A 57,671-nucleotide genomic window follows, 5' to 3' on the forward strand; every position below is an offset into this window, starting at 1 on the left:
CCTCGACAGGGAAGTTAAAACAAAGCAAATTGATGCTGGTGTAGTCATTCTCCATCAAAACAATTTGCACAGTTACCTCTTTCCTGACGAGCTCCCTGAGGGCCAGCTTAAAAGGTTTATATGCTACGTTGCTCAATTTAACAAGGGAATAACCATTCCCTGCATTAAGTGCCTTGCCTCTAAGCCTTTTAATTCTCGCTGAATGACCAAATATTTAATGTAATTGGTATTAAAGGTTTTTTATAGCATTTAAATTTAATAATTAATACATTACAGCCAACTAAACTAAAGGACCTTTTCTTAAGATGAGTAAAACTATGCTGGGTGTGATTTCCGGGATCAATGTATTTGTTAAAAATTATGATGAGGCAATCACATTTTATTGTGATGTGCTTGGCTTTACGTTGGTTGAAAACACTGAAATAACGCCTGATTTTCGTTGGATAACAGTTAAACCAAGCGAAGAGAGTCAAACCCAGATTATTCTTGCTAAAGCTCAATCAGAAAGCCAGCTAGCCCTGGTAGGGAAGCAAGCGGGTAATGGGGTTTTGATGATTATCACCACTCAGGATTTTGATGCTAGTTATCAAAAGATGAAACAGCTAGGTGTGCGTTTTATTGAAGAGCCACGTGATGAGCCATATGGTAAAGTGGTAATATTTGAAGATTTATATGGCAATAAATTTGATTTGATTGAGCCTCTCTAAAGGTTTTTAATCCGTTCTACTGCGTTAATCGCTTCTCATGTAGCGATTGCCTTGTCTAACGAACCAAAAATTCATTTAGAATCTGTTACTTGAGATACAACAATAAAAACAAAAAACGGAGCACTAGGCTCCGTTTTTATTAAGTTATGTCTACGATTAGTCTTCGAACATCGCAGAGATTGACTCTTCGTTGCTTACACGACGAATCGCTTCAGATAACATGCCACTTAACGTTAATTGACGTAAGTTAGGTAATGCTTTCAACTCTTTCGATAAAGGAATTGAGTCAGTTACGATAACTTCGTCTATAACAGAGTCTTTTAAGTTTTGCACAGCATTGCCAGAAAGTACTGGGTGAGTTGCGTATGCATATACATTTTTCGCCCCGTGATCTTTTAATGCTGCAGCTGCTTTCGCAAGCGTGCCACCGGTATCAATCATGTCATCAACGATGATACAGTCACGGCCTTCAACGTCACCAATGATGTGCATTACTTGCGCAACGTTTGCTTTAGGGCGACGCTTATCGATGATTGCTAAGTCTGCATCATCTAATAACTTGGCAACAGCACGTGCACGAACAACACCGCCAATGTCCGGAGAAACAACAACTGGGTTGTCTAACTCTTTCTCAACCATGTCTTCAAGAAGGATTGGTGTACCAAAAACGTTGTCTACTGGTACATCGAAGAAGCCTTGAATTTGTTCAGCGTGAAGATCAACCGTTAAAACACGGTCAACACCAACGCTAGATAAGAAGTCAGCAACTACTTTAGCAGTAATTGGTACACGAGCACTGCGTACACGACGATCTTGACGAGCATAACCAAAGTAAGGCATTACCGCTGTAATACGGCCAGCAGATGCACGACGAAGTGCGTCTACCATCACGATTAATTCCATTAAGTTGTTGTTAGTTGGTGCACAAGTTGATTGGATGATGAATACATCGGCACCGCGGACGTTTTCAGTGATTTCAACACTGATTTCACCGTCGCTGAAACTACCTACTTTTGCTTCACCTAAACCCATGTATAAGCGGTCAGCAATTTTCTTAGCCAGTTCAGGGGTGGCGTTACCCGCAAAGATCTTCATGTCAGGCACTGTCAGTTCCTCAGAAACTTTTTGACATTAAAATTAACGCTAATAGTCAAAAACTAATAGTCAGTAACTATGAGCAATGAATTTACTTTTCGCCAATTTTACATTGGCATTTTCAATGCTATTTAGAATGACAACTTCTCAATAGCATGTTGTAAAGGAGAAATATTAGCTCCTTTAGCTACAAACGATTCAATTCCAGACGGCAATTTACTTTGAATGTAACGTGCCTCTTGTTCAGTAGCAAAGCTTGAAAAAACACAAGCACCTGTTCCAGTCATTTGAGACGGCGCGTATTCTATCAACCAAGCTATTAGGTTGGCAACCTCAGGATAGTGATTTATTACCCAATCTTGGCAATCATTATGACATTGTTCTAAGTGATAATTTGATTTATCAATTAGCGGCGTGTTGCGCGTTAAATCTTCAGCGCCAAATACTTGGGCTGTTGAGATGCTGACAGCAGGTTTAGTGACTAAATACCAGTGCTCAACGGGCGATTGTGGTGTGATAATTTCGCCAACTCCTTCAGCAAAAGAGGCATAACCGTGTACAAAAATCGGTACATCAGCGCCAAGTTCAAGGCCAATATCAGCAAGCGTTTGTTTATCTAAATCGAGCTTCCATAATGTATTAAGAGCAATCAAAACGGTGGCTGCGTTAGAAGAGCCACCTCCAAGTCCGCCGCCCATTGGAAGGATCTTATCAATTGATATTTTAACGCCTTGTGATACTCCACTGTAGGTTTGAAGTTTTTTTGCAGCGCGATAAATAAGGTTATCTTCAATAGCTACACCATCAAATTCGGTAAGTAGCTCGACTGTTTGACCATTAGTAACCTCAAAATGCAAGGTATCGCCGTAGTCTAAGAACTGGAATAAGGTTTGGAGGTTGTGATAGCCATTGCTACGTTGACCGGTAATATGAAGAAATAAGTTAAGCTTGGCTGGCGCTGGAAAGCTAAAAATACGGCTCACAGTCTAAGTTTCCCATCGGTTTATTTGCAGTTTAATTGTTAACTCACCCTGTGTGATGTCAACTTTATGAGGCAACATAACATTGTTAACACTCTTAAATTGACGGTATTTTACCTGCCATTGTCGTTGATTAAAATCGCTGGTTAACATATTGGGGAAATTAGCCGGTGTTTGATAGGTTAATTTGTCACCGGGTAGGTAAGGACTTCCTTTTACCCAATGACTTAACGCTTCAACGGGTAATGTTATACCAGTTAACTGCCAAATGAGGACAGCGAGGTTTTTGCCTTGATGCTCTTCACCATCGGCTTGAATCACATACGTGTTGTTGCTTTGTTCGATCTCTAGAATATTAATACCAAGAAAAGTTGAAAGGCTAAGCTTTTCTACTTCATGATCTTTGACTTGCCATAAAACATTAGCACTTTGCCTTTCTTTTGGGCTAATAAAGGCTAATTTCCCTTTAAATTGCCAGTTTGATAACTGATTGAGTACGGCTTGATGCTCTGTTGATGAGGTCTGACTGGAAACGGGCGTTTGCTTAGTCGTACTACAGCCAGAGAGCAGAAGAATAATGGTGAAAAGTAAATAATTTATTGTCTTGTACGATGATTTCATTATTTTAATCGTTTTAGTGCGAAACAACTTATTTGAACACAGCTTGTAAGGTGCTTTCAATCATAAGCGTTTTTTCGTAAAATACCCCGAATATTTGTATTGGCTTTAAAATTTTGATTATTTGATGGAATTATCATCAGTGTAAGCCATTATTTGCTTGAATTTCATAACGGGTTTACTTTTTCTTCTATGTCAATTGTCGCTGTTGGTATCAACCATAAAACTGCACCCGTGTCGGTGAGGGAGAAAATAGCCTTTAGCCCAGACACTTTAACAGTTGCTCTACAAGAAATGTTATCTCAGGTTGAATGCCAAGAGGCAGCTATTCTCTCAACCTGCAATCGTACTGAGCTTTATTTAGTGAAGCCCGGCGAGCATGACTTAACGCAAGAAAAAGTCGTTGCATGGTTGGAAAATCATCATAATATTCCTGCATCTACGCTCGTGCCAAGTTTATATTGGCACCAAGATCAAAAAGCTGTTACACACATGATGCGTGTGGCATGTGGCTTAGATTCGTTAGTGCTAGGTGAACCGCAAATCCTTGGTCAGATGAAACAGGCTTACAGCCAAGCAAAAGCTGCTGGTTCAATGGCCCTTGTCATGGATCGTTTGTTCCAACGAACATTTGGTGTCGCGAAACAAGTTAGAACAGAAACCGAAATAGGTGAAAATGCGGTTTCGGTTGCCTTTGCTGCCGTTAATTTGGCCAAGCATATTTTCGGCAAGTTGAACAAAGCCCGCGTATTGCTTGTTGGTGCAGGCGAAACCATCGAATTAGTAGCTAAGCACCTGTATGATAATCAAGTCGGTCATATTACTGTTGCCAACAGAACGATTTCTCGTGCAGAAGGCATGGCAAAGCAAATTGGCGCTGATGTAATTACACTTGCGCAAATTCCTGATCAAATGGCGAAAGCCGATATTGTGATTAGCTCAACCGGCTCTACGTTACCTATTATTGGTAAAGGTATGGTGGAAACCGCCTTAGCTGAACGTAAGCATAGACCAATGTTTATGGTCGATTTAGCGGTGCCAAGGGATATTGAAGAACAAGTAACAGAGCTAGAAGACGTATTTTTATATACGGTTGATGATTTGCAAACAATTATTGCTCAAAACATTGAAAATCGTAGGAAAGCAGCGGTACAAGCTGAGTCGATTGTTTCCGATCAAGCCGATAACTTTATGTTATGGCTGAGAGGACTAAATACTCAAGATGCCGTTATTAGCTATCGAAACCAATGTATGAGCGAGCGAGATGTCTTATTAGAGCGCGCTCAAAGTCAGTTAGCCAATGGCAAGAGCCCAGAAGCCGTAATAAATGAGCTAGCAACAAAATTAACGAATAAATTAATGCACGCGCCAACTAATGCTTTGCAAAAGGCGGCACAAGGTGGCGAGTTAGACAAACTTATCTATTTGCGTGATGTTTTTAACCTAGATGTTGAAAATATCCGCAACAAAAAATAGACCTCAAAAAGAGAACCTGAATTTCCATGAATAAATCAGTTTATTTAAAACTTGAAGGCTTGGTAGAGCGCTTTGAAGAAGTACAAGCGTTGTTATCTGATCCCGAAACAATTTCGAATCAAGATAAGTTTATGGCGTTGTCTAAAGAGTTTAAGCAACTAGAAGTTGTGGTTAAAGCTTTTAATGACTTTCGTGGCGCCGAAGATGACCTAACAACGGCTGAAGAAATGCTTAAAGAAGATGATCCTGATATGCGAGAAATGGCGCAGGAAGAATTCAAAGCAGCTAAAAAGGCTATCGAAGAACTTGAGCATGAGTTACAGATTCTTCTTTTACCGCGTGACCCTAATGATGACAATAACTGTTTTGTCGAGATTCGTGCCGGTGCTGGTGGTGACGAAGCCGCTATTTTTGCTGGCGACTTATTCCGCATGTACTCGTGTTATGCGGAGAAGAAGGGCTGGAAAGTTGAAGTCATGAACATGAACGAGTCAGAGCAGGGCGGTTACAAAGAGATTATCGCAAAAGTGAATGGCGAAGGCGTTTATGGTGAAATGAAGTTTGAATCAGGTGGGCACCGTGTTCAACGTGTACCTGAAACAGAATCTCAGGGCCGTGTTCATACGTCAGCGTGTACCGTTGTGGTTATGCCTGAAATACCGGAATCTGAAGCAATTGAAATTAACAAAGCTGACTTAAAAGTTGATACGTTCCGTGCCTCGGGTGCGGGTGGTCAGCACGTTAACAAAACTGACTCTGCTATTCGTATTACCCATATTCCTACGGGGATTGTGGTTGAGTGTCAGGACCAACGTTCGCAACACAAAAACCGTGCTCAAGCAATGTCTGTACTTGCAGCTCGTTTGCAACAAGCTGAAGATGATAAGCGTCGTGCAGAAGAGGAATCGTCGCGTCGTAGCCTAGTGGCAAGTGGTGATCGAAGTGAACGTATTAGAACATACAACTTCCCGCAGGGTCGTATGTCTGATCATCGCATCAACTTAACCTTATATCGTCTAAACGAGGTGATGGAAGGTAACTTACAGTTGGTCATGGACCCAATCTTACAAGAAAACCAAGCTGATTTATTAGCTGCACTTTCTGAACAAAACCAATAATAGGTTATATGTTTAGCGTACCAATTACGGTTAAACAATTAATTGGCCAAGCGAGCCAATTGCTCAACGGAAAATCTGACAGTCAACAACTTGATTGTCAGATTTTGCTTTGTAACACCCTAAAAAAACCACAAAGCTACGTATTTACTTGGCCTGATGTTCAGCTAACAGAGCAGCAGGTTACTGAGTTTACGGAACTCTTTAAACGTCGCTTAGCGGGTGAACCTATTGCTTATATCGTTGGTGAAAAAGAGTTTTGGTCATTAAGTTTGAAGGTATCACCAGCAACACTGATACCAAGACCTGATACAGAAACTTTAGTTGACCTTGTCTTAGCGAATCATCAACAAGCAACATTGGATTTATTGGATCTGGGGACAGGAACTGGTGCGATTGCATTAGCGTTAGCCAGTGAACAGCCAGATTGGCATGTTGAAGCGATAGACTTTAATCATGATGCCGTTGCTTTAGCTAATGAAAACAAACAGCGAAATAATCTAGATAGGGTGTCAATTTATCAAAGTGATTGGTTTGGTAACATTGATAACAAATTTGATGTGATTGTTTCAAACCCTCCGTATATTGATGAGCAAGATCCGCACTTAGATGAAGGTGACGTAAGGTTTGAACCAAATTCAGCATTAGTTGCCAAAGAGCAAGGTTTAGAAGACTTAAAGCACATTATCGCAACCGCTAGAGGATATTTTAAATCGACAGGCGGCTGTTTGTACTTGGAGCATGGTTATGATCAAGCTCAGCAGGTACAAGCCCTATTTGTAGAATATGGCTATCAAAATCCAAGAACACAAAAAGATTTAGGTGATAACCCGCGTATCACGTATGCTAGCTTTTCGAGTTAACATTTCTTTATTTCAACAATAATAATCAACAAGGATAAATAATGAAGCATTTACACATGACATTGGCCGCATTGAGCATTGGCTTGTTCTTTTTACGTTTTGTTTGGCTCATGATGGGATCAGCACAACTTGACAAGAAATGGGTAAAAATAACACCACACGTTATCGATACTTTATTATTAACGGTTGGTATCGTTATGGCAGTAAAACTTGCGTTAAGCCCTTTTGAATACATGTGGTTTGGTGAAAAGCTATTAGCTGTTGTCGCTTATATTTTCACGGGGTTTTATACCTTGAAATTAGCGCGAAATAAACCAATGCAAATCGTGGGTTTTCTTGGCGCGATGGGGTGGGTGATGCTCATTTTCCGATTAGCGATGTCAAAACAACCGCTTTTCTTTGTATAAGTATTGAATTGCCACGATATACCCTTATATAGCATCTAATTAAGAAGTTTTTGAAGTAGTAGATGAACGAATTATTATTAGCCGAAATTAAGTCAGATAACATTAAATTATTGGATACTCTTGTATTAATTGAAGAGTTTATTTTCGGTCCAGGCATTAAACCTATTCCACAAGTTCAGGCGCTTGCAGATCATTGTTTGACAGAGATAGAGGAAATAGAAGGCGAGTTATCGCAAGCAGAAAGCTTAATAAATGAATTGTTTGTCAACCAACTTTTTCTTGATAAGCAGCACGCTTTATGGCCTGTGACTAGTCATCAAATTGTACCTAGTTTGCTATATAGAATAATGTCGCCTTCGTTAAAGTGCATTATTATTTCTCATATTATTCGCCACTGTGGTTTTGAAGCTAACATCGTCTATGTGCCAGATAAGATCATGGTCCAACTGGTTTGTGACGAAGATTACACAATAATCTTTGATCCGGTTGTCGGTGAGTCGTTAACTTGGGAAGACCTAGCTGAACGCATGTCGGATAGCGATCACTTTGTGAACTATCAACAAGTCGAGCCATTATCTGATAAAGAGGTGTTGCTTAAACACCTCTCAAGCTTGAAGTCGGCGTTAATCAGGGAAAATAAATATCGCCAGGCGCTAAAATGTATGGACGTCATATTAGCATTAAAACCAGATGATCCTTATCAACGCAGAGATCGTGGTTTTTTGCTTCATCAACTTGATTGTTTTAAAGTGGCTTACGATGATTATCGATTTTTTGTTGAGCAATGTCCGCAAGATCCGGCCGCTCAACTTTTAAAATTACAATTAGAAAATATTACGATTTCAGATACAATTTTACACTAACTTCGGAGACTTCATGCCTCACACGCCAATGATCACCAATGATGCGACGGTACTCGGATTGCTCGTTATTTTGCTCGGTGGTGTCTTTTATACTGCTCAGCACTCAAGCACTTTTTGGAAAAAGTTTTACTCAGTTGTACCTGCAGTTTTACTTTGCTACTTCCTGCCATCGCTACTAAACACATTTGGCGTAATTAGTGGGAAAGAATCGGATTTATATTACGTAGCGTCTCGCTATTTATTACCAGCCTGTTTGGTACTTCTTACATTAAGTGTTGATTTAAAAGCCATTTCAAGGCTAGGTTCAAAAGCTGTTATTTTATTTTTTACGGGCACGGTGGGTATTATTATTGGTGGACCCATTGCATTGCTCACTGTTGCTCAGTTTGCACCTGAACTTATTGGCGTTGACGGACCAGAAGCTGTTTGGAGAGGTATGACTACGGTGGCGGGTAGTTGGATTGGCGGCAGTGCAAATCAGGCCGCGATGAAAGAAATTTACGGCGCTGGTGACCAAATCTTTTCAGTCATGGTAACGGTTGACGTCATCGTTGCGAACTTATGGATGGCAGTGATACTTGTGATGGCAGGCAATGCGAAAGCTATTGATGCGAAAACGGGTGCAGATACCTCTGCGATTAGCGACTTGAAACAAAAAGTAGAGCAATTTCAAGCGAAGCATGCACGTATTCCAACGTTAGCCGACCTTATGATTATCGTGGCTATTGGTTTAGGTGTTACGGGATTTGCTCATTTGTTTGCCGATAATATTACGCCATTTTTCGTTGAACATTTTCCAAATACAGACCGATTTAGCTTTCACAGTAAGTTTTTTTGGATGATTGTTTTTGCTACGACTGTCGGTATAACACTTTCATTTACCAGAGCACGTGAGCTAGAAGGTGTTGGAGCGTCGCGTGTCGGTTCAGCATTTCTTTATATCCTGATAGCCACTATTGGTATGAAAATGGATGTGACGATGATCTTAGATACGCCAGTTTATTTCGTCATTGGCGTTATTTGGATGGTGATTCATGCCGGCTTGATGTTGCTTGTCGCGAAGTTATTAAAAGCACCGCTGTTTTACATGGCTGTTGGCTCTCAAGCAAATGTTGGTGGTGCAGCCTCCGCGCCAATCGTGGCTAGTGCCTTCCATCCATCGTTGGCACCAGTTGGCGTATTGTTGGCAGTGTTGGGTTACACTGTGGGAACTTACATGGCCTGGTTGTGTGGTCAAATTTTACAAGCTGTCGGTTAATACCAAGTGAAAAAATGATTTGCTCTCTCAGCGAGAATTAACAGGCTTAGAGGCAAGGCGCTGAATGAAAAGAATGGTTATTCCCTTGTTGATTTCAGCAACGCAGCATATAAGCCTTTTAAACTCGCCCTTCGGGAGCTTGTCAGAGGCAAGATAACTGCGGCAGATTTACTCAATGTAGAACAACTATATTGTCACAAATCTTTCTTGTTCACTCACCTCTGACATAGCTCTGAGATGACTAAAGCATTATTTCACTTGGTATAAGCCGTAGCATACAAATATAAATGTAGGAATAATTATGAATAAGCAGCTTATTGAGCTTAATCAAATCGAAATTGCTAATGACAAACCATTTGTTTTATTTGGTGGAATGAATGTGCTTGAGTCGCGTGATTTGGCTATGAAAATTGCTGAAACATATAAGGAAACCACTGAAAAATTGGGTATTCCATATGTATTTAAAGCCTCATTCGATAAAGCCAACCGCTCGTCGGTACATTCATTTCGTGGCCCAGGAATGGAAGAAGGCTTAAAGATATTCGAAGAGATAAAATCTACTTTCGATGTGCCAATTATTACCGATGTTCATGAACCGCATCAAGCACAGCCGGTAGCAGATGTTGTTGATATTATTCAGTTACCTGCATTCTTAGCACGTCAAACAGATTTGGTTGTCGCAATGGCTAAAACAGATGCAATTATTAATGTTAAAAAGCCACAATTCCTTGCTGCTCATGAAATGAAGCATATCATTACTAAATTTGGTGAGGCAGATAACGACAAAGTTATCTTATGCGAACGCGGCAGTTGTTATGGTTACAACAACCTTGTTGTAGATATGTTAGCGATGGATGAAATGAAAACAATGGCACCAGTAATGTTTGATGCAACACATGCCTTACAACGACCTGGTGGCCGCTCAGATTCAGCAGATGGTCGACGTGCGCAAGCTGCCCAATTAGCGCGAAGTGGTATGGCGATAGGTATTGCTGGCTTATTTATTGAATCACACCCTGATCCGGATAATGCAAAGTGTGATGGGCCATGTGCATTACCGCTTGATAAATTAGAGCCGTACCTAGCGCAGATGAAAGCGATTGACGATTTAGTGAAGGGCTTTGAGCCATTGATAACCGAGTAATTTATCGGTTTTTAGATAAGAAAAAAGGTGCTTATAGCACCTTTTTTTATGCTTGAAATGATTATCAAGCAATAAGCGAGCATTGATTGGAGCTATTCTGCTGTTAAGCTACCAATTTGGCTTTGGATATCAGCTATTAACGCCGATTCTTGCGTTAATTTTCCTTCTTGCGACTCAATTTTGAATACTTGTTTAGCAAACAAGTTAATTTGCTCATTAACCAGCGTTAGGTTTGCTTTGATTTCAACGTGAGCTTGGTCTACAAGTTGTGCTTGATTAACAGGTGTTGCCTGTTCTAAAGTGGTTGCTTGTGCCATAGGGATAACAGCTAAGAGCGCGCTAGTTGTGATAAGTTTTTTTAAAAATGTCATGATTGTCATATCCAGAATAAAGTTAATAAATCTAATAGAACTCTAGGGCTTTATTCTTTGAATGAAAAAACGACTACCAACAATTTTTTCTTATTACCTTGCCTATATTCAACTTTATCAAGGTGAAAGAATGTCGCCCTCTATCTATGGTGTAAATTTTAGGCTTCTACTGGCAAAAGATAAAATGACAATTTATAATGCTAATCATTAGAAAAACTAATGAATAACATTTTTCAGTCTGTCTCAAATTAATATTTATTCATTAAAGAAGTTTAGTTATCCATTTGCTGATTTTTGAGGAGCAAAAATGGCAGCAAGATTACCTCCGTTAAATGCACTTAGAGCTTTTGAAGCTTCTGCTCGGCACCTAAGCTTTACAAGAGCTGCAGAGGAGCTGTTTGTTACCCAAGCGGCAATTAGCCATCAAATAAAAAGCTTAGAAGAGCATTTAGGCTTAAAATTATTTATGCGCAAAAATCGTGCATTACTTCTAAGTGAAGAAGGGCAGTCTTACTATCTTGATATAAAAGATATTTTCAATTCGTTACACGAAGCTACAGAAAAGTTACTTGCTCGAGGTGCAAAAGGTGCAATAACCGTAAGTTTGCAGCCGAGTTTTGCAATTCAATGGTTGGTACCTCGCCTCAATGATTTTAATGCGTTGCATCCAGATATTGACGTAAGGATCAAAGCGGTTGATCAACCCGACAATTCACTAACTGAAGACGTTGATATAGCGATTTACTACGGTAGAGGGCGTTGGTCAAACGTGCATGCTCAGCAGCTGCATACGGAATATCTCATTCCCGTATGCTCTCCTATGTTATTAGCAGGCAAAAAACCATTAAATTCAACGGGTGATTTGAGCCAACATATATTGCTCCATGATACTTCTAGGCGCGATTGGAAACGTTGGGTAAAGCAAGTCGGCGTGAAAGGGATCAATGTAAATCATGGACCTATATTTAGTCATTCGTCTATGGTGCTTCAGGCGGCCATTCATGGACAAGGCATTGCGCTTGCCAATAGTTTTCTGGCGAAGCCCGACTTAGATGCAGGTCGCTTGGTATCACCTTTTACCGATGTGCTTGTGAGCAAAGATGCTCATTATCTCGTCTATCGTGAACATCAATCTGAACTTGGTAAAATAGAGGCGTTTAATAATTGGATGCTGGAAACGGTTGAGCGTGAGCAAGAAGTCATTGTAGATGGGCACCTAACTGATGAATAGACTGCTAATTAATGAATCGAGTAAAGCTATTGCCACGTTTGTCTTTGCTCACGGTGCGGGTGCAGGGATGTCACATACTTTTATGGAAAACATGACCTCAAAGTTGAATAGGTTAGGTATTAATACCGTTAGATTTGATTTTCCTTACATGGCTAAACGTGCGGTTGATGGTAAGAAGTACCCACCAAATAAGATGCCGATACTTATAGAAGCTTATAAAGAGGTAGTAGAAAACCTCTCATCGACATTGCCAGTATTTATTGGGGGCAAATCTATGGGATCACGTGTTGCCATGACGCTCTTATCAGAACACAAATCAATGGCAGAGCAGGTGAAAGGAGCGATTTGTTTGGGGTATCCTTTTCACCCTCCTAAAAAGCCTGATAATCTTCGTTTGTCGCCCTTAACAGACAACAAAGTGCCAACACTAATTTGTCAAGGCGAACGTGATACCCTTGGCAATAAACGAGAGGTGTTGTCATATCAGCTTGATACAAATTACTCGGTAAAGTTTTTCCCTGATGGCGATCATGATTTCAAGCCGAGGGTGCGCTCTGGATTTACCCATGAAGAAAACCTGGATGAGGTAGCCATTGCGATTTTGGCCTTTGTTAAAGCCCAACTTGAATCGCACGGATGACAAATATGTATTTGTTAACGAGTTTTATGCGCCTATTGCCGATTATTATTGGCGTTAGCGGCGCTTTTTCTGTACTATTCGGCGCTTGGCTGGCCCATGCAGGAGATCACTTGTCTGCAGCCGAAACTGCGCGTGTTACAAGCGCACATTTATATCAATTTTTACATACTATTGTTCTACTCGTATTGTATTTGGGCTATCAATGCCAACAAAAACTTGTCGTAGCGTTAAGTGCATTGCTTTTAACGATAGGCATCATACTGTTTAGTGGAAGCTTGTATGTAAAAACATTTTCTTCCTATAGTGAGATAAGTGTCTTAGCGCCATGGGGCGGGATTTGCTTAGCGCTAGGTTGGTTTGTTTTATTATTTTTAGGTAAACGTAAATGACGTGTATTGTTTTATATTGTCGCCCGGGCTTTGAAAAAGAATGTGGTGCTGAAATTCAAGAAAAAGCAGCTTGGAATGAGGCTTTTGGCTATATAGAAATTTTAAAGAAGCAAGGGATAGTGCTTTATCATTTATACAATGCTGAAGATGGCGAGAAGTTGATTGAGAAATTACCGCTCAAACGCTTGATATTTGCTCGTCAATGGTTCTTGTCGTTAACAGACCGTATAGAGTTGCCAAGTACAAATCGTGTAGAAGCTATTGTTGAAGCATTAGGAACGGAATGGCAATACGTAGACCTGCGCATGGAAACAGCAGATACGAATGATGGAAAAGCACTTTCAAAGTTCTGTCGCAAGCTTGCTGTGCCATTGAGACAAGCATTAAGAAAAAATAAAATTATGACTGAGCAAGGGGATAATGACGGTGCTAATTTGCATGCATTATTTCTTTCAGGCCAAGAAGTTATCCTTGGGTATTCTTTAGGACATAATAGCTCACCGCACCACATGGGAATCCCTCGATTGAAATTTCCAAACCAAGCTCCAAGCCGTTCTACATTAAAACTTGATGAAGCATTTTTGTATTTTATCCCGAAAAAACAATGGGAAAGCCGTTTATGCTCTGGGCTCAAAGCGGTTGATTTAGGTGCGGCACCAGGCGGCTGGACTTATCAATTAGTACGACGTGGAATGATGGTTTCCGCGGTGGATAATGGTCCAATGGCGGAGTCGTTAATGGATACTGGTCAAGTTAAGCATTATATGGCCGATGGATTTAAATTTGTTCCGAGTAAATTAAATGTATATTGGCTAGTTTGCGACATGATCGAAAGTCCAAAGCGTGTTGCGAAGTTGATGGTTAAGTGGTTACTACACGGCTATTGTAAAGAAGCTATGTTTAACCTTAAATTACCGCCTAAGGGCCGCTATCAGGAAGTTGTTCAAGATATGCAACTAATAAAGGATGCCTTTAGTGACGCGGGTGTGCAGTATGAGCTATATGCAAAGCACTTGTATTATGATCGTGAAGAAGTCACGGTGCACGCAAGGCTATTAAGCCCTGCGCCATTAGCTAAAACTTAGTTTTAATACCCCATAAAAAAAACGGCTTATTGCCGTTTTTTTATTAATAAAATTAACCAATCGATTTACATGTAATTTGATTGCGTCCATTCGTTTTACTTTGATATAGCATTTCATCGGCTATTTTTGTCAGCTCGTTCAATGGTTTGTCAAACTGTTGGTTAACGTGACATAAGCCAATACTTATGGTGATTTGGAATAAATTACCATCATTGTTGAATATATTGCTTTCAATTGATTTTCTAAACGTTTCAAAACGGCGCGAAATCTTATCTTCTTCGCCATTGATAAAGACAATGTACTCTTCACCACCAAAACGCGCGATGATGTCGGTTTCTCTTTTAAAATGTTCGCGTAGCTGCTCGGCAAGAAAAATAATACACTTATCGCCTGTTAAGTGGCCGTGAACATCATTTACTTTCTTGAAGTGATCGATATCAAGCATGGCAACAGTACAAGGCAATTTTTCACGAGCCGACAACTGGTAGCTGTTTTTAGCAAGCTCCTCAAAGCTATTTCGATTGAGTAATCCTGTTAAGCCGTCAGATCGAGCTTTTAACTCTAACTCGAAATTTAAATGCTGTAACTGTTGTGTTTTTTCTTTAACTTCTTCCGCTAAGTGCTCTTGGTAATCTCGCTGAAGCGTATATGCTTGATTGAGCTTAGTAGAAAGAAATTCAAACTCAGCAGGGCTATCGGCAGGCAACTCAACGTTAAGATTAGGCTCTTTTTGGCTAAACTGTTCGATTAACTCCACTAAAGGGTTTGTCAATCGTTTTGAGACTATTCTAGCGAGAAATAGAAACAATAGAATAATGACAAATAGACTTAACAATACAACGTAAAAGTTACTTGTTATCAGGGAGGTTATAACATCGGATGATTGGAAGACATAAACCTTCCATCGACTATCATTGTCATTATGTTTGAAGAGATATTTTTTGCCTTGAATTACTATCTCAAATGGTTTTGCATTAGGCGCGCGCTCTACATTTATTGCTTCATTAAAACTTTCTAACATCCCTTCTTCAGGAAAGGATTGATAAATTGTCTTGCCGCTAGCATCTAAAATAAGAATAAACTCTTGGTTTTGCTCGCCTAAAATATCTTTTTCAAAATCGGCAAATTTTGGCAGATTTAATGAGCCTTCAGCGATCCCGGTAAATTGATTGTTGACAATAATAGGACTGCTAATCGCGATAATCATGTCTGAGCCAAATCCACGACCTTGAAAAACCTCTGATATATAGAGTTTTAATGTGTTTTTTGCTTCATTAAAATATGCTCTGTCAGTGACAAAGCGTTCTGACTCTGGCAACAATACATAGTTTTTATAGAAGCTTTGAGGTGCACCATGAACTACTTTGGCATTGTGATTTGCAATTAACATCGTGATAAAGCCAGGGTAGAGCGATTGGTAGTTTTCCAAAACTGACTGGCGCTCTTCAGTACTCAACGAATGAGCCAAAGTTTTGGCTAATGCGTCGACTGCTACTTGGTGTCGAACGACATACTGATCGATTAGTGTTTCAAGCTCATTTGCATGGTTGGATAACTTGGTCACTGTTGTCCCTTCAAAATGCATAACCGACTTTTGAGTAAGTGACAGGGCAATGATTAAACTGGGTAAGGTAATCGTGACCACAGATAAGCGAAAGACAAACATTGAAAGTGGTGGACGTGCGCGATGCTTACCACTGGATTTTCGCCATTGAGGTACAAAGTAATTTAACGCGACAGCAATGGTTGAGTACATTACACCATTTAATAACTGCTTACTTAATATCATGGCGTTAAATTCAGCTGGCACGTCAGCGAATAACAATATTGTGTAAGTTAACGGTAAGCCAATGACTAACCAATAGAGAATATCGGCATTTAAGAGCCACATGCGCCTTGTTAAAAGAATCGCGACAACAAAAAACTCTAAGTTTAGTGTTAAGAAAAAGAACTTATTACCTGTGAGATACCATAATGTGCCATTTGTAATCGCTGCGGCAATGACGGCGCTAGGAAAACCACGAGCAAGAAGACATAAGAAAACAAATGCTTGCCCTAAATGAAGTGTTAATTGTCCGTAGAGTTCGAATTTTAGATATACGTTAGTGAGGCACCCTAGAATGCCAAATAGGATTCCATAAAAATAAACTTTTGGATCTTTCAACGAGTTGATGGCTTTGTCTACGATTAACATTTACATATCAGTTGGTTACCTTATATATGTATAATATGTTTTTTTGAAAAAGAAAAATAGCTCGAATTTTTTTTATAAAAAAAGCCGGCATAGCCGGCTTTTTGAACAGATAAGACTGAATAATTATAATCGTTCGATTACTGCGTCTGTAAAGTCTGTAGTGCCGTGTTCGCCACCTAAGTCGCGAGTTGTTCGGTCACCTGATTCAATGACATCTTTAACAGCATTGCGAATCGCATCCGCTTTATCTGCCATACCTAAATATTCAAGCATTTGAATCGCAGCTAATATAACTGATGTAGGGTTTGCTAAGTTTTTACCAGCGATATCAGGCGCACTACCGTGAACTGCTTCAAAAATTGCACAGTCTTTACCAATGTTTGCGCCAGGTGCCATACCTAAACCACCAACTAAACCTGCACATAAATCAGATAAAATATCACCGAATAGGTTAGTTGTTACGATAACGTCAAATTGCTCAGGGTTCATTACTAACTGCATACAACAGTTATCAACGATCATCTCGCTAGATTCGATGTCAGGGTAACGCTCACCAACTTCACGCGCTACTTTTAAGAAAAGTCCTGATGTTGACTTTAAGATATTTGCTTTGTGAACAGCCGTAACTTTTTTACGACCTTCTTTGCGTGCTGTTTCGTATGCGAATTCGACAATGCGTTCAGCGCCTTCACGAGTAATTAAGCTCATCGCTTCAGCTTGAGCGCCATCTTCAGTCACTGTCTGGCCTAAACCAGAGTACATTCCTTGCGTGTTCTCACGAATGGTGATGATGTCGATATTTTCGTATCGTGCTTTTGTGCCTTTAAACGAAAGTACCGGTCGAACATTTGCATATAGTTGGAATTGCTTGCGAAGTGTTACGTTAATTGATGTAAAACCTTCTCCAACAGGAGTTGTTAAAGGACCTTTCAAGGTGATTTTGTTCTTTTCAATTAATTTCAGAGTTTCTTCAGGAACAAGTTCACCATGTTTTTCAAGTGCAGTTAAACCTGCATCAGCAAATTCATACTCAAAATCACAACCTGCTTTATCAAGAACTTTTAGAGTTGCATCAATAATACTTGGACCGATGCCGTCACCTGGGATGACTGTGATAGTTTGTTTAGCCATTGTTTTACCTTTATTTGCTGTTACGCAATTATGCTAGAAGAACGTGTAATGGTGTGTTATTTATCAATTGAAACAATGTGTTAGCCATCTTGGTGTTACACTAAAGATGAGCACGTAAAATACTTTTTTACTCGTTTCATTGGTCTAACCACTACATTTGCGGTGCTTTATATCATGCATAAGCACTGTAAGCTAGTGTGAAATTTTTCATGCTAACTTACAGGTGTTTGTTATTTACAGGTAAAGTATAGAGGCTTAAAAGCAATTGACTAATTTTTTCACGTGATGTTGGTGATAGCCAAATGTCAGTCGACTGATGGGTAGGAGTTGTGCGCGTTATAGTTTCTCAAACATTTCATAGGCACTCTTACCTATGCCAGTGAGAACACCGTCTTTAAATAGTAACGCAGTGCATTCTTCAATTGTTGTTATGCCATCTGATTTAACATGATGCGTGCGGTAAAACATGACCTGGTAGTTACCTGAATCTCGCTTTTTAGCTTCAGTAATATCAGGGCTTCCTAAATCTGTTAACGCTTGGTCAAATGAAAATTGTTCAAGTTGCAATTTGCCGATGTACTGACGATTGAATTCTTCTCGGTCTTCCCATTTCATATTGGTTGGGTTGTCATCATAAAATGCAACGACAAGAGCAACAAAGATACCGTATGAAATTAACGCTAAGGCGATTAGTGAGACGACTTTTTTATTCATTATTACAGGAAAATTTAATTAAAACTAAAGTTCTAGGATAGCGGCTGATAATGACAATGAAAAGCTTTTTTAATGGTTATTCGACAGGCTGTTGTGACAAACGGATATCTTTGAGGTTAAAACCTAATGGTATGTCTTGTTTTAAGGTTAGTAGCTGGCGGCTTAGATGCATTTGTGATTGATTTTCATCAAGTTTCTTTCTTACAGCAGGTTTAATATGTTCTGCATTTTTTATCGCTGCGAGCGAACCATGTTCATCTAACAGTTGTGCAGCAGTAACTTGTCCTATGCCTGCTACACCAGGAATTTTATTGGTTGTATCGCCTGTTAGCGTCCATAAATCGAGTAGTTTATCTGGACCAACAGAGAATTTCTGTTTGACATAATCAGCGTCTAAATATCGTCGATTAAAGTAATCGTACACTTGGATATTGTCATTAAGCAAAGTTAAAAACGCTTTATCTGTTGAAACAATAGTGACACGTTGATTACGCAATGCGACCTTTATCGACAGTGTTGCAATGACGTCGTCTGCTTCATCTTCGTCTGGAATCAACGAATCAACTCCAAGGTCAAGAAAGACATCTTGGATGTCATTCATCTTGTTAGCTAAATGCTCGGGCATCTTGGCTCTACCCTTTTTATAGTCAGGGTAGAGTGCATATCGAAAACATGGCGCTTCGCTGTCAAAAACGGCCAATGCATGGGTTGGTTCAAGTTGGGAGATGATATTCTGTAGCGCTTGAGCGCAAGCTTGCACAGTATTGTGCAAAACTTGCTGTTGAGTGTTTTCTGCTAATTCTCCATTAAACAAGAACGGTCGTTCCTGTACTGCATAAATTCTTCGAATTAGGTTTAAAGCATCAATTAAGACAACATGCGCTGACACTCATTATTCTCCTACAATTTTGTAGCACGGTGTATAGACTGTACCCGGTAGCTTCATACGTGATTGTTCTACAAAGGACTGTAACAGCTTGTCGACCCGATGCATAATTTCTTTTTGTCCTGAAATGTTAAAAGGCCCATGTTCTCGGATTGCCTTGATCCCTTCGGCTTTAACATTACCAGCAACAATCCCAGAAAAAACACGGCGTAGGTTCGCTGCTAATGCTTGTGTTGGTAGACTGTGATCAATGACCAAATCAGACATGTTTTTATGCGTTGGTTCGAATGGGTATTGAAATTCATCGTCTATGTGAAGCGACCAATTAAAGTGAAAGCCGTCACCGGTTTTACTTCTATATTGCATGACTTCTTCAAGCCCTTTATTGAGCGATTGGGCTACAGCTTTTGGATCATCAACGATTATTTGATACAAGGATTGGGCTTCTTGTCCTAAAGTTGCACCAATAAATGCATCTATTTCTTCAAAGTAGGCTTTACTTTCTGCCGGACCTGTCAGGATTATTGGCAGTCGTTGAGCAGCATTTTGCGGATGCAGCAAAATACCTAGAATATAAAGTAACTCTTCCGCTGTACCAGCACCTCCAGGAAAGATAATGATGCCATGTGATAGTCGAACAAAGCCTTCTAAGCGTTTTTCAATATCAGGCATGATGACCAACTCATTCACTATAGGGTTAGGTGGTTCAGCCGCGATAATACTCGGTTCTGTTAGACCGATATATCGACCGCTATTTAATCGCTGTTTAGCATGACCAATATTGGCACCCTTCATAGGGCCTTTCATCGCACCGGGTCCACACCCAGTACAAATATTGAATTTTCTCAACCCTAACTCATAGCCTACCATCTTGGTGTATTTGTATTCGTTGAGATTAATAGAATGACCGCCCCAGCAAGTAATCAAATTGGCATCTGTATCTGGTTTGATCGCTTTTGCATTGCGTAGAATGTCAAAAACGATGTGCGTGTTTTTATCGCTTGGTGAAATTTTAGGAAGTGATACATTAACGTAGCGGAAATTTGTGTAGAGAATATCGCGCAACACCGCGCTTAAATGTTCTTTAATACCCTTGATTATTTTACCGTCAACGAATGCGTCCTCTGGTGGATTGTGCAATGCTATTTTGATTCCACGCTCTCTTCTAATTACGTCGATTGCGAAATCTTGGTACTTGTCGAAAATCTCTTCGGCGTTATCGGTATTGCTTCCCGCATTTAAAACGGCCAATGAGCAATTTTTATATAGCTCATATAAACTAGCGTCAGTTTGTTTTTGTAACAACTGAATCTCTAGGTGGGACAGTAGGCGCATACTGCCTACTGGGTTGACTTGAACATGCATAAACTACTCCTTATTCGACAATCTAGACGATGAGAGTTTTACGGTGCTTTACTCGTCGTAGATTACTTTATTTTTTCCTGTTGTTTTGGCTTGGTACATGGCTTTATCTGCTCGTTCAAAGCTGATAAAAACATTGTCTTCCGGTTTGACATGGGTTGCACCAACAGAAACGGTAATACTGACTTTTTTGTTTCTGAATTTGAAAGGTAAACGTGCTATTTTTGTGCGGACAACATCTAGCTCACTCAAGAGTTTATTTTTGTCTACATTTTTGTAAATTAATACAAACTCTTCACCACCATAGCGTGCCGCGAAAACACCTTTGGATATACTTGCTTGTAAAGTTTTTGCAATGACTTGCAGCGTTTTGTCGCCGGCTGTATGACCAAAGGTATCATTAATATTCTTAAAGTTATCAAGATCCATGACGACTATCGCAGTTTGGTCGCCTGTTTTGTTGCTATTGGCAATTGCTTTTGCCATCGCATCATCAAAAGCAGCACGGTTACCTAATTTAGTTAGTGGATCCGTGAAGTTTTTCTGAATTTGTTTCTGCAATTTACGTTCGAATGTTTTACTCTCAGCGTCCAGCTTTTTAACTTTTGCTTCCATCGCTTTGAGCTTTTTTTCTAATCGCTGATGGCTGTCTTGTTCAACATCGACTTTTTTCTCAATAATGTTAGCGATAGATAACAGTTTATTACTTATCTCATCTTTAACTTGATTGAGTGTTTCTGACACATCGACTGATTTCGATATTTCATCAAGTTTATTGTTCAGCGCAGTGTTTAATTCATGATGCTTTTGCAAGTTCACATCATTTTCCACTAACGTTGAGCTAACAGCTTTTTGAACGGTTGTTAATGTCGTACTCAAAGAGGAGAGGAATGTCTTTGCTGTGTCTCGTTCCTCTTTAAGATCAGAGGCAATTAATGAAAATGCATTAACAATAGAGTTGATGATTTCATCGGTATTGTCACTGTTATTTATTTGCTCTTTTAATTGACTTAATTGTTGCTGGTAACGCGCTGATAGCGACAACTTGTTGATCGACTCAATGACTTTTTCAAGTAACTCTTGATCTATTGTTGCTGGTTGTTGGCTCGATGGTTTGTTTGCATTTAATAAACCATGAGTTGGCATTGCCTCTTTTGCCGTCAATGCTTGGGTATAAAGTTCAAGTAACTCACTCAAGACAGGCATGTATTGAATCAAGGTGTCTTTGCCATCACCCGTTTCATTAATTAATTCACGCAATTGGCGGCGCGTTTGCGGCGGCAAGCCTTTAGATTTTTGTAGCGCGGTGCTTGCTTCACTAAATTTCTCTTGAACTAACCGAATATTAATTTCGTTTTTTGTCGATTGCTGCTTTAACAACACCGAAATAGTGTTAATGTGCTCTTCAATAACCTCTATTGGTTCAGATTCTTTGATGAGAGATCGAAAGTTAGCTAGCTTATTGTCTAGCTCAAGATCCATGCCCTTACAAACACGAGATAATTTATCAATAAATTGTAGAAATAAAGAGGACTGAGACTTCAGATCTTCTTCAAGTGCTGCGCGCGAGCTAATTGCACTGTCTAATCTTTCTTGAAGTCTTTTTAGTTGTCCAGCTTCAACTGCTTCTGAATTCATAAAGAGAGATGTTCCTTTACCTGAAGATAATTGTACTTTTTATAAATAATGAATCACGCACGTGTTTTCTGCTCGTCCTAGCACATTAAGACGACGTTACGCGAATTGCAATATCCTTTATAGCCATAGTATACGCCAAATTTCGTATTTGTTGGGTAAAAAATGCTAAATAAATAAAACAGTTAAATAATATTAACGAGACCCGTAAATTCCACGACGTTTTGGTTTATTATACCAAAACCAAACAATTACGATGTATAGTATATGACCCGATTATTACAATTTCCTTCCCAAGCATTCAAAAAGCAAATATCAGCGCTCACCGTTGCGATGAGTTTAGGGTTTTCAAGCGCCTCTCAAGCTGATGTTTTGGTGGACATCAATATTGATAAACCTGAACATCATTTATCTCGCATTACATTGACTTTTGAGCCAACAACTAATGACGAAATGGTTTTAAAACTCCCTGTTTGGCGAACCGGCCGTTACGAGATTCTTAATATTGCTAACGGGGTGAGGGATTTTACTGCGACTAATGCGCAAGGCGAACCTTTAACCTGGCACAAAACGGCAAAAGATACGTGGGTTATTGAGAGCGCTAGCAAAGGCGTTACGGTGAGTTATCAGCTGTATGCTAATCAATTAGGTAAACGCACACGACATATAGACGATAGCCATGCGTTTTTAGATGCATCTGCCGTTGTCATGTATTCAGAGGAGTCAAGGACAGACAGGCATATTATCAATATGCAGGTACCTAAGGGCTGGAAAAGCATATCAGGTTTAGCATTTGGCGAACATGAACAGCAATTCATTGCACCAAACTATGACGTATTTGTCGACTCACCAATTGAAACGGGAATTCTTAAACACCACGAGTTCAAGGTAGATGGCCGAGATTATGAATTGGCAATTTGGGGGGAGGGGAATTATGTTGAAAAAGATATGGTTCGAGACCTAAAAAAACTCGTGAAAACCGGTAATGTAATTTGGCCTGACTACCCGTACGAAAGATACGTATTTATGGTACATGCGACAAGCGGTGTTCGTGGTGCTACAGAGCATTTAAACTCAACTATTATCCAGCGCAATCGCTACTCATTTAACAAACGGGAAGATTATTTAAGTTTCTTGTCTACCGCTTCACATGAATTTGTTCATACGTGGAATGTAAAGCAGTACCGTCCTGAAGGTCTAGTACCCTATGACTATCAACATGAAAACTATTCAAATTTACTGTGGTTATCTGAAGGTTCTACAAGTTATTTTCAAAATCAATTGTTAGTACGAGCTGATATCATGACAGCGCAGGAGTTTCTGACAGATCTTGCTAAGCGTGTAAATGGTTATTTGAGAAAGCCTGGCAGGGATAGTCAAAGTATTGCTCACGCCAGTTTTGACAAGTGGATAGATCAAGGTGGTGATTACGGTAAAAACCATAGCGTAAACATATACTCTGAAGGGTACTTGACGTCTTGGCTGTTAGATTTTGCGCTAATTGAAGATACCGGTATGAAAAAGAGTTATCGAGACGTGCACAGCGCGCTTTACCAAGATTTTCGCTTACCGAAAAGCTTTAATGATCAAGATGTCCTTAATATATTGGAAAATATCACAGGCGAATCTTATGCGTCTTGGTGGCAACAGAATGTAGAAGGAACACCAGAACCAGATTTTGACAAACTGTTAAAGAAGGCTGGCCTGAAAATTACCTACGGCAATGACAAACGCAGTAACGCTTGGACAGGTATTGCCACAAAGGCAGTACAAAGTGGATTGAAAATTACAGCGGTCGAAAAGAATAGCCCTGCTTGGCAGGCTGGTTTCACGCTTGATGATATTATAATAGCAATTGATGGTTTACGAATGGCAGATACATCATTGACTAAACGCTTAAAAAACTTTCAACCAGAGCAAGAAGTTGAAATAAGTTTCTTTAGACGCGATCAACTGATGCACAAAACGATTAAACTTGGTGCTTTACCTAATGGTATATTGAAAATTGTACCGGTGAGTAAACCATCAAAACGTCAAAAGAAATTCTTTAAAACGTGGACAGGGATCGCATTACCTAAAGCCTAAGGTTAATGTTACCTTGCGTCATTATTGACGCAAGGTTCTACCATTGGGCGCTGATTCGTTTTGTGAGCTTCTAAATGGATTGATGTCTAAGCCACCTCTGCGCGTATATCTAGCATAAACACTTAACGTGTCGAAACTGCCGAATTTTTGTAAATCACAATAAATTCGCTCAACACATTGCTCGTGAAATTCATTATGCTGACGAAATGAGATTAAGTAAGCCAGTAACGCTTGTTGATTAATTTTTTTGCCTTGATAGCTAATGTATACACTTGCCCAATCTGGTTGGTTGGTGATTAAACAGTTTGATTTCAGCAAATGACTCACTAAAACTTCTTCTACCTGTTCAGTCTCGCCTGCGTGCACGTTATTCAAGATAGAATCATCAAACTGGTAATCGTCGACTGAAATATCGTGTTCGTCGATTGATGTCGCTTCTATATGGTTAATTTCTAAAGCAGGGCAGTCGTCTACTGCGAATAGTTTAACTGTCACTGGCGCTTTAGCGGTATTCGATAAATCACTGGTTAAACGCTCAAGAACATCTTCACGCGATTTAAATCGACTTTGGTTGAAGCTATTGAGATATAGTTTAAATGATTTAGATTCGACAATATTTTCACTTGTCGCAGGCACTCTGAATTCGGCAACTGCAACGATGGGTTTGCCTTTATCATTTAACCAAGATAACTCGTAACCATACCAAACATCTTCTCCGTGAAAAGGTAGGTTTTGATTTGTTAAGTTTAATTGCTCACGGTTTAAACTTCTTGGTACACCTTGCAGTAAATTTGAGTTATATTCACTGGCATAATCGGTTGTTTTCCCAAGTGTTAGACCCTCAAGCGCCTTGGCGTTTTGGTAATTGGTCATCACAATCTTCATATCTATTAACTGAATCAAATATTTTAAAGGATCTTTAATGTCGATGAAATCACCTAATTCGTTATTTGAGCCAATCATGGGGTTTGCTAATGACTTTATTACGTTATGTGAGCAGGTTTATGGTCACAAACCTTACATAGAAAAAGATGATGAATGGCCGTCGCCATGCATTTGTGGTGAAAGAGATAGTGAAAATGATTATTGGCAACCTGCTCCAATTAAGGATTCACTGACCTTTGCTAATGTAGAAGAAGCACTTGGCGTAAAGTTACATCCGAGCGTTGTTGAATATTTTACAAGTATTTATTCTGAACCTGTGCCAGCCAAAACTGAAGACGGGTTACTTGAGTTATTGTTTGCTTGGAATATCGATGATTTTGATCGTTTGCAACGAAATATTATTGGGCATGTATTGATGAAGCAAAAATTAAAACAGCCTGTAACTATCTTTTTTGCTGTAACTGATGTTGACGATATTATCTTATCTGTTGATAACGAATCAGGTGAAGTATGGGCTGAAAAAGTGGGGAAAAAGCCACACAAAAAAATTGCTTCTAGTATGGCGGAGTTTCTTGAAAATATAGAAAACTATGTAGCTGAGCCTCAATAGGCTCAGTAATTACTTCTCTAATTTTTGTTCTAAACGCAATATATGTCCTTTTAATTCGATTATCTCTTCAATAAGCGGTGTTATAGCATCGGATACCGCTTTTTCTATTTGCGCTGATAGGTCGGTATTAGCTGCTTTATTCTTTGACTTTATATCGCTATTTTTCGCACTTTTTGGCGCAATATAATCGCTTTGGTGTTGCCAGGTTTTCAGTGTAGAAATGATGAGTGGCAACGGTGTATTTTGAGTTAGCCTTGCTTTAACGAGCGCCACAGTTGGCTTTTTTCCTTGGTTTGCAAGGACGTTAGCAGTGATGATAATTTCTTCAATGTTGGTCATATTGATAATAAATTCATTTAATAATTCATTACATTTTAGCGAAATTGACTATCGTTTTCATCAGGTTATTTAGGTTTTTAAAATAAAATCCTTGTTTTTCAGTGGCTTGTCAACTTGGTCAGCGAATTGCTAATTCAAGCTATCGGAAATGATAAGAAAAATTTAAAGAGGATATTATGAAAAAGTCACTTTTAACGCTTGCGCTTGTTACACCATTGGTTATGGGCCTTTCTGCTTGTTCAATCAATATTGGCGATGATGACTATGATCGTTACCATACATCAAATAACAGTTCTGAGTACAACAACAGACAGGAAATCTCAAAGCTGCGAATTGATACGCCATATGTTGAAGTCGTGAACCGAATGGGTGTTGCAGAATTTAATGAAACCTATGAAAAAAATGGTGAAACGATTCAAGTGCTGTACTACCGAACTCAACGTAAACATAGCGACGGTATGACTACAAAAGATGAGTGTACTCCACTTATTTTTAAAGGTGGTTTATTAAAAAGCTGGGGCGATATTGCACTCGGCCAAATCTAATCTTCAATAGGATGGTTAAGCGCTATCTCAACCTAGCGCTTAACCCATCGACAACTTCTGTCCAATCAGAATCTTCAGCGAGAGCCTCTTGTAAAAAGGCTGCTTGTGATGCGTTCCAAATACTCGCTTTTTCAACAGGGATATTTGGAGCTAACCCTTTGTGTTGTTCAATAAATCGTTCAATTTCTTTGTCACTGTTAGCTAAGCCCAATTGGGCAAACAGACAGGCTAATGTATGAGATGAGCGGTCCATAATGATCTCCTTAATACATAACCCAAGTATAGTGTTAAAAAGAGTTATTCGTTAAATACGTTTGACCAAAAAACAAACAAGCCTTAAGGTTGTAAAATAAAAAATATAAAAACAACAGTGTTGGAGGGAGTGTCAATGAGTAGTGAAGCCGTTGTCCAAGAGAAACCTGAAATTAGAGCCGAGTATTTAAGCGCGGAAGATCTTAAAATCGCAGCATCTCTTTTATATCAGGCCTATCATGACGATCCATTATTTCTGGAAATCTTTAATGGTGAGAAAGATGACTACGAGCAAAGGTTGCGAGCAGCAATAAGAGAAGAACTTGCAGCATTCTGGCAATCGAACCAGCCTATTATTGGGCTCTATTTAGGAGAAGCAATGGTCGGTGTCGCTTGTCTTAATAGCCCTGATCAAACCATTGAGTCCGAACGCTTCTGGCACTGGCGATTAAAAATGTTGCTGGGTGCAGGGTACTTAAGTACCAAGCAAATGATTGAAAAAGAGAAAACAATCATGGCTGCGGTACCCATGAAACATTTCCATATGTTATCTTTTATCGCTATTCACCCTCTACATCAACACCATGGTTTTGGCCATTATCTAATGGCGGCAGTAGATACGATTTTGCAAGAGCATTCGTTAAGCGAAGGCGTCGCGGTATTTGCGACGATGCAAAAGTATCGCGAGTTTTTTAACGATGTGAACTATGAAGTTGTTGAGGAATTGTCTTTCGGCAAAGTAGATGGTGCATTAATGGTCCACTATAGACATTCATAGGAGTCGTTGTATGTCTGAAAAAAAATACCAATCTTTTGCCGAATTTTATCCTTTCTATTTATCTCAACATAAAAATAGAGTGTGTCGGTCGTTACATTATTTGGGTAGCGCCATTGGTCTGTACTGTTTGTCATTATGTATTCAAACGGGTGAATGGCTATATCTCGTCTATGGCCTTGGGGCCGGGTATGGTTGTGCCTGGATAGGCCATTTCTTTTTTGAGAAAAATAAGCCAGCCACATTCCAACACCCTTGGTACAGCTTTATTGGCGACTGGCGTATGCTATGGGATTTTATTACCGGTAAATTACGTTAACGTTACGTTAGCCATTTACGCTCGGCGAATATTTGTACTTCGCTTCTTAATAGGTTATGTTTATTTTGCTCGGGACGTTAACATGTTGTTAATTTAGGTTTTGTTAACTTCTCAATATGAATGATTAAAGGATTAATGCTATGAAAAAATTTTTTACAGCAATTGCAATGGTTGGCGCATTTTTAACTGCACCAACTGTATCAGCAGAACAAATTGAAGCATGTCAAACTGATGAGTGTGTTGAATACTTTAAACAGTTTAAAAAAGGGGCTAAGCGCGGTCACCTGCAGGCTTATGCGACCTTAGGTCAATTTTATTATGTCGGTTACGGCACAGAAAAAGACGAAGACAAAGCGTTAAAGTATTTAAGAAAAGCCGCTAAGAAGGGCGAGCAATCTTCGATGTATTTAGTGGGCGCTATTTCACTAATTAGCGAAGAAAATAAAGATTTGAAAAAGGCCGTTAAATACCTAGAGAAAGTTGCGAAATCAAACTACAAAGATTCTAACTTTTTATTAGGTACTTTGTACGTAAATGATAAGTACTTAAAACGTGATTTTGAAAAAGCTGATTTTTATTTAGCTAAAGCATACAAGCAACGCGACCCTCGCATGCCAGAGTTATTAACCTCTGTTGCTGATGATTTAGAAAAGCACAAAACAAGCTTCCCTTTGCTTACAAAGCAAATGAATAAGAAGCCAATGAAAAAAGCTGCAGACTCAACATTTGAGTGGCCAAAAACGAATATGGAAGTGATTACGATTAACTCACCACCATTAGCTACACGTTTTGATGAGCAAATTGTTACGTTCAAGAAAAGAAAGAAAACAACAGGCTCTAAATTCCAAGGTCAAACATGTGATGAGCAAGTAGGTTGTTACCAAACGCGATTAAATGGTCAAGCCATTGATACGTTCTTCAACGTAACTTCTGCTTACTCATACTCTAACTAGACTAGTTTCACTAGGATATAAAAAAGCCAGCAGATAGCTGGCTTTTTTGTTTTTAACGTCCGCCGTTGATGATCAGCTACATACCCGATAGCTGATCTACGGTTGCTGTGCAGCTCTCGGCAAAAATGTCGAGGAAATACTGCACTTCCGGTAATTGTTGTTTAATTTTTTCTAGTTTGTTGTCCAAGTTGACTTTGACATGAGCAAACTCTTGATTGCCAAAATGCAGTTCGTCGAGTGTTTTCAAATATGCTGAGAGTAAGTCAGCAGCTTTAATAAGCTGTTTGTATTCTGCATCAACATTATCTTGGATAATTAATGCATTGTAGATGTCTCGAAAGTCTTCAGGTAACGAGTCGATGCATTCTTGCTCTGCTAACTTTTCTAAACGTTTAAATTCGCGAGTAATCTCAGGATTATGATATTTGGTATTGTGATTAATATCTTGGTGTCGAGCTTCGCTACACTCATGGAACAGTGCTAAGGTAGAAGCTCTATCAGCATTGAGAGTTCCATTGAATTTAGTGTTTCTGATGACCGCTAATAAGTGGGCGATAACGGCCACTAGATGTGAATGTTCGGCTACGTTTTCTGGTTTGATACAATGCATAAGTGCCCACCGTTTGATGAGCGGCATGCGATATATCCAAGCGATAAAATTACTCTGTTTCATTGTCGTCACCTTGACGATATGTTTTGAAAAAATGAGCTAGGCGTTCAATAGCTGGGATTAATTCGTCTTCATGAGGCAAGAACACTAGCCTGAAATAATTTGCTTCATCGATGTTAAAGCCACGACCATGAACCAAGAGAATTTTCTCTTGCGTTAAAATGTCTAACACCATTTGTTCATCATTGGTGATATTGAATTTCTCTTTATCTACCTTTACAAATAAGTATAGAGCGCCCATTGCTTTTTCACAGGATAAACCTTCAATTGCATTAATCCCTTCGTAGGCGATATCTCTTTGTTTCTTCAACCTACCGCCTTCATTTATCAGCTCATTTATGCTTTGGTAACCACCTAATGCTGTTTGTATTGCATGTTGAGAGGGGACATTGGCACAAAGTCTCATCGAAGCGAGCATATTAAGCCCTTCTATATAACCTTTCGCGTGGTGTTTCGGTCCAGTAATGACCATCCATCCCGCTCTAAAGCCAGCGATTCGATAGTTTTTTGAAAGCCCACCCATGGTAATAATAAGCACATCTTCAGCCAGGCGAGCGGTAGGGGTATGAACCGCACCATCATATAAGATCTTATCGTAGATTTCGTCACTAAAGACGATTAGTTGGTGCTCACGAGCAATCGCTATAATCTCTTCCAATACTTCTTTTGAATACACTGCACCTGTTGGGTTGTTCGGGTTGATTAATACGATGGCCTTAGTCTTTTCTGTGATCTTCGATTTCATATCGTCGATACTCGGAAACCAGTGGTTTTCTTCTTCACAGCGGTAATGAACTGGTGAGCCACCAGATAGGGAAACAGCGGCAGTCCATAATGGATAATCGGGTGCAGGAATCAAAACTTCGTCATCGTTATTTAGCAAACCCTGCATCGCCATAACAATGAGTTCGCTTACACCGTTTCCGATAAAAATATCGTCAACTTCTACGTTTAAGATGCCTTGCTGCTGAAAATATTGCATCACCGCAACACGAGCCGAGTAAATACCTTTAGAGTCGCTATAACCTTGTGCGGTTGGTAGCTGACGAATAACGTCTTTTAAAATATCGTCGGGTGCTTCAAAGCCAAATGGGGCAGGGTTACCAATATTGAGCTTCAGTATTTTGTGGCCTTCTTCTTCTAAACGCTTGGCTTCTTGGGCAATTTGACCTCGAATGTCGTAACAAACATTGTCAAGTTTTAAAGATTTTTCAATATTTTTCATATCTATGCCCAGGAAAGTGTATTAGTGAGTGTGGTTACTCGCATTGTTACGAAAAAAAAACTATTTTGAAATAGTTACTTGCACTTTTTTAATAGCATTTTGATGTAAAACACCTAATGTAGTTATTAAGTAAGCTAAATCGAGAGTTAATTATGCCATTACCTTTACTGTGGTTAGGTGCGGCTGCTGTTTCTGCGTTAGCGATAAAGTCAGCTGCAGATGATCGCAAAAAAGCCTATCAAGATCGTCGACTTAAAACCGGTGTAGATCGGTACTCTGGTGAACATGGAAGTGCAGTCGGTATTTACCCGACGGATTTATTCCATAGTGAGGTTGTTGTTGAGCCTGAAATAGGCAGCGTGGTTTGCTGTGGGATCGGTGGTTTATTTGAGCATACGGGGATATGGGTAGGTGACAATACCATCGTTGAGCTTGATGGTAATGGTCTTATCAAACCAATTTCAGCAAGGCGTTTCTTAGGTAATCGCAGTGGTGATAATATTTTTGTTGCCTGTGATTCAAACGCAACACCTTTAGCTTTGCCCGAGATCGCTCACAAAGCATTAGATCAAATTTATCAATATGAAGACTACCACCTGATTGAAAATAACTGTCATCAATTTATCTGGCACTTGTTTGATGAGCTGAAAACACCGATTACAAGCTTTAGTTCACTCAATGAAAATCTGGCGAAATATTACGATAGGGTAATTTATTGGGACTTAGCCAAAATAGATGATTTGAGATATTAGCAGCGAGAAGATGCACAAACAAAAACACCGCCAACTGGCGGTGTTTCTTTTTAACTATTGATGTCGTTATTTGAACAGCTCAAGTACGCTATCAATCGCGACAAGTGATTTTTCACCTGTGATGCGATCTTTTAGTTCAACTTCTTGGTTATCAAGGTTGCGTTCACCAACAACAAGTAGTTTTGGTGTGCCCATCAACTCATGATCGTTAAACATCACACCTGGGCGCTCTTTTCTGTCGTCAAAGATAACTTCAATACCAGCTTGTTGTAATTGAGCGTATAGTTTCTCAGCTGTTTCTTGAACGCGTGCTGATTTATGCATGTTCATAGGCACGATCGCCACTTGGTATGGTGCAATGGCTGCTGGCCACTTAATACCGTATTTATCGTGGTTTTGCTCAATTGCTGCTGCGACAATACGAGATACACCAATACCGTAACAACCCATGGTTAAGGTTTGGTTTTTACCCGACTCCGTTAACACGCCACAATTCATTGCCTCAGCGTATTTTTGACCAAGCTGGAAGATATGACCCACTTCGATACCACGTTTAATTTCAATTTTACCTTTACCACATGGACTTGGATCGCCAGCTACTACGTTACGTAAATCGGCAACTTCGTAGTTTTGCGCGTCGCGATCCCAGTTTGCACCAGTAAAGTGGAAACCGTCTTCATTCGCACCACAAACAAAATCAGCTAGATGTGCTGCACTGCGGTCAGCGATGACGCGGATGTTAAGGTTAACAGGGCCAATTGAACCCGCATTAGCACCAGTTGCTGCAACAAGCTCTTCATCTGATGCGAATGTTAATGGTGATGCAACACCTTCAAGCTTTTCTGCTTTTAATTCGTTTAGCTCGTGATCGCCACGTAGCACTAAAGCGATAACTGGTGCTTTTTCACCTTCTTGTGCTTCACCAAGTACCAATAAAGTTTTAACGGTTGTTGTAGCATCAATGTTTAAGAAGTTAGCTACTGCTTCGATAGTTTTTGCGTCTGGCGTTGCGACTTTTTCTAATGACGCACTTGGTGCTGGGCGCTCACCAGCAGGCGCTAATGCTTCAGCCTTTTCAATGTTTGCCGCGTAATCGCTTTCATCGCTAAATGCGATATCGTCTTCACCTGAATCAGCCAACACGTGGAATTCGTGTGAACCTTCACCACCAATTGAGCCATTGTCAGCAATTACTGGACGGAAATCTAAACCCAAACGTTCGAAAATACGGCAGTACGCGTCGAACATCACTTGGTAAGTTTCTTTCAAGCATTCATCTGTTGTATGAAATGAGTAAGCATCTTTCATTAAGAACTCACGACCACGCATTACACCGAAACGAGGACGAATTTCGTCACGGAACTTGGTTTGAATTTGGAATAAGTTCATTGGTAATTGCTTGTAGCTACTAATTTCGTTGCTTACAAGCTTGGTGATAACTTCTTCGTGCGTTGGGCCTAAAACAAATGGGCGTTGATGGCGGTCATTTAAGCGCAGTAATTCAGGGCCGTAGTCGTCCCAGCGACCTGACTCTTCCCATAAATCTGAAGGTTGAACCATTGGCATCAATACTTCAATTGAACCCGCACGTTCCATTTCTTCACGTACGATGTTTTCTACTTTCTTTAGCACTTTTAAACCAGTGGGTAACCACGTATACAAACCTGAAGCTAGGTGGCGAATTAAACCCGCACGTAGCATTAATTGGTGGCTAACAACTTCAGCGTGAGCTGGGGTTTCTTTTAACGTAGAAAGTAAGTATTGACTAGTACGCATTTAAAATTATGTCCATGTCGGATGATTCAAAAATAAAGTGGCTTATTCTAACAGGGCGTTTATCGTGGCAAAAGGGCTAACGCGATAAAAATTCGTAATTACCGTGATTGATAAACATTGATAGTATTTAATACCGCTTGATTTTCACCCATTCCACCAATTGTAATAAACTGGTTGTTAAATTTGAGTAGGGCTCGATGGTCCATCGTGTTGGTATTTGTTTTCGATTTTTGCCAAGTATTCGATGACAAACTATAGCGCCAAAGTGCACCGTCAGGCTCTGATGGTACTTGGTTATAGCCAATGCCACTGTAATTGTATGGATTATCACTACCACCAATAAAGACAATACTATTGGAGGCTTCATCGCCCATAGCCGCCATCCGATATCTTGCTGTACCTGTTGGGTGAGGCAGGGTTGTCCAGTGGATTTTGGTTAAGTCCTTGTCGTTTATTTTGCCCTTATAACAAGCCGGTTCTGCAGAAAATCCTCGACGCTTTTGCGGGTAGTAGTCGACTTTTACACCATCACAAATCACCATCGTATCGCCAACAATTCCACCAGCTTGACCAAAAACGGGTTTGCCAGGAAATGGTGACGCCTGTTGCCACGTATCTGTTTGGGTATCATAAACCTGCACTAAGTTTACGTTGCCGTCATTATGCCAGCCACTAATCAAGTATATGTATCTTTCTTGATAGGAGAGGGCGACACTATCATCAACAGGCACTGGCATGGGTGCAAGTTCTGTATATTGATTGTTGACGACGTCAAAACGGTAGACATCGGGTACCGAAACCTCACTATGATCTGCGGCAACTGTGTAACCACCAAAAACATATGCGTTTGGCCCTATCGCTGCTGCGACACTAGCTAAACGGCCAACTAATCCATCAATAGGTTTTTTAATCGGCACAGGTTTAGCTGTTTTCCATACATTTTTTGACGCCTGATAAACGAACACTTTATTGTGTACGTCATGATGGGTTTTACCTTGAGCTAAGCCTGAAAATGAAATTAAATATTCGTCATCGTTCACATGGATTTGCGTTGCGGCATTGTTGGCAACGGCTTCAGGTAAATTAGCAAGATTCTTGCTATTGGCTGCGTAAATCGTTTGATTGAAAAGTAATAATGCAGTGGTTAACGCAGAGGTGTAAAGAAGGCGTTTGCTCATTAAGTAATTGCTTTTGTCGGATTATTTATCGATAGAGCTTAACGAACTGACACTACCTTGTCATTTTTTTCACAAAAACAACGACGAATAAGGCGATGGTAAAGCTTCCTGTAAAAGCCTCAAATGCTGCAATGGCCCTCGATACTCCAATAGGCGTGAAATCGCCATAGCCCAACGTCGTAAACGTCACAATTGAGTAGTAGAGACAGCTGAAAAACCAATTAATATTCTGACTGAGGGGCGCATTGACGTCAAAGATATAGAATTCACCATGGTAATTTAAACCTGTAAGGCTATACAAGATGGCACAAATGAAAATAAGGAGTATTGAAAAGCCAACGATGCGAATTGGCTCTTCTCCGTAACCACAAAATAGATCTATCGCCTTGGAGACTATGCGTTTTGCTGAGTATTTAGGTTGTTGCATTCGGCGCATGGTGAGTTCTTTCTTGATAAAAGCCCCTGCGTAATTAAACAAGCCCTCGGATTCAGCATGTTTGCGTAAATCACGATAAATTTCTTCTGATTGAATAAAGTACTCGTGAGCACTCTTTTGATGACTTTTGGCTATAGCGAGTTTGGCTAAATCTTCTTGAAAAATGGTTTTTCCAAATTCGATATTCTCAATCTTACACCCGTGGAGTCGAATACCTAGCATATTTGCATTGCGCAGCGAGGCGCAGTTCAAGTTGGCATCACGCAAATCGGCCTTCATGAGACTTGCATTATCAAGGTTAGCATTGAACATGTGAGCATCGCGCAAGCTAGCACGATAGAAGTCGCAGTATGATAAATCGTAACCAGTTTTGTGGCCGTGATTAACTAGGTCAATATCGTCAAGTTGGCAGCGTTGCAGCTTTAGGCCACGTGTAAATCCACCGTGCTGGGCATAGTGTTCAAGTTTATCTTTAATATCTGCACCAGATTTATCGACATTTGCACTGTGCCAAAAACATAAGCCATCGTCAGTCGCATGGTTTGGGCAAAGGTGTCCGTCTGGATCAATATACTGACATTTTTGCTGTTCTTCACTCATACAAACAGTATAGTAAGGTTCTAAAATTATTCATGTTTCTTAGTAAGGTAAAATTGATATGGCCAATACCGTTGTTTTAGCTGATTACCACAATCCTACTCACGCGCAAGACCTTGTTATGTTACTCAATGCTTATGCCAAAGATCCTATGGGGGGAGGCGAGCCTTTATCGACGTTTACCCAAGACAACTTGATCAAAGCTTTACGAGAGCAGCCGCAGGTTCTTTCGTTGATATGTTATGTGGATGATAAGCCTGCTGGCTTGGTCAACTGTGTTAAAGGCTTTTCGACATTTAGCGCCAAGCCATTAATCAACATTCATGATGTCGTGGTATTAAAACAATTTCGAGGCTTAGGCATTAGTCAACTTATGATTCAACAAGTTGAAGCTATAGCCATCGAACATGGGTGTTGTAAGCTAACTTTAGAAGTTTTAGAAGGAAATGTCGTAGCCAAAGCAGCCTACAAAAAACTTGGTTTTGGTGGTTATGAGCTTGACCCCAAAATGGGGCAAGCTGTGTTTTGGCAAAAAACGCTCAGTTAATTAAAACTTAATTGAACGACGTCGACCACCAGTTGGTTGTGTCGGCGTATCTTTTTTTTGTGAGTTTGAAGGAGGCTTATTCTTCTTTGCCTTTGGTTTGCTGCCTGTTGATTTTGGCTTCTTGGCACCAGCATGCTTCTCGGTTTTAGGTTTTCTTATGACTTCTACTGGCTCATTATGGCAAATGAGCTCAATAATATCGCCATTAAACGCGACAATATCGCCATGGTAAACTTTCTTGCGCTTTTGCGTTTCCACCTCATCATTGAGGAAAACATACCCTTGACTAATTAGCACTTTTGCTTCGCCACCGCCGCCAACAAGGTCAGCAAGTTTTAACAATTTGTATAGCTCAATAGGTTGTTGTTCAAGTTCAACTTGATAGTGGTTACCAGACATAGCACAGTCAATTCAGTTTCTAGAAGGCTTAGTTTAACATTTCAGTTGGTTACAAGTAAGTATCCTTAATGAAAACTTAATGTTACGAAAAATAATGTGAACACAAATTACACATTATTTGCTTGTTTTACACTTTTTAACATGTATAATGCGCGCCATCAGAAACGGCAAGGTTCTTGAAAAAGTTCCACGCAAAGCCACCGGTCTAAGGATGATATCTAAGACAGCGGGGTTGCCTGAAAGCACATCTTTGCATCCGTTTCATAATTTTATTATCTACTTCTTAGGATTTGTTGTTATGAAAAATTTGCTCGCTGTATTATCAATTGCTTTAACTTCTACATTCGTTGCTGCACCAGTTCAGGCTTCTACTATTGGCCAGTCAGTGTGTGAATATGTAGCAGCTGATGATAAATCACGTTTACGTTCATTCTTAAAAACGAATAAATTGAAAATCCGTAATATCTATGATGGTTTAGAGTGTAACGGTGCAAACTTACTTGCATTTGCTAGCGATAAAAACGCAGTTAAAACGGGTTCTTTAATTATTTCTAAGTTACCTAAGAAAACAGTTGAAGCTCACCTAGCAAGCATCAAATCAGCTGAACTAAGCGCTGCAGCTCAAAAGCGTGTAAATGGCTAACAGTTCTATTTAAAAAAAAGCGAGCTTAATGCTCGCTTTTTTTTACTCTCTAGTTGTTCGACAGGGCCATCAGTTTGTTAATTTACTGACAGAATCCCTAACAATGACAGTTGGTTCAAACACTCTTTCTATTTCTAATTTCTTTTGTTGATACACGTCTCTTAATACAAGTTGCGCCGCCATTTTACCCATTTCATCAACTGGGTTATCAATTGTGGTGAGTGTTGGATACAAGTAGTTGGCAAATATCACGTTATCGAAGCCAATAATTGATAACTGCTCGGGTAGGTTAATATTATGCTCTCTTGCATATTTCATGGCACCTGACGCCATTTCATCATTGGCGCAAACTAATGCGGTAAAATTAAATTTTTCATCTAAAAAGTGCTTTAAGCCAGCGCTACCACCTATCTCTCTAAAGTCACCAATATAGAATAGATTTTCATCAAACTCGATGTCATGTTCTTTCAACGCACGCTTGTGGCCTTGAAGACGGTTGCTGGCATCAGCTTTGAATTGCGGGCCAGCAATATAGGCAATGTTAGTATGGCCAAGATCAATGAGTGTTTTAGTCGCTAAATAACCACCAGCTTCATTGTCCAAACTAATACATTTATCTTTAAGTGCTTCAACATGTCTGCTCATAGAATAAACGGGCACTTTACCTTTGTTGATTTCAATCAGATACTCATCACTGACAGCTTCGACATGCGCAATGATCGCGTCGCAGTTTCGACCAATAAGAAATTCTATACCATCCTTTTCTTTTTCTTCTTCTGAGTGACCAGTAGTGATAATAACGTGTTTACCCGCAGCACGAAGCTCCGTTTCTATGCCAGACATCATTTGACCAAAGAAAGCACCGCTCAATTCAGACACTAAAATACCAATACTGTTTGAGCAGTTAGACGCTAGTGATTGTGCAATAGCATTAGGGCGATAACCTAGCGTGTCCATTGCCTCTAATACTTTCTTTTTTGTTTTATCACTGACTCTTGCATTTTTGTTCATTACCCGTGAAACGGTCGCTAATGAAACGCCTGCTAGTTTTGATACTTCGTAGATTGTTGCCATATATAGTTATTCAGAATTCCTAAACAGTAAAATACTAACAAATTTTATAAGGTTTATTAACTTGCCGTTAGATTTAATTTCGCTTGAATTTCGTCTAGCTTCTTAGCATTTAGCGTGTACTTAGCCATCACAGCAGCCGCAAAATAAGAACCTAATGCAGGTAAAAGAGTAAAGCTAATCAATATGCCCTGTTTGGTCGCTTCTGTTTGCTCGATGTTTGGCTGATAGTTGTAATATGCCATTAGCCATCCCGCGAGTGCTCCGCCAATGGCGACTCCCATTTTGATAAAGAAAATGATGCCCGAATAAATTAAGCCAGTGATTCGAATACCCGTTTTATCATGACCATAATCAATCGTGTCTGCCATTTTAGCCCACAGTAAAGGCGTCGCCATATCCAAGAAAAACTTCCACAAAATAAATGCAGCAAAAGCTAAATAAATTTGATCTGGTTGAATGAAAAACGCTAAGGCACATAGTGTTGCAGCAATGACTTGTAACGTAATGTAGGCTTTAATCTTACATACACGCTCGGCTAAAGGTTGCGCAACAGCACAACCAATCATCGATGCAATGACACCTACTGTTATGAAGGGAGTCATTAACTCTTCATCGCCTAAATAATATTTGACGTAATAGACCGCTAGCGTGAATTTTAACACTTGGCCAGAGAGCAGAAATAGGGCGACCAAACACAGGATTCGCCATTGGTCATTCTTCCATAAATGCTTTAGTGCAATTAAAAACGGTACGGATTGCTCTTTAGGTTGTTCTATACGCTCTTTTGTACCTGCGAAACAGAGTAAAAATAAAACAAAACCTAGGATACTCATCGCAGTCATTGCCAACTGATAACCTTTGGCATCATCGCCTTGACCGAAAAACTCAACCAACGGCATAGTGCATGCCGCAACAATTAATCCCCCTAACATCCCGAAAACAAAGCGGTATGACTGGACGGTTACACGTTCTTTTGCATCAGCCGTGATTACACCGCCTAATGCGCAATAGGGGATATTAATTGCCGTATAAGCAATCATTAGTAATGTATAAGTTGTAAAACAATAGATTATCTTGGCGGTACCCTCCAAATCAGGAGTGGTAAACGCTAACACACTGATAATGGCAAAAGGTAGTGCTAACCAGAGCAGGTAAGGGCGAAAATGCCCCCAACGTGTTTGGGTTTTGTCGGCGATTGAACCCATCAAAGGATCAGTGACGGCATCGAATATTCTAACCGCTAGGAACATAGTACCAACTATAGCCGCATCTAAACCGACAACATCGGTGTAATAGAGCATGAGAAATGTCATTACCGTTTGGAAAATGATATTGCTTGCGGTATCACCTAATCCATAGGCTACTTTTTCTTTAACACTGATCATAATAATTATTCTTATATTTTTTTGATGGGTTAGCGTCGTGAATTGATTAGGTCACGATAATTTAATCCGCTTTGTTTAATAGTACGAGTTTGCGATTCATAATCAACGTAAACGATACCAAATCGTTTTAAATAACCTTCTGCCCACTCAAAGTTGTCCATTAAGCTCCATGCGAAATAACCTTGGACATTAACGCCATGTTCAATAGCGTTATTAACGGCATTTAAATGATCCTGATAATACTCAACACGATCTTGATCGTTTACTTGACCATTTTCAATTACATCCGCCATGGCTGCGCCATTTTCGGTAATGTAAATTGGCGGTAAGGTGTAGCGAGCATCTAAATCTCTTAATAGGCTGGTAAAGGCCTCTGGGTATATTTCCCAGCCAATATCGGTCAAAGGAGCTGGTGGTGGAAGCTGTTCAAATACCGAATGTTCATCTGCGCGATAAATAGCACGGGTATAAAAGTTAATCCCTAAAAAGTCGATAGGTTGACCAATAATCTCCATATCACCGTCTAAGATACTTGGTTGTTCTTCATCTGGTAACTGACTCATGATATCAGGGTAGCATTTGTCAAAAATCGGTTTGATGTACCATTGATTGAAATAGTCATCGGCAAATTGAGTCGCCGCAATATCTTCTAATGAATCACTTGCGCTGTAACATGGTGTAAAATTGAGCACGATACCATTTTGCGCGTTTGGTGCATTTTTCTTTAAAACCTGCATGCCTAACCCGTGCGCAAGTAATAAATGATGTGCTGCTTGTCTACCGTCGGCTCGGCTTGACTTTCCTGGTGCATGAATACCCGCTTCATAACCAAGGTAAGAGCTACAAAAAGGTTCATTGAGTGTCGCATATGAGAAAACGCGATCGCCAAATGCCTTGGTCACTAGATCAACATAATCGGCAAATTGATATGCTGTATCTCTATTTAACCAGCCACCTTTGTCTTCTAAATGCTGCGGTAGATCCCAATGGTATAAAGTGACATAAGGTTTAATCTTTTTAGCATTTAACGCATCTAAAATATTGATATAGAAATCAACGCCAGCCTGGTTTAATGAGCCATCTAACTTAATAAGGCGAGGCCAAGACAATGACAGTCGGTAAGCGTCTACCCCTAGACTATCGATGAGCTCGATATCGTCGCGCCAGTGATTGTAATGATCACAAGCGACGTCGCCGTTAGAATTGTCTGCAATTTTCCCTTCTGTTGCGCAAAAGGTATCCCAAATACATGGTAAACGATCGTCGACACCGCCCTCTATTTGAAATGAAGCAGTTGCGACACCGTATGTAAACTGCTTAGACAGCATTTTTGAGCCTTGGGGCAAGCTATAGTGAGCCATTTGTAAGCCTTTCCATTCTAAATAAACAAGATATATTTTATTCTTAATTAATTTTGAAAGCGCTTACAAAAATATTTGAAAAAAAATACCAAGTGGTATTTAATGAGTTAGTGAAAGCGCTTACATTTGAGTAGAGTAGTTTGAAAATAATAAAAGGTCAACACTTTAGTTTTCGATGCTAGCGCTAATAAGTCATAATCTTATGACCATAAATTTATAAATAAAATAATAGGGTTAACTATGTCAGGTTTTACGCCAAATTCAGCTCATCCAGCGAATGACAATAATGCATCAGGACAAACAGATTATACGTTTGCGTTGACGTCATTGACGTCATTATTTTTTATGTGGGGATTCATCACGTGCTTGAACGATATTTTGATTCCACATTTAAAAGGAGTCTTCGATTTAAGCTACACGCAAGCCATGCTGATTCAATTTTGCTTTTTTGGAGCATACTTTTTAGTTTCATTGCCTGCGGGTAAATTGGTAAAAAATGTTGGGTATCAAAAAGGTATTGTCGTTGGCCTGATTATCGCTGCGGTTGGCTGTATCAGCTTTTACCCAGCAGCAATTATGCAAAGCTACCCTGTCTTTCTAATCGCTTTGTTTGTGCTAGCAAGTGGTATAACGGTACTACAAGTATCGGCTAACCCTTATGTCAGCATATTAGGTAAACCTGAAACAGCGTCTTCTCGTTTAACCATGACTCAGGCGTTTAATTCGCTGGGTACGACTGTCGCACCTTTTTTCGGTGCATATTTAATTCTTGAGCAAGCAGGTAATGAAGTAGCTAACTCGGCTGAAGCTGTGCAAACGCCGTACTTATTGCTTGCAGCTATGTTATTGATCCTCGCCGCTATATTTGCCTACTTAAAATTACCGGAGATGCGTGAAGATGATGAGCCGGGAACTACAGAAACACAGGGAAGTGCGTGGCAGTATAAACATCTTGTGATGGGCGCTGTTGGTATCTTTGTTTATGTTGGTGCTGAAGTTTCTATCGGAAGCTTTTTAGTGAACTTTTTGGGCGAAGATTATATTGCCGGTTTGGAAGAACATGATGCGGCAAAATATATCGCTTATTACTGGGGCGGCGCCATGGTAGGTCGTTTTATTGGCGCAGGTGTGATGCAAAAAATCGCTGCGGGTAAAGTGTTAGCGTTTAATGCATGTGCCGGTATGGTGCTTATTCTTGTTACCATGATGACATCAGGTCAGGTTGCCATGTGGTCAATCTTATTAGTCGGCCTTTGTAACTCCATTATGTTCCCAACAATTTTCAGCCTCGCAATTACTGGCTTAGGAAATCATACCTCACAAGGCTCTGGTATTTTATGTTTAGCAATTGTCGGTGGTGCAATTCTACCAGTATTCCAAGGTATGTTAGCTGACAGTATAGGTATACAAGCATCATTCATTCTACCTGTATTTTGTTATGCATATATTGCTTATTACGGCCTTATTGGGTCTAAACCTCAACCTGAAAAATCAGCTTAATAGGATTTGTTAAGTCAATGAAAACAACAATTAAACCATTAGCTATGCTTGTTGCTTTAGCTGCAGTTACGGCATGTTCAAATGAACAAGTTGAGGAGAAAGATTCTCAACAGTCAATGCAGAAAGAAACCATGAACAATATTAACATTTGGCCAGCATTAGATTTTGAAGTTAAACAGGATGCTGAAGTTGAAGCGAAGGTAAAGGTATTATTGGCAACAATGACGCTTGAGCAAAAAGTCGCGCAAATGATTCAGCCAGAAATTCGCGATATCACGATTGAAGATATGCGCAAATATGGTTTTGGCTCATACCTCAATGGTGGTGGCTCATTCCCGAATAACAACAAACAATCAACGCCAGAAGATTGGATTAAATTAGCAGAAGCAATGTACCAAGCGTCAATTGACGATTCAATCGATGGTTCTAAAATCCCAACAATGTGGGGTACTGACGCTGTTCATGGACATAACAACGTTATTGGCGCAACGCTGTTCCCTCATAATATCGGCTTGGGCGCAATGAATAACCCTGCTCTTATTGAAAAAATAGCTGAAATTACTGCAAAAGAAGTGATGGTGACGGGAATCGATTGGGTTTTTGCACCAACAGTAGCGGTAGCACGAGACGATCGCTGGGGTAGAACCTATGAAAGTTATTCTGAAGACCCAGACATTGTGCGTGAATATTCAGCATCGATCGTGAAAGGCCTCCAAGGTCATGCTGACGGCGATTTTTTAAGTGACAAACGGGTGATCAGTACGGTTAAACACTTTCTTGGTGATGGTGGAACGGAGCAGGGTGACGATCAAGGCGACAACATTGCGTCTGAACAAGACCTATTTGATATTCATGCGCAAGGTTATGTTGGTGGTTTAACAGCTGGTTCTCAGTCCGTAATGGCGTCGTTTAATAGCTGGCATGGTGAAAAAATTCACGGAAAAAAATACCTGTTAACTGATGTCCTGAAAGACAAAATGGGCTTTGATGGCTTTGTTGTTGGTGACTGGAATGGTCATGGGCAAATAAAAGGCTGTAGTAATGAAGACTGTCCTCAAGCAGTAAATGCGGGGTTGGACATGTACATGGTGCCAACAGATGCGTGGAAACCTTTGTATGAAAATACTATTGCTCAAGTTAAATCAGGCATTATTCCCCAGTCGCGTATTGATGATGCGGTAACTCGTATCTTACGAGTCAAATTTAGAGCGGGTCTATTCGATAAGCCAAGTCCTGCAAACAGAGAGTACTCAGGCAAAACTGAATTAATCGGTGCTGACGCTCATCGTGAAGTCGCACGTCAAGCGGTTCGCGAATCTCTTGTTCTACTTAAAAATAAAGGTAATGTTTTACCACTGGCACCAAAACAACACGTGCTTGTTGCCGGTAACGGAGCAGATAATATTGGTAAGCAATCGGGCGGTTGGACAGTAACTTGGCAAGGCACAGGTAACAACAATAACGATTTCCCTGGTGGCACATCAATCTATGATGGCATTGCTGAAAAAGTGAATGCCGCAGGCGGTAAAGTAACTTTAAATGTCGATGGCGAGTTCACAGATAAACCTGATGTGGCTATTGTGGTGTTTGGTGAAGACCCGTACGCAGAAGGTCATGGAGATAGAGACAATTTAGATTACCAACGAGGTGAGAAAACGGATTTAGCCCTACTCGAAAAATTAAAAGCACAAGGTATTCCTGTTGTTTCAGTATTTATTAGTGGCCGCCCAATGTGGGTAAATGCTGAGCTAAACGCTTCAGACGCTTTTGTTGCTGCTTGGTTACCTGGTTCTGAAGGTAATGGTGTTTCAGATGTGCTATTTACTTTGCCAAATGGAGAAGTTGCTCACGACTTTACAGGTAAGCTTTCTTTCTCTTGGCCAAATGATGCAAATCAAGCCGTAGTGAATAAAGGGGATGATGACTATAAACCATTATTACCATATGGCTTCGGCTTGCGTTATGGTGAAGAAAACACCCTAGGTGATGATCTGAATGCTGAATTAACCATAGATGCAAATGCACAGCTGAAAGAAGTATTCTTCGACGGCAAAATGCACAAGCCTTGGTTGATGTGGTTAGTGTCTGGTGATGAACGATTACAGCCAAATGCCAACACTCACACGTTAAATAGCTTAAGCTACAGAACGGTAGACCGCTTAGTGCAAGAAGATTCAATTCAATTAACTTTCTTAGGTAAAGAACGAGCAGGGATTCGTTTAGTAAGTAAAAGTAACTTTAGAGAAGACCTACGCTCGGCCATTGAAAACAATGCTAAGCTAACCTTTATGGTTAACGTATTAGAGAAGCCTACAGCACCAATTGTAGTGAGCATGGCGTGCCAGAAAGCTGAGAGCTCTGATGACAATTGCGGTGCAGCAATAGATGTGACGGATGATTTAAGTGGTCGCTTACATCATGGTTGGTCGCAAGTCTCAATTGATTTAGCGTGCTTTGCTAAAAAAGGCATGAGTTTTGGTGATATGGTTGCCCCGTTTGAGTTGATTACCGATGGTAAAGCAACAATTCAACTAAGCAATATTATCTATGATCCTCAGATCAAAGAAGTAGCCAATATTAGCTGCCAATAAAGTATGGGTTTATCAAAAAAGGCGACTGAGTTGAACGCTCAGTCGCCTTTTTTATATCTGGATATGCGGTCAACTAACGCTAGGCAATGCTAAGTCAGTTGGGTTACTTAAACTCGATAAAAATATTGCTCGTTAACCGAGCCTCTTGAAGCTGATTTGAAATATCCGTTTGCGGGTTGACTAGCGTTGAGTGTAATAATTTGCCTGGGTAAATTGCGACGCGGTTAGGTCGATAAGCTATACGATGATAGCATTCGAATTGATTTGTTGATTCGTTTGGGTAGCCTTGTTTAGGCTCTCCTTGTTGGTCAATCTCAGCTTGGCAGAGGGCGAGGTATTCATCTATACGTTGAGCTGTTATCGATTCAAAGTTTGTTGCTTTGTGGCGAAATAGACCTGTGCCGCCATGGGAGTTTTCATTTAAATAATGGAGCAGGGCAAAGTAATGATCGTGAGTACTGTCAAAATGAGGCAATCGCTGCAATAAGGAAAGCTCATGCTCTTGCTTGGTGATCATTGAGTAATACGTATCGAGAACTTTTAACTGTTTGTGTTTGGGGATTTGGTAAATATCGTAAAGCGCCATATAAACACTTTGTAGGGTTTTTATGACATAGTCTTTAGGTAAGATTTTTCTTAGGCCCGGGTAATAACTGTGTTCATCAGGGCTAAAACCATCAATGGACATAGGCTGAGCTGGTTGAATCGGAAAGTTATCAATAATGACTATCGGCGTTTGCTCTATGCCAACATGCTCGATAGTCATTTCAATACCATTAGGTAACGACAGGCGTTCGGCCATTGATTACATTACCTTTGATTTACAATAATGGTTGATAAAGTCTAAGTGATTTGGCCACTGACTAACTTTTTTAGCTGTGCCGTCTTTGATTCTGTTTAAGAATAATTTCAACTCGTCATCGCTCATTTGGTCCACGATTGGGTGATATTGCTCTGGTATTAAGCCTTGACCAACCATCACTTGAATCCAGGAGTTTAAACCAAATAAGTCATCGGGTTTTTTATATACCTGACCACTTTGACCAAATAAATCCATACGATGTTTTAAACTATCTGTGATTGGCATGCTCTTACAGTAGCGCCAAAATTTAGAATCGGTACGGTCAGTCAGGTGGTAATGTAAAATAATAAAGTCACGAATGTTGTCACATTCCGCTTTGGTTTGAGCGTTAAACTCATCTATGTCGGCTTGGTTTATTCCACGATTAGGCATTAACTGCATTAAACGGACAATTGCACGTTGAAATAAATGAATTCCTGTAGACTCTAATGGCTCAATAAAACCACTCGATAAGCCCACGGCGATACAGTTCTTGTTCCAATGTTTAAGGCGTGTACCTGTTTTATATTTAATAACGCGCGGTTGATTGATTGGCTCACCCTCAACGTTATTTAATAAAAATTCGATAGCCTCGTCATCACTCATATACTTGCTACAAAATACCAGGCCGTTGCCCGTTCTATTTTGTAGTGGAATACGCCATTGCCAACCCGACTCTCTTGCAATAGAGCGAGTGTAAGGGACTGGATCCCCGACCGATTTTGTTTGCACGGCAACGGCACTGTCGCAAGGTAGATAGTGACTCCAGTCCTCATAACCTGTATGTAGTGCGTCTTCAATGAGTAAGCCTCTAAACCCTGTACAATCAAGGAATAGATCGCCCTCAACAACCTTTCCTGATGCGAGAGTTAGCGATTCAATATAGCCAGTTTGAGAACACAGGTTTACGTCTTGTATTTTACCTTCAACACGCTTTGCACCATGTTTTTCTGCTATATTTCTTAAATATTTTGCGTAAAGACCAGCATCTAAATGATACGCGTGATTTAAATCTTGATTTGCCATGACGGCGAAACGGCCTTCACGAGCAGCTAAATGCTCTGGGCAGTAGTCGCCAATCTCACTTGCAATACCTTTTTGTATTCCTTTAAGCCAGAAGTGCTGAAAGCCACAAGCCCAACAGTCCTGCCCAAGAAAGCCAAACGAATGGATATAGTCTTGATTGACATCTTTCCAATTTTCAAAAGAAATACCTAACTTAAAAGTGGCATTCGTTGCCGCCATAAAGTCTTTTTCTTCGATGCCTAACAAACGGTGAAAAATATGCAGGGTAGGGATTGTCGCTTCACCAACCCCAACGGTTGGGATGTCATCTGACTCCACCAAACTGACCTCAAGGTTTTTACCTAATAATTTTGCAAAAGCTGCAGCTGCCATCCAGCCTGCGGTACCACCACCGGCAATGACAACGCGTTTTATTGGTTTATCCATCATAACTAACTCTTATCGCTTTAATTTATTGAGTAAATCAGCGCGAATCTTTCGTGCTGATACTTCATCAAGTGGCATGGTTAATACGTCTAAAGCATGTTCCGGGATGTGGTTTAAATCGGTATTGTCATGCTCAAAAATGTAATGATTAAAAATTGATTGCCACGCTTTACGTTGCTCTTTAGGGAGGCTTCTGATGCTAAGCATCGCGGCCATTAAGGCGTTATTGGGGCGTCCCATGTAACTTGGTGTATCTCGCCACCAGTGGGTAACTAATACATTTAGTGGGTTTCTACCTTGCACATGGTGCCACCACATACTGGGTAAAAATAGGGCATCGCCTGCCTCAAGTTCAGCAACTTGAGCGTGTTGCAATGCCGTTTTAAACTTCGGATATCTATCGTAATCGGGTTCATCAAAGTCAACTAAGGAAATATCTTGCCCACCAGGCGCAAACTCCATCGGCCCGATGTAAAGGTTATCAATTTGCTCAGGCGGGAAGAGGGTAAACCGACGTTGACCGATAACTGAGCACGCTAAATTATGAGGAAAATCATAATGGGCGGCAATTTTACTTTGATTGCCTATCCATATACTGGTTAACGGGTTAACACTCGCTAAACCCGCAGAATTAGCTTGCGAAAACTCAGGAAACCATCGGGTCACTTCAGTTGAACCCATGTACATCGTGGGCGGGTTATCATCATCGGCATGTTCAAGTAACTTGTCCAAAACAACATTTAAATTAACTTGCCCACCACCATAGTTAAACCCTGTCATATCCTCGTTATAAAATACCCGACCTTTCGTTTCAGGAGCACCTAAACATGCTGATACTGGCTCATTGCCATATACACTACGAAGATAGTCAGCACCTTGCTGATCAGAAACTTTGCCTGCTTTTACAATCGGCCATTCATTGGCAAAACCTTTGAATATGACAGGTTGAGTCGCACCGCAAATATGCTTTAGCACATTTTGCGGAGTTACGTCATAGACTTCAGGGGTTTTGCTTGCAACGTTCAACACTTCATGCTCCAGCTCAATATCTACAGGCCCATTCTCGCATTTTTTCGGTTAATTAGGTCGCGAATATTACCTTGCGAGGCAAGAGCCATGTATATCGCATGTAAATATCCAGATTTGTGTAACTTAACGATTTTTTCGTCGCTTAAGTCTTTAAACTTTTCTTCATTAATCGTGTAAAAACCAATCATTTCATTTTTAGATTGATCATTTAATGTAATATCTAAAGTGAAAGGCTCAAGGAGTTCTAGTTCAGTCAACATATTAACGAAATTGTCTGAATCTTGGACACCATGGTGAATAGTTTCCATCATATCCGCCATGCGGTCTAAGAAATCACTGTTACCACCAAACTCTAAGAAAAGTGGTTGGCCTTCTTCTTTATTTACTCTTGGGTTTTCAACATCAAGCGTCAATACTCGGTGCTCTTTTTCGACACCATCTTCTTTAATCATTTGACGACCAATCATAAATGGTTGACGTTGCACCATGAGTGGAACATAGCCAGCATCCCAACCATTTTCAGATAAAAACAAGTTTTCAGCATTTTGAAATCCAAACAAGGCTACAGGTAAAAAGCGTGCTGTTTGAGGGTCTTTGATGAAGAAAATAGGGTAGTAGGCTTGCACGGAGCGAAATTCAATCGGGAATGTTTGAGCATACCAAATGTTATCACCAAGCTTTTCATGGCGTTGGGTGTTAATTTTTAAGTCTTTGTGGTCAATATTGTTAACTAATACATGGTTTGCCATGATTGCTCCTTTATAAGATAAGTAAACACTTATTTCTTGTTGTTATTGGGTACTAAAGCGATGTGTTTTTAATTGTTCTAATAGTGCTCTATTCGTTGGCATCGCTTGGGTCATTTGTTTAGTGCGCTGTGTTTGCGCTTGAAAAATTTGTTGTGCTTTTACTTGGTTGTTATGCCAAGTGTTACTTTGATTTAATTGGGTTTTAAACTCCATGCCATAGAGGATAAATTGATTACTTGCAGCTGGAAATAGCTCCTGGGTATATTTACTGTCATAGCTATAAGGTGCTTGATATTGCCACAATTCAAGCTGCTCTTTTAATGAATCGCTCACATGGTTTATTGCTCTATTATCACGCCAATATTTTGAATCGTCTCGTTTAGACAATACATAATGAAGTTTCAAAAAGTCGATAATATGTTGCCAGCGTTGAGTGAATTTTTGATTAAAACGCGCCTCAATATTTTTCATCATCACTTGGTTGCGCGGTAATTGCTCGCTGATCATTTTTGCTGATAATTCAACAAGGGCAATGGCTGAGGCTTCTAATGGTTCGATAAAGCCAGCAGATAACCCTATAGCAACACAGTTCTTATGCCAGAACTTTGCGCGATATCCTGGGTTAATCTTAATGTTTTTAATATTAACGTCATCAAGTGTTGTGTTATTAAACGCTTGGCTAATATAGCTATCTAGGGTGTTTAAGGCATCATTTTCAGACTGATAATCCGAGGCATATACATAACCAATACCTCGACGGGTAGGTAAGCCAATATCCCATATCCAGCCTGCAGTTTGAGCGGTTGATAAGGTCGCTGACGCAATTGGGCTTTGGTCATCGTCGTACGGAATTTGCACCGCTAGTGCGCGATCGTTAAATAATTGGCTCTGCTGGTTAAGAAAAGGAATCTCGTAATGTTCACCTAAAAGCAGTGATTTGAGTCCAGTGCAATCTACAAATAGGTCGCCGCTTAGTAGGCCCTGTGCCTTAAGTGTAAGCGAGGCGATATTACCCTCATCGTCATTTATAATTTGTTCAACATGATCCAATACATGTGTAACACCAAGTTTTTGTGTGCAATGCTTTTGTAAAAAGACGCTAAATTTGCCTGCATCTAGATGGTAGCCATAGTTGCCAGCAAATTTGTATTCGGGTGTTGCAATGGTTTTTGGCGCTTTGTTGTGATCACAAAGAGATGCTTGATTAGTTGTTGCTTGAGCAAAGCTCACTTCGTTTTGAAAAGGTAGCCAATGTTCGGCTAGATTCATTTCATGAAAATTGTGAGGCATTGAAAAAGGATGGTAGTAACTATGATTATCTGCATGCAGCCAGTTTATAAATTTTGAGCCTTGTTTAAAGCTCGCGTCACAGGCGAGAAGAAAGCCGGTTTCACTAATACCGAGTTTCTGAAGGCTTTCTCGCATTGAAGGCCAAGTGCCTTCACCAACACCAATAGGCTTTACATCCGGAGATTCAACAAGGGTTATTTTAATGTTTGATGTGGCATTAATATGCTCTGCAGCCAAAAGCCCAGCAGTTAACCAGCCAGCAGTTCCACCGCCAACAATAACGATATGATTAATTGTCCTGTTTAACTCACAGTCCATACAACTTTCCCATCAAAACCTTGATAAAAATAGCTTCTAAATTCTCACTATATCTTGCTAATCCGTGTGAGGCTAGTTAACGCTTTGTAAAAGCTGAAAAAACTAGAGAAGTAAATAACTATTTGTATCAGTGCTTGATAAAAGAGCCGCTAAATGGGGGGATATTTAGCGGCTCTTGCTTCTATACAACAATAGTGTCGTCGAACCTATTGTTAGAAGTTGTAACGTGCACCTAAGGCGTAACGAGCACCTTGTTGAGTCACATTGATTACTTGTTGAGTTGCACGGCCATATTGGCGAGTGTACTCATTAGTAATGTTGATACCTTCGAAGAATACCGTTAAGCCTTCAACTTGAGGAATATCATAACTCATGTTGAAATCAACTTGTTGGTAGTCTTGTGTATACACAGGGTTTGCACCCGTATCAGTACCTGTAGCGGCTAAGAAGTCATCACGCCAGTTATACGCGATACGCGCTTGGAAACCATCTCTATCGTAGAATGCGATAAAGTTAGCTGTGTCACTGATGTTAGTTTCTGCCACTTGTGCATCTAATACAAAGTTATCAAACTCATTATCTGTATTAACTAGTGTATAGTTAGCCATGAAACCGAAACCCGACTCACCGATTAAGTGCTGAACGGTGAATTCCATACCGTCATAACCTTGTTCTTCTGAGCTATTTTGTGGTTCGTTGATTAAGAAGTTTAATAACTCATCTTCTGGCACACCAGCAATCTTAATAACGCCGTTCTCTTCGTAAACTGTTACACCGTCTTCGAAATTATCAAAGATGTATTCACGAATGTTACCTGCGTCACTACCTACAGCGCCAATTGCTTCATTTGATTTAGGCCCATTAGAAGGGTTGAATAAATCAGCAAAAGTATACTCAACTGTATTCGGGTCGATGTTATTCTTAACTGTTTTATCGAAGTAAGCGATTGATGCGTAACTACCTTCAGCATAGTACCACTCAAATGAGAAGTCCCAGTTTGTCGACTCCAGAGGTAATAAATCAGGGTTACCAGAAGAACCACTACCATTTAGACGGTTAGCTAACGTACCCAAAACAGTACCACCTTGTAAGTCACCGTACCAAGGACGACCAATGGTTTCTGAATATGCTGCACGAACAATAATATCTTCCGTAACTTCTAAGTTGAAATTAATACTAGGCAGAATGTGGTCATACTTACCTGTCTTAGTTTGGTATTCAAAACCACCAGTACCAACTAATTCGATTTCTGTATCACCTACCCATAATGTGCCGTTGTACTCAGGCACAGCAGATGTTGATTCAACTTCAGTTTGTTCGTATCGGAAACCAAGGTGAACATCGTATGGCATATCGCCGAATTCACCTTCATAATTGTATTGGAAGTATACAGATGTAATTTCTTCTTCTACGTAACGATCCGTGCCAGCGGCGTAATTTGTAGAAGGGCAAAACATATTACCACAGTCACCAATTACGGTGCCTGCTGGGAATGAATCAGGCGTGTATAACTGTGCTGCTATGTCACGTACTGCTTCGAAGTCCCACATAAAGAAGCGATCAGCGATTTCATAACTACCATCAAAATCTGCAAAGTTACCACCACTAACATCATCAAATCGGTCTTGAATGCTTGCTGCAGGGAAGAATGAATCATCAAAGTCACCTTCTGCACCAACACCACCCCAGTCATTACGTTGAACGTTAACTTGTTTTGAGTGCTTGCTTGATGTCATTAACATCACACCAAAGTCGATGCTACCTATTTCATCAAAAATGTAGCTACCGCTCAATTGTGTTTGGTCAATTTCAGAATAGTCTTCAGCGTTGGAGAATACGCTACCAGTTACACGCATATCAGACGGTTGAACGTTTGAAGAACCACGAACCGCTAAAATAGGTAACTCGCCAGTGAAGTCTGTAGCAGCAGCTTCACGAATAAACGCTGCTGTTGATAATGTGTTGCTAGAACCATGAGGGCTGTTCGGTGTGCGCTCTGCGTCTGAACTGTGATGGTCTAACTCAAGGCGGAAATTAGCCGCTAATTGCCACTCTAAGTTAATACCAAATGAATTCATCTCGTCGCGAGTTGCTGACTTTGATGCAGCCATTGAGTAATCTTGAAGGCCGGCACCAGTTGCAATGTAATCTTCAGAGTATAATAACGGTGAAGATACCGGACCATCAGTCCATACGTTTTCTGACGGAGCGAAAGTGTACCATGCAGAAACATCGTTAAATTGACGATCAATTTCTGTTTCATAGTATGTCCAATCTACAGTAGCTGTGAAGTCATCTGTTGGACGGTATTGCATAACAAGTTGAGAGTTTAAACGAGTACGTTGTTGCTCTTCGAACTTGTAAATTGTTGTTTGTGGTACAGAGTAAATATCACCTGCGCCTGGACGGTTAACTTGGTTTTCTTGAGGAACACCACCCCAAGCTGCGTTTGAACCACTCCAATCTTGGTCAGTTTCACCTGTAAATGAACGCCAACCTGTACCCACTAATGCTTGTTGGTTACCACTTTCACGTTCTGCATAACTTGCGTTGATTGAAACACCAAACTTACCGTCATTAAATGTTTCAGAGTAAATGCCAGATAATTCAGGAGTGATGCTACCATCTTGGGCTGAGCTATCATCCATTAACTTCATACCAAAGCTTGCTTTACGACCATCGTGGTCAAGTGGTTTTGATGTCAAAACATTGATTGACGCACCAATACCACCCGTTGGAATCTTAGCTTCAGACGTTTTGTAAACTTCAACGCCACTTACACCCTCTGATGCTACGTTAGCGAAATCAAATGAACGTGAACCGTTGGTTGTAGGCAATTGGCGACCGTTTAACATAACTAAGTTACGATCAGGGGCAAAACCACGTACCGTTACAGAGTTACCTTCACCGTTTGAACGGTCAATTGATACACCTGAGATACGCTGTAAAGATTCAGCAAGGTTAGTGTCTGGAAATTTACCAATGTCTTCGGCAGATATCGCATCCATCACGCCTGATGATGCACGCTTCAAATCCATTGACTTTATCATACTGCCTCTAATGCCAGTAACCTCGATAACTTCAATTTCTTGTGCAGCTTCTTCTTCAGCCATTGCTGGCGAAGCGATACTAGCACCCAAAATCAAAGATAAGCTGGACGCTAACTTTGTTTTGTTAAACTTTTTATAATTCATGTTATTCCCTCGATGCTCTCGTAGATCATTCTTATTAAAATGAATGTTTGTAAGCGCTTACATTTTTATTTAAAAAAAATCGACAGACCCTTCAATTTCATAGTTTTTATTGAAAGCGCTTACATTAAGCTAGTTTAAAAAAAAAATTCAGTCAACAATATTTTCAAGTTATTGACGTTTTTCTATACATTTTATTACTTAGTTATTAAATTACAACTCAATTATGTTTGTTTAAGTTGTTGAAATTTATTGCTTTAATTTGTGCTTTTTAAGTGGTGGATAAAATTAGCAATTTTTTAAACAAATTTTAAAGGTATAAAAATCTGAGCAAGAAAGCGCTTTCAACAAAAGAAACTAACCATCTTAGCTTATGCATTAATTCTTCGTGAACCAATAATTTGGCCAGTATAGATTTTCTCATCAGGAAGATAGGCCATGAGCAATCAATAACTGTGTTTTTTACTTGACTGTTATCTTATTAGAAATCAAAATGACATCGCTGTCATTTTGGTGGCACTACATTCAATTTAATTTAGGTCGTGGTTATGGAAGAAAGCCATTTTAATAAAGAACACTCCATTAAGAATCGCGCGAGAATCGTATCAATCGATGCTTTGCGTGGGTTTGATATGATATGGATTTTGGGCGCTCAAGGTATTTTTGCTGGGCTATTCGCTTTAACCGCGTGGCCGGTTTTCACCCAGTTAGAACAGCAAATGCTGCATAGTCAATGGCATGGTATCACTGCATATGACCTTATTTTCCCTCTATTTATTTTTCTTTCTGGCTTGTCTATTGGTTTAACAGGACAGTCACTAAATACGCTGCCAAAAGAAAAGCAGGTTGTAATGAAAGCAAAGCTAGCAAAGCGTCTGGTACTGTTATGCATACTAGGTGTTGTATACAACCATGCTTGGGGGCATGGAATCCCAGCAAATTTCGACCAAATTCGTTTTGCTAGTGTACTAGCGCGTATTGGAATTGCCGGAAGTATAGCTACCTTGTTGGTATGGTATTGCTCTTGTCGAACTCAACACATCGTTCTGGTTGGATTGCTACTCGGTTACTGGCTAATACTAGAGTTTGTTGTCATTGGGCAGTACGGCGGTGGTGACTATTCCGCTCAACGGGCACTTAACATATGGTTTGACCAAACCTTATTACCTGGTGCTACCTATCAAAATGCGAATGTTGATCCTGAAGGAATATTATCTAATCTGGGATCAATTGCTAACGCACTTGCCGGTGTTTTTGTTGGTCGCTTCTTTATCCAAAGGTACACCCAACAGAGACCTTACGGTTTAATGTTGATATTTTATGGTTTATTCGCACTTATTTTGGGGTATGGGTTGTCGGCCGTGCAACCTATTAATAAAACCTTATGGACGAGTACTTTTGCAATCGTGACTATTGGCTACAGTATTTTGCTTTTCGTTATTTTTCACTATTTGTTCGATAAAGTTGGTAGTAACTCGCTTGGAAAAGGACTTAGTGTTATTGGTATGAATGCAATCGTGGTTTATTTAGCGAGTGCATTGATTGATTGGCAGTATGTCGCAAGCAGTTTGTTTGGTGGTTTAATTGATGCTATGCCTCAAGCGTGGCAAAGCTTATTGATGGTTATAGCATTAGTCAGTGTTCAATGGGCGATATTATATTTTCTTTATCAGAGGAAAATCTTTATCAAGCTCTGATTTTCGCACCACTATTTTTTGATAAACGGCGCTTTTTTCCTCTCTCGTAAGAGAGCGCCATTGGCAAATTTCCTCGATGCTTCTATAACAGCCCATACAAATATCGTGCTCGTTTAAGCAACAATTATTAATGCATGGGCTATGTGCTTCGGATTTCAACATTTATGAAGCTGCAGCGGCGGCCGCCCCGGCACCAGCAGCGGCTGTAGCTGCTTGTGATGATACGCTTGCATTGGTAACAACGTCATTTTGACTTTCCGTAGCGATGATACAGTAGCCATACCCTAAACCTGGTAATTTGTTTGTCCATGCTATTTCACCGGTTTGTGCATTTACACAAAATAAGTGCCCTGAACTATAGGCGTAAACGAAACCATCTTCATAGCAGACGTTAGTTAATTGGGAAGACTTTAGTTTGGTTTTCCAAATCTCCTCACCGGTTTTTTTGTTAATACAAACAACATGACCATTAATGCCTAAATAGAGTTGAGACATAGTAAACTCCTTTTTTATTAAAACCTTGTCATAGTACTCAGGTTAGCGATTAATTGCTAATGCACCTGCAAAAAACAAGAATATGCTACCAGTAAGTTTTGGCAACCAGCCTTTGTTGATGCCATCGAGCAGGCGCTCTTTAAACTTATATGCGATCAGCACGTAGCCGAAGGTAAACGCAAATGCGTTTAATAGGCTGGTACTTGCTAATAGTAAAAATTGAGGTAGTAAGGGTTTATTGGTTGCAATAAATTGTGGAAATAATGAGCTAAAGAATACAATTGCCTTTGGGTTACTAATGGCGATCAGAAAGCTTTTTCTAAATAATGCGAACCGAGAGGGCGATTTGCTAGCATCTACTTGAAATGCCCAACTCCCTTTACTACGTATTATCTGGATACCAACATAGAGCAAATAAACGACGCCGATCGCTTTAATTATTTGAAAGATGATAGGGGAGGCTAGAAGCAAGGCGCCAACCCCTGTTGCCGAAATTATCGCTAAAAAAAAAATAGCAAATACGTGACCTAGTACACCTGCAAGTGCTTTTTTCCGGCCGAAATTAATACCATTACTCGCAGCAAGAATAACAGAGGGGCCAACACTGACCGAGGCAACAATAGAAATGGTGAGATAAACGAAATACTGAGAAAAATCCATGACAACTACACGATGAAAAAATCGCGGCGATTGTACAGGTTTCACAGTAAATTGAAACGACTAACGCTAAATTAATTAACGTTGCAATGAAACAAAAAATGAGTGTGAGAAGAAATAAAAAAAGAAGGCGCGAATGGCCTTCTTTTTATCAGTGCATTTGGTTGGCTATCGTTTAGCTTTTAAATCGATATCGGTATCGGCAATAAGGTAAATAGTCGCTGCATATGCGGCAACATTTTGTGCCAGCTCTTCTGGAATGATCTTATCTAATGTGTCATCTGGCGTGTGATGCAAATCGAAATAGTCAGTTCCTTCTTGATTAAGGCGAATCGTTGGAACACCTTTGTTTGCCAATGGAATAATATCTGGTCCACCACCTTTTACATCAGAACCACCGCGCACGATACCTAATGGTGCGATTATTTTGGCAATCTCATCAACTAATTTCGTCGCTTGTGGGTTAACAAACGATTCAATACGCCAAATATTTCTGGCACCAAAGTCAGATTCGGTCGCTAATACGTGATTTTGCAAGTTGCCTTCATGTTTTTTCGCATAGGCAAACGCGCCCAATAAACCGACTTCCTCTGCACCAAACATAACCACTCTAATCGTGCGTTTTGGGCGTTTTGGTAAGTTAGCAATTAACTTCGCAGCTGCTGTTGTAATTGCGATACCTGCACCATCATCTACAGCACCGGTACCAAGATCCCAACTATCTAAGTGACCACCAATCAAAACAATTTCTTCAGGCTTTTCACTACCAATAATATCTAAAATAACGTTACCACTGGTTACATCACCCTGCCAATCAGAGCCTGAGTGAAGAGAAATCGCAAGTGGTTTGTCTAAATTATGCAAACGACGTAAATGATCTGCATCAGGGTT

General features: G+C 40.1%; 56 protein-coding genes and 1 riboswitch (1 of these 57 running past the window's edge). Of the genes, 24 read left to right on the forward strand and 32 right to left on the reverse strand.

Annotated elements, in window-relative coordinates; translation table 11 throughout:
• Positions 1-305: 305 nt before the first annotated feature.
• Positions 306-707, forward strand: a complete 402-nt coding sequence (locus QQK05_RS15185) for a VOC family protein (protein ID WP_284300111.1) — start codon at positions 306-308, stop codon at positions 705-707.
• Between the two features lie 156 nt (positions 708-863).
• Here QQK05_RS15185 and QQK05_RS15190 read toward each other — a convergent pair whose 3' ends face one another.
• From QQK05_RS15190 to lolB, 3 genes are all read right to left on the reverse strand, one after another.
• Positions 864-1,811 carry a ribose-phosphate pyrophosphokinase gene (locus QQK05_RS15190; RefSeq protein WP_284300113.1) on the reverse strand — a complete coding sequence of 316 codons (948 nt, stop codon included), beginning with the start codon at positions 1,809-1,811 and terminating at the stop codon, positions 864-866.
• Between the two features lie 122 nt (positions 1,812-1,933).
• Positions 1,934-2,785 (reverse strand): 4-(cytidine 5'-diphospho)-2-C-methyl-D-erythritol kinase, encoded by an 852-nt coding sequence (gene ispE / locus QQK05_RS15195; protein WP_284300115.1) that lies wholly within the window; start codon positions 2,783-2,785, stop codon positions 1,934-1,936.
• 3 nt (positions 2,786-2,788) lie between these two features.
• Complete coding sequence (gene lolB, locus QQK05_RS15200) at positions 2,789-3,403, reverse strand: lipoprotein insertase outer membrane protein LolB (protein ID WP_284300118.1); 615 nt, start codon at positions 3,401-3,403, stop codon at positions 2,789-2,791.
• Positions 3,404-3,592: 189 nt separating this feature from the next.
• Here lolB and hemA point away from each other — a divergent pair, with 189 nt between their 5' ends.
• From hemA to kdsA, 7 genes are all read left to right on the forward strand, one after another.
• Positions 3,593-4,876: a glutamyl-tRNA reductase gene (gene hemA, locus QQK05_RS15205; RefSeq protein ID WP_284300120.1), complete on the forward strand. Its 1,284-nt coding sequence runs from the start codon at positions 3,593-3,595 to the stop codon at positions 4,874-4,876.
• Positions 4,877-4,902: 26 nt separating this feature from the next.
• Positions 4,903-5,994 carry a peptide chain release factor 1 gene (prfA, locus tag QQK05_RS15210; protein ID WP_284300122.1) on the forward strand — a complete coding sequence of 364 codons (1,092 nt, stop codon included), beginning with the start codon at positions 4,903-4,905 and terminating at the stop codon, positions 5,992-5,994.
• An 8-nt stretch (positions 5,995-6,002) separates the two neighbouring features.
• On the forward strand, positions 6,003-6,854 hold the full coding sequence (gene prmC / locus QQK05_RS15215) for a peptide chain release factor N(5)-glutamine methyltransferase (protein ID WP_284300124.1): 852 nt from the start codon (positions 6,003-6,005) through the stop codon (positions 6,852-6,854).
• Positions 6,855-6,895: 41 nt separating this feature from the next.
• Complete coding sequence (locus QQK05_RS15220) at positions 6,896-7,261, forward strand: SirB2 family protein (protein WP_284300127.1); 366 nt, start codon at positions 6,896-6,898, stop codon at positions 7,259-7,261.
• A gap of 62 nt (positions 7,262-7,323) precedes the next feature.
• The gene (locus QQK05_RS15225) at positions 7,324-8,124 is read left to right on the forward strand and encodes a tetratricopeptide repeat protein (RefSeq protein WP_284300129.1); all 801 of its coding nucleotides are present in this window, start codon (positions 7,324-7,326) and stop codon (positions 8,122-8,124) included.
• A gap of 13 nt (positions 8,125-8,137) precedes the next feature.
• Complete coding sequence (locus tag QQK05_RS15230; protein ID WP_284300131.1) at positions 8,138-9,382, forward strand: DUF819 family protein; 1,245 nt, start codon at positions 8,138-8,140, stop codon at positions 9,380-9,382.
• 301 nt (positions 9,383-9,683) lie between these two features.
• Complete coding sequence (gene kdsA, locus QQK05_RS15235) at positions 9,684-10,526, forward strand: 3-deoxy-8-phosphooctulonate synthase (RefSeq protein ID WP_284300133.1); 843 nt, start codon at positions 9,684-9,686, stop codon at positions 10,524-10,526.
• Positions 10,527-10,618: 92 nt separating this feature from the next.
• Here the strand turns inward: kdsA and QQK05_RS15240 are convergent, their stop codons facing one another.
• On the reverse strand, positions 10,619-10,897 hold the full coding sequence (locus QQK05_RS15240) for a hypothetical protein (RefSeq protein ID WP_284300135.1): 279 nt from the start codon (positions 10,895-10,897) through the stop codon (positions 10,619-10,621).
• 307 nt (positions 10,898-11,204) lie between these two features.
• Here QQK05_RS15240 and QQK05_RS15245 point away from each other — a divergent pair, with 307 nt between their 5' ends.
• The 4 genes from QQK05_RS15245 to rlmM are packed head-to-tail and all read left to right on the forward strand — an operon-like array spanning position 11,205 to position 14,242.
• Positions 11,205-12,128 carry a transcriptional regulator GcvA gene (locus QQK05_RS15245; RefSeq protein WP_284300137.1) on the forward strand — a complete coding sequence of 308 codons (924 nt, stop codon included), beginning with the start codon at positions 11,205-11,207 and terminating at the stop codon, positions 12,126-12,128.
• Positions 12,121-12,768, forward strand: coding sequence for an alpha/beta family hydrolase (locus QQK05_RS15250; protein WP_284300139.1), 648 nt, complete (start codon positions 12,121-12,123; stop codon positions 12,766-12,768). The genes QQK05_RS15245 and QQK05_RS15250 overlap by 8 nt, the downstream gene beginning before the upstream one ends.
• Positions 12,769-12,773: 5 nt before the next feature.
• Positions 12,774-13,157 (forward strand): DUF423 domain-containing protein, encoded by a 384-nt coding sequence (locus QQK05_RS15255; RefSeq protein ID WP_284300141.1) that lies wholly within the window; start codon positions 12,774-12,776, stop codon positions 13,155-13,157.
• Complete coding sequence (gene rlmM, locus QQK05_RS15260) at positions 13,154-14,242, forward strand: 23S rRNA (cytidine(2498)-2'-O)-methyltransferase RlmM (RefSeq protein WP_284300143.1); 1,089 nt, start codon at positions 13,154-13,156, stop codon at positions 14,240-14,242. Before QQK05_RS15255 ends, rlmM begins: the two co-directional genes overlap by 4 nt.
• Before the next feature lie 52 nt (positions 14,243-14,294).
• On the opposite strand, the gene QQK05_RS15265 is transcribed toward rlmM, so the two are convergent.
• From QQK05_RS15265 to QQK05_RS15290, 6 genes are all read right to left on the reverse strand, one after another.
• Positions 14,295-16,436, reverse strand: coding sequence for a sensor domain-containing diguanylate cyclase (locus tag QQK05_RS15265; RefSeq protein WP_284300146.1), 2,142 nt, complete (start codon positions 16,434-16,436; stop codon positions 14,295-14,297).
• Between the two features lie 123 nt (positions 16,437-16,559).
• On the reverse strand, positions 16,560-17,567 hold the full coding sequence (locus QQK05_RS15270) for an isocitrate dehydrogenase (RefSeq protein ID WP_284300148.1): 1,008 nt from the start codon (positions 17,565-17,567) through the stop codon (positions 16,560-16,562).
• A 336-nt stretch (positions 17,568-17,903) separates the two neighbouring features.
• Positions 17,904-18,281 (reverse strand): DUF3192 domain-containing protein, encoded by a 378-nt coding sequence (locus tag QQK05_RS15275; RefSeq protein ID WP_284300150.1) that lies wholly within the window; start codon positions 18,279-18,281, stop codon positions 17,904-17,906.
• 76 nt (positions 18,282-18,357) lie between these two features.
• Positions 18,358-19,170 carry a flap endonuclease Xni gene (gene xni / locus QQK05_RS15280; RefSeq protein ID WP_284300152.1) on the reverse strand — a complete coding sequence of 271 codons (813 nt, stop codon included), beginning with the start codon at positions 19,168-19,170 and terminating at the stop codon, positions 18,358-18,360.
• 3 nt (positions 19,171-19,173) lie between these two features.
• Positions 19,174-20,532 carry a nucleotide 5'-monophosphate nucleosidase PpnN gene (ppnN, locus tag QQK05_RS15285; RefSeq protein WP_284300154.1) on the reverse strand — a complete coding sequence of 453 codons (1,359 nt, stop codon included), beginning with the start codon at positions 20,530-20,532 and terminating at the stop codon, positions 19,174-19,176.
• Between the two features lie 48 nt (positions 20,533-20,580).
• Positions 20,581-22,167, reverse strand: a complete 1,587-nt coding sequence (locus QQK05_RS15290) for a GGDEF domain-containing protein (protein ID WP_284300156.1) — start codon at positions 22,165-22,167, stop codon at positions 20,581-20,583.
• Between the two features lie 330 nt (positions 22,168-22,497).
• On the opposite strand from QQK05_RS15290, the gene QQK05_RS15295 reads away from it, so the two are divergent.
• Entirely contained in the window at positions 22,498-24,249 is a 1,752-nt protein-coding gene (locus QQK05_RS15295; RefSeq protein ID WP_284300320.1) for a M61 family metallopeptidase, read from the forward strand.
• Positions 24,250-24,270: 21 nt separating this feature from the next.
• Here QQK05_RS15295 and queF read toward each other — a convergent pair whose 3' ends face one another.
• Positions 24,271-25,122 carry an NADPH-dependent 7-cyano-7-deazaguanine reductase QueF gene (gene queF / locus QQK05_RS15300; protein WP_284300321.1) on the reverse strand — a complete coding sequence of 284 codons (852 nt, stop codon included), beginning with the start codon at positions 25,120-25,122 and terminating at the stop codon, positions 24,271-24,273.
• Between the two features lie 55 nt (positions 25,123-25,177).
• On the opposite strand from queF, the gene syd reads away from it, so the two are divergent.
• Positions 25,178-25,744, forward strand: coding sequence for a SecY-interacting protein (gene syd / locus QQK05_RS15305; protein WP_284300158.1), 567 nt, complete (start codon positions 25,178-25,180; stop codon positions 25,742-25,744).
• 9 nt (positions 25,745-25,753) lie between these two features.
• On the opposite strand, the gene QQK05_RS15310 is transcribed toward syd, so the two are convergent.
• Positions 25,754-26,083, reverse strand: coding sequence for a hypothetical protein (locus tag QQK05_RS15310; RefSeq protein ID WP_284300161.1), 330 nt, complete (start codon positions 26,081-26,083; stop codon positions 25,754-25,756).
• A 176-nt stretch (positions 26,084-26,259) separates the two neighbouring features.
• Here QQK05_RS15310 and QQK05_RS15315 point away from each other — a divergent pair, with 176 nt between their 5' ends.
• A complete protein-coding gene (locus tag QQK05_RS15315) occupies positions 26,260-26,628 on the forward strand; it encodes a DUF3192 domain-containing protein (RefSeq protein WP_284300162.1) in 369 nt (122 codons plus the stop codon).
• 22 nt (positions 26,629-26,650) lie between these two features.
• Here the strand turns inward: QQK05_RS15315 and QQK05_RS15320 are convergent, their stop codons facing one another.
• Positions 26,651-26,881: a DUF2789 domain-containing protein gene (locus QQK05_RS15320; RefSeq protein ID WP_284300163.1), complete on the reverse strand. Its 231-nt coding sequence runs from the start codon at positions 26,879-26,881 to the stop codon at positions 26,651-26,653.
• A gap of 135 nt (positions 26,882-27,016) precedes the next feature.
• Here QQK05_RS15320 and QQK05_RS15325 point away from each other — a divergent pair, with 135 nt between their 5' ends.
• From QQK05_RS15325 to QQK05_RS15335, 3 genes are all read left to right on the forward strand, one after another.
• Positions 27,017-27,658: a GNAT family N-acetyltransferase gene (locus QQK05_RS15325; RefSeq protein ID WP_284300164.1), complete on the forward strand. Its 642-nt coding sequence runs from the start codon at positions 27,017-27,019 to the stop codon at positions 27,656-27,658.
• A gap of 10 nt (positions 27,659-27,668) precedes the next feature.
• Entirely contained in the window at positions 27,669-27,974 is a 306-nt protein-coding gene (locus QQK05_RS15330; protein ID WP_284300166.1) for a DUF962 domain-containing protein, read from the forward strand.
• A 140-nt stretch (positions 27,975-28,114) separates the two neighbouring features.
• Positions 28,115-28,927 (forward strand): tetratricopeptide repeat protein, encoded by an 813-nt coding sequence (locus tag QQK05_RS15335; protein ID WP_284300168.1) that lies wholly within the window; start codon positions 28,115-28,117, stop codon positions 28,925-28,927.
• A 76-nt stretch (positions 28,928-29,003) separates the two neighbouring features.
• Here the strand turns inward: QQK05_RS15335 and yfbR are convergent, their stop codons facing one another.
• Together yfbR and QQK05_RS15345 are read right to left on the reverse strand one after the other, a co-directional pair.
• Positions 29,004-29,600, reverse strand: a complete 597-nt coding sequence (gene yfbR, locus QQK05_RS15340) for a 5'-deoxynucleotidase (RefSeq protein WP_284300169.1) — start codon at positions 29,598-29,600, stop codon at positions 29,004-29,006.
• Positions 29,587-30,822 carry a pyridoxal phosphate-dependent aminotransferase gene (locus tag QQK05_RS15345; protein ID WP_284300170.1) on the reverse strand — a complete coding sequence of 412 codons (1,236 nt, stop codon included), beginning with the start codon at positions 30,820-30,822 and terminating at the stop codon, positions 29,587-29,589. Before QQK05_RS15345 ends, yfbR begins: the two co-directional genes overlap by 14 nt.
• A gap of 152 nt (positions 30,823-30,974) precedes the next feature.
• Between QQK05_RS15345 and QQK05_RS15350 the strand changes: the two genes are divergently transcribed.
• Positions 30,975-31,574, forward strand: coding sequence for a C40 family peptidase (locus QQK05_RS15350; protein ID WP_284300172.1), 600 nt, complete (start codon positions 30,975-30,977; stop codon positions 31,572-31,574).
• A 66-nt stretch (positions 31,575-31,640) separates the two neighbouring features.
• Here the strand turns inward: QQK05_RS15350 and QQK05_RS15355 are convergent, their stop codons facing one another.
• From QQK05_RS15355 to QQK05_RS15365, 3 genes are all read right to left on the reverse strand, one after another.
• Entirely contained in the window at positions 31,641-33,350 is a 1,710-nt protein-coding gene (locus QQK05_RS15355; protein ID WP_284300173.1) for a proline--tRNA ligase, read from the reverse strand.
• 98 nt (positions 33,351-33,448) lie between these two features.
• Complete coding sequence (locus tag QQK05_RS15360; protein ID WP_284300175.1) at positions 33,449-34,528, reverse strand: Kelch repeat-containing protein; 1,080 nt, start codon at positions 34,526-34,528, stop codon at positions 33,449-33,451.
• A 52-nt stretch (positions 34,529-34,580) separates the two neighbouring features.
• On the reverse strand, positions 34,581-35,564 hold the full coding sequence (locus tag QQK05_RS15365) for an ion channel (RefSeq protein WP_284300177.1): 984 nt from the start codon (positions 35,562-35,564) through the stop codon (positions 34,581-34,583).
• Between the two features lie 58 nt (positions 35,565-35,622).
• On the opposite strand from QQK05_RS15365, the gene QQK05_RS15370 reads away from it, so the two are divergent.
• On the forward strand, positions 35,623-36,108 hold the full coding sequence (locus QQK05_RS15370) for a GNAT family N-acetyltransferase (protein WP_284300179.1): 486 nt from the start codon (positions 35,623-35,625) through the stop codon (positions 36,106-36,108).
• Here QQK05_RS15370 and QQK05_RS15375 read toward each other — a convergent pair whose 3' ends face one another.
• On the reverse strand, positions 36,109-36,507 hold the full coding sequence (locus tag QQK05_RS15375) for an RNA-binding S4 domain-containing protein (RefSeq protein ID WP_284300181.1): 399 nt from the start codon (positions 36,505-36,507) through the stop codon (positions 36,109-36,111). It lies immediately after the preceding gene.
• A 156-nt stretch (positions 36,508-36,663) separates the two neighbouring features.
• A riboswitch (cyclic di-GMP riboswitch) is annotated at positions 36,664-36,747 on the forward strand.
• Positions 36,748-36,805: 58 nt separating this feature from the next.
• On the opposite strand from QQK05_RS15375, the gene QQK05_RS15380 reads away from it, so the two are divergent.
• The gene (locus QQK05_RS15380; RefSeq protein WP_284300183.1) at positions 36,806-37,150 is read left to right on the forward strand and encodes a DUF3718 domain-containing protein; all 345 of its coding nucleotides are present in this window, start codon (positions 36,806-36,808) and stop codon (positions 37,148-37,150) included.
• Positions 37,151-37,219: 69 nt separating this feature from the next.
• Here QQK05_RS15380 and QQK05_RS15385 read toward each other — a convergent pair whose 3' ends face one another.
• Genes QQK05_RS15385 through QQK05_RS15395 form a run of 3 tightly spaced genes read right to left on the reverse strand, consistent with a single transcriptional unit; the run spans position 37,220 to position 40,970 of the window.
• A complete protein-coding gene (locus QQK05_RS15385) occupies positions 37,220-38,224 on the reverse strand; it encodes a LacI family DNA-binding transcriptional regulator (RefSeq protein WP_284300186.1) in 1,005 nt (334 codons plus the stop codon).
• A gap of 56 nt (positions 38,225-38,280) precedes the next feature.
• Positions 38,281-39,609: a glycoside-pentoside-hexuronide (GPH):cation symporter gene (locus QQK05_RS15390; RefSeq protein ID WP_284300187.1), complete on the reverse strand. Its 1,329-nt coding sequence runs from the start codon at positions 39,607-39,609 to the stop codon at positions 38,281-38,283.
• A gap of 29 nt (positions 39,610-39,638) precedes the next feature.
• Positions 39,639-40,970: a GH1 family beta-glucosidase gene (locus tag QQK05_RS15395; protein WP_284300189.1), complete on the reverse strand. Its 1,332-nt coding sequence runs from the start codon at positions 40,968-40,970 to the stop codon at positions 39,639-39,641.
• 240 nt (positions 40,971-41,210) lie between these two features.
• On the opposite strand from QQK05_RS15395, the gene QQK05_RS15400 reads away from it, so the two are divergent.
• Positions 41,211-42,470 (forward strand): sugar MFS transporter, encoded by a 1,260-nt coding sequence (locus tag QQK05_RS15400; protein ID WP_284300192.1) that lies wholly within the window; start codon positions 41,211-41,213, stop codon positions 42,468-42,470.
• A gap of 17 nt (positions 42,471-42,487) precedes the next feature.
• A complete protein-coding gene (locus QQK05_RS15405) occupies positions 42,488-45,061 on the forward strand; it encodes a glycoside hydrolase family 3 protein (protein ID WP_284300194.1) in 2,574 nt (857 codons plus the stop codon).
• Between the two features lie 103 nt (positions 45,062-45,164).
• On the opposite strand, the gene QQK05_RS15410 is transcribed toward QQK05_RS15405, so the two are convergent.
• From QQK05_RS15410 to QQK05_RS15435, 6 genes are all read right to left on the reverse strand, one after another.
• Positions 45,165-45,863 carry a DUF6445 family protein gene (locus QQK05_RS15410; RefSeq protein WP_284300195.1) on the reverse strand — a complete coding sequence of 233 codons (699 nt, stop codon included), beginning with the start codon at positions 45,861-45,863 and terminating at the stop codon, positions 45,165-45,167.
• A gap of 3 nt (positions 45,864-45,866) precedes the next feature.
• Positions 45,867-47,354, reverse strand: a complete 1,488-nt coding sequence (locus QQK05_RS15415) for a tryptophan halogenase family protein (protein ID WP_284300322.1) — start codon at positions 47,352-47,354, stop codon at positions 45,867-45,869.
• Between the two features lie 12 nt (positions 47,355-47,366).
• Positions 47,367-48,383, reverse strand: coding sequence for a cupin-like domain-containing protein (locus QQK05_RS15420; protein WP_407704897.1), 1,017 nt, complete (start codon positions 48,381-48,383; stop codon positions 47,367-47,369).
• A 20-nt stretch (positions 48,384-48,403) separates the two neighbouring features.
• The gene (locus QQK05_RS15425; protein WP_284300197.1) at positions 48,404-49,132 is read right to left on the reverse strand and encodes a SapC family protein; all 729 of its coding nucleotides are present in this window, start codon (positions 49,130-49,132) and stop codon (positions 48,404-48,406) included.
• Positions 49,133-49,174: 42 nt separating this feature from the next.
• Positions 49,175-50,740: a tryptophan halogenase family protein gene (locus QQK05_RS15430; RefSeq protein ID WP_284300199.1), complete on the reverse strand. Its 1,566-nt coding sequence runs from the start codon at positions 50,738-50,740 to the stop codon at positions 49,175-49,177.
• A gap of 212 nt (positions 50,741-50,952) precedes the next feature.
• The gene (locus QQK05_RS15435; protein ID WP_284300201.1) at positions 50,953-53,934 is read right to left on the reverse strand and encodes a TonB-dependent receptor; all 2,982 of its coding nucleotides are present in this window, start codon (positions 53,932-53,934) and stop codon (positions 50,953-50,955) included.
• Positions 53,935-54,479: 545 nt separating this feature from the next.
• On the opposite strand from QQK05_RS15435, the gene QQK05_RS15440 reads away from it, so the two are divergent.
• Positions 54,480-55,628, forward strand: coding sequence for an acyltransferase family protein (locus QQK05_RS15440; protein ID WP_284300203.1), 1,149 nt, complete (start codon positions 54,480-54,482; stop codon positions 55,626-55,628).
• Here the strand turns inward: QQK05_RS15440 and QQK05_RS15445 are convergent.
• From QQK05_RS15445 to QQK05_RS15460, 4 genes are all read right to left on the reverse strand, one after another.
• Positions 55,587-55,790, reverse strand: coding sequence for a DUF1289 domain-containing protein (locus QQK05_RS15445; protein WP_284300205.1), 204 nt, complete (start codon positions 55,788-55,790; stop codon positions 55,587-55,589). The two genes, QQK05_RS15440 and QQK05_RS15445, sit on opposite strands and share 42 nt — an antisense overlap.
• Positions 55,791-56,123 (reverse strand): outer membrane protein assembly factor BamB family protein, encoded by a 333-nt coding sequence (locus tag QQK05_RS15450; protein ID WP_284300207.1) that lies wholly within the window; start codon positions 56,121-56,123, stop codon positions 55,791-55,793. It lies immediately after the preceding gene.
• 42 nt (positions 56,124-56,165) lie between these two features.
• Positions 56,166-56,783, reverse strand: coding sequence for a LysE family translocator (locus QQK05_RS15455; RefSeq protein ID WP_284300209.1), 618 nt, complete (start codon positions 56,781-56,783; stop codon positions 56,166-56,168).
• A 165-nt stretch (positions 56,784-56,948) separates the two neighbouring features.
• Positions 56,949-57,671, reverse strand: partial view of a M20/M25/M40 family metallo-hydrolase gene (locus QQK05_RS15460; RefSeq protein WP_284300210.1) — the 3' portion only. It continues 684 nt past the right edge of the window; 723 of the gene's 1,407 nt are visible here — the last part of the coding sequence; its start codon lies beyond the right edge, outside the window — the gene reads right to left on this strand; it ends in the stop codon at positions 56,949-56,951.

It is taken from the genome of Thalassotalea loyana (genome assembly GCF_030161435.1).
Taxonomy (GTDB): domain Bacteria; phylum Pseudomonadota; class Gammaproteobacteria; order Enterobacterales; family Alteromonadaceae; genus Thalassotalea_G; species Thalassotalea_G loyana.

Bases quoted from the DNA above. Each gene is read 5' to 3' on its own strand.
- QQK05_RS15185 (WP_284300111.1), top strand. From the start codon at position 306: ATGAGTAAAACTATGCTGGGTGTGATTTCCGGGATCAATGTATTTGTT.
- lolB (WP_284300118.1), bottom strand. From the start codon at position 3,403: ATGAAATCATCGTACAAGACAATAAATTATTTACTTTTCACCATTATT.
- hemA (WP_284300120.1), top strand. From the start codon at position 3,593: ATGTCAATTGTCGCTGTTGGTATCAACCATAAAACTGCACCCGTGTCG.
- prfA (WP_284300122.1), top strand. From the start codon at position 4,903: ATGAATAAATCAGTTTATTTAAAACTTGAAGGCTTGGTAGAGCGCTTT.
- prmC (WP_284300124.1), top strand. From the start codon at position 6,003: ATGTTTAGCGTACCAATTACGGTTAAACAATTAATTGGCCAAGCGAGC.
- QQK05_RS15220 (WP_284300127.1), top strand. From the start codon at position 6,896: ATGAAGCATTTACACATGACATTGGCCGCATTGAGCATTGGCTTGTTC.
- QQK05_RS15225 (WP_284300129.1), top strand. From the start codon at position 7,324: ATGAACGAATTATTATTAGCCGAAATTAAGTCAGATAACATTAAATTA.
- QQK05_RS15230 (WP_284300131.1), top strand. From the start codon at position 8,138: ATGCCTCACACGCCAATGATCACCAATGATGCGACGGTACTCGGATTG.
- kdsA (WP_284300133.1), top strand. From the start codon at position 9,684: ATGAATAAGCAGCTTATTGAGCTTAATCAAATCGAAATTGCTAATGAC.
- QQK05_RS15240 (WP_284300135.1), bottom strand. From the start codon at position 10,897: ATGACATTTTTAAAAAAACTTATCACAACTAGCGCGCTCTTAGCTGTT.
- QQK05_RS15245 (WP_284300137.1), top strand. From the start codon at position 11,205: ATGGCAGCAAGATTACCTCCGTTAAATGCACTTAGAGCTTTTGAAGCT.
- QQK05_RS15250 (WP_284300139.1), top strand. From the start codon at position 12,121: ATGAATAGACTGCTAATTAATGAATCGAGTAAAGCTATTGCCACGTTT.
- QQK05_RS15255 (WP_284300141.1), top strand. From the start codon at position 12,774: ATGTATTTGTTAACGAGTTTTATGCGCCTATTGCCGATTATTATTGGC.
- rlmM (WP_284300143.1), top strand. From the start codon at position 13,154: ATGACGTGTATTGTTTTATATTGTCGCCCGGGCTTTGAAAAAGAATGT.
- QQK05_RS15265 (WP_284300146.1), bottom strand. From the start codon at position 16,436: ATGTTAATCGTAGACAAAGCCATCAACTCGTTGAAAGATCCAAAAGTT.
- QQK05_RS15270 (WP_284300148.1), bottom strand. From the start codon at position 17,567: ATGGCTAAACAAACTATCACAGTCATCCCAGGTGACGGCATCGGTCCA.
- QQK05_RS15275 (WP_284300150.1), bottom strand. From the start codon at position 18,281: ATGAATAAAAAAGTCGTCTCACTAATCGCCTTAGCGTTAATTTCATAC.
- ppnN (WP_284300154.1), bottom strand. From the start codon at position 20,532: ATGCATGTTCAAGTCAACCCAGTAGGCAGTATGCGCCTACTGTCCCAC.
- QQK05_RS15290 (WP_284300156.1), bottom strand. From the start codon at position 22,167: ATGAATTCAGAAGCAGTTGAAGCTGGACAACTAAAAAGACTTCAAGAA.
- QQK05_RS15295 (WP_284300320.1), top strand. From the start codon at position 22,498: ATGAGTTTAGGGTTTTCAAGCGCCTCTCAAGCTGATGTTTTGGTGGAC.
- queF (WP_284300321.1), bottom strand. From the start codon at position 25,122: ATGACCAATTACCAAAACGCCAAGGCGCTTGAGGGTCTAACACTTGGG.
- syd (WP_284300158.1), top strand. From the start codon at position 25,178: ATGAAATCACCTAATTCGTTATTTGAGCCAATCATGGGGTTTGCTAAT.
- QQK05_RS15310 (WP_284300161.1), bottom strand. From the start codon at position 26,083: ATGACCAACATTGAAGAAATTATCATCACTGCTAACGTCCTTGCAAAC.
- QQK05_RS15315 (WP_284300162.1), top strand. From the start codon at position 26,260: ATGAAAAAGTCACTTTTAACGCTTGCGCTTGTTACACCATTGGTTATG.
- QQK05_RS15320 (WP_284300163.1), bottom strand. From the start codon at position 26,881: ATGGACCGCTCATCTCATACATTAGCCTGTCTGTTTGCCCAATTGGGC.
- QQK05_RS15325 (WP_284300164.1), top strand. From the start codon at position 27,017: ATGAGTAGTGAAGCCGTTGTCCAAGAGAAACCTGAAATTAGAGCCGAG.
- QQK05_RS15330 (WP_284300166.1), top strand. From the start codon at position 27,669: ATGTCTGAAAAAAAATACCAATCTTTTGCCGAATTTTATCCTTTCTAT.
- QQK05_RS15335 (WP_284300168.1), top strand. From the start codon at position 28,115: ATGAAAAAATTTTTTACAGCAATTGCAATGGTTGGCGCATTTTTAACT.
- yfbR (WP_284300169.1), bottom strand. From the start codon at position 29,600: ATGAAACAGAGTAATTTTATCGCTTGGATATATCGCATGCCGCTCATC.
- QQK05_RS15345 (WP_284300170.1), bottom strand. From the start codon at position 30,822: ATGAAAAATATTGAAAAATCTTTAAAACTTGACAATGTTTGTTACGAC.
- QQK05_RS15350 (WP_284300172.1), top strand. From the start codon at position 30,975: ATGCCATTACCTTTACTGTGGTTAGGTGCGGCTGCTGTTTCTGCGTTA.
- QQK05_RS15355 (WP_284300173.1), bottom strand. From the start codon at position 33,350: ATGCGTACTAGTCAATACTTACTTTCTACGTTAAAAGAAACCCCAGCT.
- QQK05_RS15360 (WP_284300175.1), bottom strand. From the start codon at position 34,528: ATGAGCAAACGCCTTCTTTACACCTCTGCGTTAACCACTGCATTATTA.
- QQK05_RS15365 (WP_284300177.1), bottom strand. From the start codon at position 35,564: ATGAGTGAAGAACAGCAAAAATGTCAGTATATTGATCCAGACGGACAC.
- QQK05_RS15370 (WP_284300179.1), top strand. From the start codon at position 35,623: ATGGCCAATACCGTTGTTTTAGCTGATTACCACAATCCTACTCACGCG.
- QQK05_RS15375 (WP_284300181.1), bottom strand. From the start codon at position 36,507: ATGTCTGGTAACCACTATCAAGTTGAACTTGAACAACAACCTATTGAG.
- QQK05_RS15380 (WP_284300183.1), top strand. From the start codon at position 36,806: ATGAAAAATTTGCTCGCTGTATTATCAATTGCTTTAACTTCTACATTC.
- QQK05_RS15385 (WP_284300186.1), bottom strand. From the start codon at position 38,224: ATGGCAACAATCTACGAAGTATCAAAACTAGCAGGCGTTTCATTAGCG.
- QQK05_RS15390 (WP_284300187.1), bottom strand. From the start codon at position 39,609: ATGATCAGTGTTAAAGAAAAAGTAGCCTATGGATTAGGTGATACCGCA.
- QQK05_RS15395 (WP_284300189.1), bottom strand. From the start codon at position 40,970: ATGGCTCACTATAGCTTGCCCCAAGGCTCAAAAATGCTGTCTAAGCAG.
- QQK05_RS15400 (WP_284300192.1), top strand. From the start codon at position 41,211: ATGTCAGGTTTTACGCCAAATTCAGCTCATCCAGCGAATGACAATAAT.
- QQK05_RS15405 (WP_284300194.1), top strand. From the start codon at position 42,488: ATGAAAACAACAATTAAACCATTAGCTATGCTTGTTGCTTTAGCTGCA.
- QQK05_RS15410 (WP_284300195.1), bottom strand. From the start codon at position 45,863: ATGGCCGAACGCCTGTCGTTACCTAATGGTATTGAAATGACTATCGAG.
- QQK05_RS15415 (WP_284300322.1), bottom strand. From the start codon at position 47,354: ATGGATAAACCAATAAAACGCGTTGTCATTGCCGGTGGTGGTACCGCA.
- QQK05_RS15425 (WP_284300197.1), bottom strand. From the start codon at position 49,132: ATGGCAAACCATGTATTAGTTAACAATATTGACCACAAAGACTTAAAA.
- QQK05_RS15430 (WP_284300199.1), bottom strand. From the start codon at position 50,740: ATGGACTGTGAGTTAAACAGGACAATTAATCATATCGTTATTGTTGGC.
- QQK05_RS15435 (WP_284300201.1), bottom strand. From the start codon at position 53,934: ATGAATTATAAAAAGTTTAACAAAACAAAGTTAGCGTCCAGCTTATCT.
- QQK05_RS15440 (WP_284300203.1), top strand. From the start codon at position 54,480: ATGGAAGAAAGCCATTTTAATAAAGAACACTCCATTAAGAATCGCGCG.
- QQK05_RS15445 (WP_284300205.1), bottom strand. From the start codon at position 55,790: ATGTTGAAATCCGAAGCACATAGCCCATGCATTAATAATTGTTGCTTA.
- QQK05_RS15450 (WP_284300207.1), bottom strand. From the start codon at position 56,123: ATGTCTCAACTCTATTTAGGCATTAATGGTCATGTTGTTTGTATTAAC.
- QQK05_RS15455 (WP_284300209.1), bottom strand. From the start codon at position 56,783: ATGGATTTTTCTCAGTATTTCGTTTATCTCACCATTTCTATTGTTGCC.